The sequence below is a fragment of the Alteromonas sp. IB21 genome (genome assembly GCF_016405965.1).
Taxonomy (GTDB): domain Bacteria; phylum Pseudomonadota; class Gammaproteobacteria; order Enterobacterales; family Alteromonadaceae; genus Alteromonas.
In genome coordinates this window covers 1-57,671 of record NZ_JAEFCD010000031.1, presented here as the reverse complement: position 1 = coordinate 57,671, position 57,671 = coordinate 1, and the positions used below count along the sequence as shown (strand labels likewise).

51 protein-coding genes are annotated in these 57,671 nt (G+C 45.4%); 32 read left to right on the top strand and 19 right to left on the bottom strand.

Annotation, left to right across the window (positions count from 1 at the left end; genetic code table 11):
- Positions 1–30: 30 nt before the first annotated feature.
- From JC525_RS17355 to JC525_RS17345, 3 genes are all read right to left on the bottom strand, one after another.
- On the bottom strand, positions 31–459 hold the full coding sequence (locus JC525_RS17355; RefSeq protein ID WP_105930508.1) for a MerC domain-containing protein: 429 nt from the start codon (positions 457–459) through the stop codon (positions 31–33).
- 129 nt (positions 460–588) lie between these two features.
- Positions 589–1,404, bottom strand: coding sequence for a divergent polysaccharide deacetylase family protein (locus tag JC525_RS17350; RefSeq protein WP_233095271.1), 816 nt, complete (start codon positions 1,402–1,404; stop codon positions 589–591).
- A gap of 131 nt (positions 1,405–1,535) precedes the next feature.
- Positions 1,536–2,699 carry a murein hydrolase activator EnvC family protein gene (locus tag JC525_RS17345; protein WP_198817026.1) on the bottom strand — a complete coding sequence of 388 codons (1,164 nt, stop codon included), beginning with the start codon at positions 2,697–2,699 and terminating at the stop codon, positions 1,536–1,538.
- A 255-nt stretch (positions 2,700–2,954) separates the two neighbouring features.
- Between JC525_RS17345 and JC525_RS17340 the strand changes: the two genes are divergently transcribed.
- The 4 genes from JC525_RS17340 (at position 2,955) to gpsA (ending at position 5,266) form a co-directional block, all read left to right on the top strand.
- Complete coding sequence (locus tag JC525_RS17340; protein ID WP_105930510.1) at positions 2,955–3,380, top strand: rhodanese-like domain-containing protein; 426 nt, start codon at positions 2,955–2,957, stop codon at positions 3,378–3,380.
- A 12-nt stretch (positions 3,381–3,392) separates the two neighbouring features.
- Positions 3,393–3,653 (top strand): glutaredoxin 3, encoded by a 261-nt coding sequence (gene grxC, locus JC525_RS17335; protein WP_014948069.1) that lies wholly within the window; start codon positions 3,393–3,395, stop codon positions 3,651–3,653.
- A gap of 61 nt (positions 3,654–3,714) precedes the next feature.
- Positions 3,715–4,224 carry a protein-export chaperone SecB gene (gene secB, locus JC525_RS17330; protein WP_198817024.1) on the top strand — a complete coding sequence of 170 codons (510 nt, stop codon included), beginning with the start codon at positions 3,715–3,717 and terminating at the stop codon, positions 4,222–4,224.
- Positions 4,225–4,234: 10 nt separating this feature from the next.
- Complete coding sequence (gpsA, locus tag JC525_RS17325) at positions 4,235–5,266, top strand: NAD(P)H-dependent glycerol-3-phosphate dehydrogenase (protein ID WP_198817023.1); 1,032 nt, start codon at positions 4,235–4,237, stop codon at positions 5,264–5,266.
- A gap of 387 nt (positions 5,267–5,653) precedes the next feature.
- Here gpsA and trmL read toward each other — a convergent pair whose 3' ends face one another.
- From trmL to JC525_RS17305, 4 genes are all read right to left on the bottom strand, one after another.
- Positions 5,654–6,118, bottom strand: coding sequence for a tRNA (uridine(34)/cytosine(34)/5-carboxymethylaminomethyluridine(34)-2'-O)-methyltransferase TrmL (gene trmL / locus JC525_RS17320; protein ID WP_198817022.1), 465 nt, complete (start codon positions 6,116–6,118; stop codon positions 5,654–5,656).
- Positions 6,119–6,247: 129 nt separating this feature from the next.
- The gene (locus tag JC525_RS17315; RefSeq protein ID WP_198817019.1) at positions 6,248–7,216 is read right to left on the bottom strand and encodes an alpha/beta fold hydrolase; all 969 of its coding nucleotides are present in this window, start codon (positions 7,214–7,216) and stop codon (positions 6,248–6,250) included.
- 63 nt (positions 7,217–7,279) lie between these two features.
- Positions 7,280–8,641 carry an ATP-binding protein gene (locus JC525_RS17310; protein ID WP_198817012.1) on the bottom strand — a complete coding sequence of 454 codons (1,362 nt, stop codon included), beginning with the start codon at positions 8,639–8,641 and terminating at the stop codon, positions 7,280–7,282.
- Positions 8,641–9,384: a response regulator gene (locus JC525_RS17305; RefSeq protein ID WP_198817010.1), complete on the bottom strand. Its 744-nt coding sequence runs from the start codon at positions 9,382–9,384 to the stop codon at positions 8,641–8,643. Before JC525_RS17305 ends, JC525_RS17310 begins: the two co-directional genes overlap by 1 nt.
- A gap of 210 nt (positions 9,385–9,594) precedes the next feature.
- Here JC525_RS17305 and JC525_RS17300 point away from each other — a divergent pair, with 210 nt between their 5' ends.
- On the top strand, positions 9,595–10,452 hold the full coding sequence (locus tag JC525_RS17300; RefSeq protein WP_198817009.1) for a Spy/CpxP family protein refolding chaperone: 858 nt from the start codon (positions 9,595–9,597) through the stop codon (positions 10,450–10,452).
- 137 nt (positions 10,453–10,589) lie between these two features.
- Here the strand turns inward: JC525_RS17300 and JC525_RS17295 are convergent, their stop codons facing one another.
- Positions 10,590–11,000, bottom strand: a complete 411-nt coding sequence (locus JC525_RS17295) for a methylglyoxal synthase (RefSeq protein ID WP_198817002.1) — start codon at positions 10,998–11,000, stop codon at positions 10,590–10,592.
- Positions 11,001–11,596: 596 nt separating this feature from the next.
- On the opposite strand from JC525_RS17295, the gene argC reads away from it, so the two are divergent.
- The 9 genes from argC (at position 11,597) to JC525_RS17250 (ending at position 21,051) form a co-directional block, all read left to right on the top strand.
- A complete protein-coding gene (gene argC, locus JC525_RS17290) occupies positions 11,597–12,610 on the top strand; it encodes an N-acetyl-gamma-glutamyl-phosphate reductase (protein WP_198817001.1) in 1,014 nt (337 codons plus the stop codon).
- Complete coding sequence (gene argB, locus JC525_RS17285; RefSeq protein WP_198816999.1) at positions 12,607–13,452, top strand: acetylglutamate kinase; 846 nt, start codon at positions 12,607–12,609, stop codon at positions 13,450–13,452. Before argC ends, argB begins: the two co-directional genes overlap by 4 nt.
- Positions 13,449–14,360 (top strand): ornithine carbamoyltransferase, encoded by a 912-nt coding sequence (locus JC525_RS17280; RefSeq protein ID WP_198816997.1) that lies wholly within the window; start codon positions 13,449–13,451, stop codon positions 14,358–14,360. The genes argB and JC525_RS17280 overlap by 4 nt, the downstream gene beginning before the upstream one ends.
- 37 nt (positions 14,361–14,397) lie before the next feature.
- On the top strand, positions 14,398–15,603 hold the full coding sequence (locus tag JC525_RS17275) for an argininosuccinate synthase (protein WP_198816995.1): 1,206 nt from the start codon (positions 14,398–14,400) through the stop codon (positions 15,601–15,603).
- 73 nt (positions 15,604–15,676) lie between these two features.
- The gene (gene argH / locus JC525_RS17270; RefSeq protein ID WP_198816994.1) at positions 15,677–17,059 is read left to right on the top strand and encodes an argininosuccinate lyase; all 1,383 of its coding nucleotides are present in this window, start codon (positions 15,677–15,679) and stop codon (positions 17,057–17,059) included.
- Positions 17,060–17,077: 18 nt separating this feature from the next.
- Positions 17,078–18,388, top strand: coding sequence for an amino-acid N-acetyltransferase (gene argA / locus JC525_RS17265; RefSeq protein WP_198816992.1), 1,311 nt, complete (start codon positions 17,078–17,080; stop codon positions 18,386–18,388).
- A gap of 190 nt (positions 18,389–18,578) precedes the next feature.
- Positions 18,579–19,475 (top strand): alpha/beta hydrolase family protein, encoded by an 897-nt coding sequence (locus JC525_RS17260; protein ID WP_198816990.1) that lies wholly within the window; start codon positions 18,579–18,581, stop codon positions 19,473–19,475.
- Between the two features lie 128 nt (positions 19,476–19,603).
- Positions 19,604–20,176 carry a TetR/AcrR family transcriptional regulator gene (locus tag JC525_RS17255; protein WP_198816989.1) on the top strand — a complete coding sequence of 191 codons (573 nt, stop codon included), beginning with the start codon at positions 19,604–19,606 and terminating at the stop codon, positions 20,174–20,176.
- Between the two features lie 347 nt (positions 20,177–20,523).
- Positions 20,524–21,051: a hypothetical protein gene (locus JC525_RS17250; protein ID WP_198816988.1), complete on the top strand. Its 528-nt coding sequence runs from the start codon at positions 20,524–20,526 to the stop codon at positions 21,049–21,051.
- Positions 21,052–21,147: 96 nt separating this feature from the next.
- Here JC525_RS17250 and yghU read toward each other — a convergent pair whose 3' ends face one another.
- The 4 genes from yghU to JC525_RS17230 all read right to left on the bottom strand — a co-directional run bounded on the left by yghU (position 21,148) and on the right by JC525_RS17230 (position 27,935).
- A complete protein-coding gene (yghU, locus tag JC525_RS17245) occupies positions 21,148–22,005 on the bottom strand; it encodes a glutathione-dependent disulfide-bond oxidoreductase (protein ID WP_198816987.1) in 858 nt (285 codons plus the stop codon).
- Positions 22,006–22,205: 200 nt separating this feature from the next.
- The gene (locus JC525_RS17240) at positions 22,206–23,192 is read right to left on the bottom strand and encodes a DUF4382 domain-containing protein (RefSeq protein WP_198816986.1); all 987 of its coding nucleotides are present in this window, start codon (positions 23,190–23,192) and stop codon (positions 22,206–22,208) included.
- A gap of 307 nt (positions 23,193–23,499) precedes the next feature.
- Positions 23,500–25,191 (bottom strand): NAD-dependent malic enzyme, encoded by a 1,692-nt coding sequence (locus tag JC525_RS17235; protein ID WP_198816985.1) that lies wholly within the window; start codon positions 25,189–25,191, stop codon positions 23,500–23,502.
- Between the two features lie 80 nt (positions 25,192–25,271).
- Positions 25,272–27,935 carry a penicillin-binding protein 1A gene (locus JC525_RS17230; protein ID WP_198816984.1) on the bottom strand — a complete coding sequence of 888 codons (2,664 nt, stop codon included), beginning with the start codon at positions 27,933–27,935 and terminating at the stop codon, positions 25,272–25,274.
- Between the two features lie 135 nt (positions 27,936–28,070).
- Here JC525_RS17230 and pilM point away from each other — a divergent pair, with 135 nt between their 5' ends.
- The 9 genes from pilM to JC525_RS17185 all read left to right on the top strand — a co-directional run bounded on the left by pilM (position 28,071) and on the right by JC525_RS17185 (position 37,233).
- On the top strand, positions 28,071–29,138 hold the full coding sequence (gene pilM / locus JC525_RS17225) for a type IV pilus assembly protein PilM (protein WP_198816983.1): 1,068 nt from the start codon (positions 28,071–28,073) through the stop codon (positions 29,136–29,138).
- Positions 29,126–29,707: a PilN domain-containing protein gene (locus tag JC525_RS17220; RefSeq protein WP_198816981.1), complete on the top strand. Its 582-nt coding sequence runs from the start codon at positions 29,126–29,128 to the stop codon at positions 29,705–29,707. Before pilM ends, JC525_RS17220 begins: the two co-directional genes overlap by 13 nt.
- Positions 29,707–30,318 (top strand): type 4a pilus biogenesis protein PilO, encoded by a 612-nt coding sequence (locus tag JC525_RS17215; RefSeq protein ID WP_198816979.1) that lies wholly within the window; start codon positions 29,707–29,709, stop codon positions 30,316–30,318. The genes JC525_RS17220 and JC525_RS17215 overlap by 1 nt, the downstream gene beginning before the upstream one ends.
- Positions 30,315–30,842 (top strand): pilus assembly protein PilP, encoded by a 528-nt coding sequence (locus JC525_RS17210; RefSeq protein ID WP_198816977.1) that lies wholly within the window; start codon positions 30,315–30,317, stop codon positions 30,840–30,842. The genes JC525_RS17215 and JC525_RS17210 overlap by 4 nt, the downstream gene beginning before the upstream one ends.
- Positions 30,843–30,844: 2 nt before the next feature.
- A complete protein-coding gene (locus JC525_RS17205; RefSeq protein ID WP_198816975.1) occupies positions 30,845–32,617 on the top strand; it encodes a type IV pilus secretin PilQ in 1,773 nt (590 codons plus the stop codon).
- Positions 32,618–32,888: 271 nt separating this feature from the next.
- Positions 32,889–33,404 carry a shikimate kinase AroK gene (gene aroK, locus JC525_RS17200; protein ID WP_105930536.1) on the top strand — a complete coding sequence of 172 codons (516 nt, stop codon included), beginning with the start codon at positions 32,889–32,891 and terminating at the stop codon, positions 33,402–33,404.
- 30 nt (positions 33,405–33,434) lie between these two features.
- Positions 33,435–34,502: a 3-dehydroquinate synthase gene (gene aroB / locus JC525_RS17195; protein WP_198816973.1), complete on the top strand. Its 1,068-nt coding sequence runs from the start codon at positions 33,435–33,437 to the stop codon at positions 34,500–34,502.
- 166 nt (positions 34,503–34,668) lie between these two features.
- Complete coding sequence (locus tag JC525_RS17190) at positions 34,669–36,126, top strand: SPOR domain-containing protein (RefSeq protein ID WP_198816971.1); 1,458 nt, start codon at positions 34,669–34,671, stop codon at positions 36,124–36,126.
- Between the two features lie 225 nt (positions 36,127–36,351).
- Complete coding sequence (locus JC525_RS17185) at positions 36,352–37,233, top strand: Dam family site-specific DNA-(adenine-N6)-methyltransferase (RefSeq protein WP_198816969.1); 882 nt, start codon at positions 36,352–36,354, stop codon at positions 37,231–37,233.
- Between the two features lie 88 nt (positions 37,234–37,321).
- On the opposite strand, the gene JC525_RS17180 is transcribed toward JC525_RS17185, so the two are convergent.
- The 3 genes from JC525_RS17180 to JC525_RS17170 all read right to left on the bottom strand — a co-directional run bounded on the left by JC525_RS17180 (position 37,322) and on the right by JC525_RS17170 (position 38,746).
- Positions 37,322–37,522 (bottom strand): DUF2970 domain-containing protein, encoded by a 201-nt coding sequence (locus tag JC525_RS17180; protein ID WP_198816967.1) that lies wholly within the window; start codon positions 37,520–37,522, stop codon positions 37,322–37,324.
- A gap of 9 nt (positions 37,523–37,531) precedes the next feature.
- Positions 37,532–37,840 (bottom strand): hypothetical protein, encoded by a 309-nt coding sequence (locus JC525_RS17175; protein WP_198816965.1) that lies wholly within the window; start codon positions 37,838–37,840, stop codon positions 37,532–37,534.
- A 171-nt stretch (positions 37,841–38,011) separates the two neighbouring features.
- Positions 38,012–38,746: a TorF family putative porin gene (locus tag JC525_RS17170; RefSeq protein ID WP_198816964.1), complete on the bottom strand. Its 735-nt coding sequence runs from the start codon at positions 38,744–38,746 to the stop codon at positions 38,012–38,014.
- A gap of 396 nt (positions 38,747–39,142) precedes the next feature.
- Between JC525_RS17170 and rpe the strand changes: the two genes are divergently transcribed.
- The 8 genes from rpe to JC525_RS17130 all read left to right on the top strand — a co-directional run bounded on the left by rpe (position 39,143) and on the right by JC525_RS17130 (position 48,189).
- A complete protein-coding gene (gene rpe / locus JC525_RS17165) occupies positions 39,143–39,820 on the top strand; it encodes a ribulose-phosphate 3-epimerase (RefSeq protein WP_198816962.1) in 678 nt (225 codons plus the stop codon).
- Between the two features lie 66 nt (positions 39,821–39,886).
- Positions 39,887–40,894 carry a tryptophan--tRNA ligase gene (gene trpS, locus JC525_RS17160; protein ID WP_198816960.1) on the top strand — a complete coding sequence of 336 codons (1,008 nt, stop codon included), beginning with the start codon at positions 39,887–39,889 and terminating at the stop codon, positions 40,892–40,894.
- Between the two features lie 98 nt (positions 40,895–40,992).
- Complete coding sequence (locus JC525_RS17155) at positions 40,993–41,577, top strand: anthranilate synthase component II (RefSeq protein WP_198816958.1); 585 nt, start codon at positions 40,993–40,995, stop codon at positions 41,575–41,577.
- Between the two features lie 291 nt (positions 41,578–41,868).
- Positions 41,869–43,035 (top strand): HDOD domain-containing protein, encoded by a 1,167-nt coding sequence (locus JC525_RS17150; protein WP_198816956.1) that lies wholly within the window; start codon positions 41,869–41,871, stop codon positions 43,033–43,035.
- 462 nt (positions 43,036–43,497) lie between these two features.
- Positions 43,498–44,706, top strand: a complete 1,209-nt coding sequence (locus tag JC525_RS17145; protein WP_198816954.1) for an aspartate aminotransferase family protein — start codon at positions 43,498–43,500, stop codon at positions 44,704–44,706.
- 20 nt (positions 44,707–44,726) lie between these two features.
- Entirely contained in the window at positions 44,727–45,764 is a 1,038-nt protein-coding gene (gene astA / locus JC525_RS17140; protein ID WP_198816953.1) for an arginine N-succinyltransferase, read from the top strand.
- Positions 45,765–45,777: 13 nt separating this feature from the next.
- Positions 45,778–47,247, top strand: coding sequence for a succinylglutamate-semialdehyde dehydrogenase (astD, locus tag JC525_RS17135; RefSeq protein WP_198816949.1), 1,470 nt, complete (start codon positions 45,778–45,780; stop codon positions 47,245–47,247).
- A 135-nt stretch (positions 47,248–47,382) separates the two neighbouring features.
- Complete coding sequence (locus tag JC525_RS17130; RefSeq protein ID WP_198816947.1) at positions 47,383–48,189, top strand: DUF1338 domain-containing protein; 807 nt, start codon at positions 47,383–47,385, stop codon at positions 48,187–48,189.
- Positions 48,190–48,310: 121 nt separating this feature from the next.
- Here the strand turns inward: JC525_RS17130 and JC525_RS17125 are convergent, their stop codons facing one another.
- From JC525_RS17125 to parC, 3 genes are all read right to left on the bottom strand, one after another.
- Positions 48,311–50,479: a putative bifunctional diguanylate cyclase/phosphodiesterase gene (locus JC525_RS17125; protein ID WP_198816946.1), complete on the bottom strand. Its 2,169-nt coding sequence runs from the start codon at positions 50,477–50,479 to the stop codon at positions 48,311–48,313.
- A gap of 11 nt (positions 50,480–50,490) precedes the next feature.
- A complete protein-coding gene (locus JC525_RS17120; RefSeq protein WP_198816944.1) occupies positions 50,491–51,027 on the bottom strand; it encodes a heme NO-binding domain-containing protein in 537 nt (178 codons plus the stop codon).
- Positions 51,028–51,090: 63 nt separating this feature from the next.
- A complete protein-coding gene (gene parC / locus JC525_RS17115; protein ID WP_198816942.1) occupies positions 51,091–53,376 on the bottom strand; it encodes a DNA topoisomerase IV subunit A in 2,286 nt (761 codons plus the stop codon).
- Positions 53,377–53,682: 306 nt separating this feature from the next.
- Here parC and JC525_RS17110 point away from each other — a divergent pair, with 306 nt between their 5' ends.
- The gene (locus JC525_RS17110) at positions 53,683–56,808 is read left to right on the top strand and encodes a hybrid sensor histidine kinase/response regulator (RefSeq protein ID WP_198816940.1); all 3,126 of its coding nucleotides are present in this window, start codon (positions 53,683–53,685) and stop codon (positions 56,806–56,808) included.
- A gap of 2 nt (positions 56,809–56,810) precedes the next feature.
- On the opposite strand, the gene JC525_RS17105 is transcribed toward JC525_RS17110, so the two are convergent.
- The gene (locus JC525_RS17105; RefSeq protein WP_198816939.1) at positions 56,811–57,506 is read right to left on the bottom strand and encodes a DUF2982 domain-containing protein; all 696 of its coding nucleotides are present in this window, start codon (positions 57,504–57,506) and stop codon (positions 56,811–56,813) included.
- Positions 57,507–57,671 lie beyond the last annotated feature (165 nt).

Sequence of the window (57,671 nt, the reverse complement as noted above, 5' to 3'; positions counted from 1 at the left end):
CTCGTTTTTTCTGTCAGCAACTCAGACAGTCTATTTAAGTTCAGTGGACAGATGCTCTGAAAATACGGTGCGCTTGCAGCATTTGCACTGCCTACATAAACGCATATTCACCCAGTGACCCGCTACAATTAACGCCGCGCCAATAGCAATGGTAAAGGGCTCGTAGTGATGGCCGAAAATATCTTTGTGCCAATAGATGGCTCCACCTGTGAAAAGCAGCGCGAGTGGGTAATATTTACCGTGGTAGCGAATAGCGCCGCTAAGCAAAGCAACTGCACCTACGATAAGAGAAAACGTTAAAATTGTTCTTTCAAACCATACTTGCGCAAAAAAGCTTGAACCTATAAGCGGTAGCAGAGGCACCAAAACAGGCAGCGCTAGACAGTGCAGCGCGCACAAACTGGACACCCAGATGCCAAGTTTGTCTAGTTTTGTTGGATTCTCGTCAATTGGAGTCATTACTCTAATTACCACCGTAAAAGAAAATTTGTTCGCGACATCGTCGCCAGAGACGTTATATTATAACAGACTATTTAAAATGCGAAACGTTCACACATTAAATTTTGATCTTAATGAGATTAAAATAGACTAATTAAGTAGCGAAGACGTTGGAGAGACACTTGTAAGAGATGCAGTATGCGCGTGTTTTTCAGCAAATTGTTTAGCCACTTTAGGTGCGTGTGAAAAATAGTCGGCGACAGAGGTTAACGTAAACCCTTCCTCTTCAAGTGAAGGAAGATGGGTATTTAAGAAGTCTATCGTTGCAGGATGAGGATGGCCAATAACTACCACGTGCCCGTCTCTTTTAGCAATTCGCTTCATTTGATTAAACTGTTTAAGCAAGAACCTTGGGTCTAACTTGTGATCAAGAAATACCTGCCGACTAGCATTAGGCACTCCTAGTCGCTCTGCAATTTCTTCGCCTTTCGTTAGCACCGTTGTGCGACTGTCGACGAAAAATAAACCTTGGCGCTTTACTTCTTTTAACAGTGCCTCCATCGCCTCATGTTGCCCGGTAAACGCGCTCCCCATATGATTATTAAGTCCCACTGCGTTGGGTAAACTTTTAATCGCTTTACGTACGTTATGCGTTATCGCTCCGGCAAACATATCTGTAGTCAGCCCAAGGGGCCCCATATCCTTACCGTTTTGCGCTTGCATGGGCATATGCAGCATGACCGCTCTGCCTTCTTGATCTGCGCGCTTTGCGATCTCAGAGGCCAATGGAGTCTGTGGGAGAATAGAAAAAGTAATTTCTTTAGGGAGAGAAAAAGCAGCGACATCGGACGGCCTGTACCCCAGGTCATCTAAGATTATTATTATGTCTGACTTTGCTTTTACTTGAGGGCTAATTAGCCCGCATAAAACAAAGATTATACAAGGTATTAGCAGACGCAAAAGCATCTAAATTACATCCATTTTTCTTCATTATTATTAAGCGCACATGAGGGCCTGTCGCCCATAGCTATTGTTTCTAGAATACCAACAACTGATTCAGTTTCAACGTAGTTTGTGCAAAACCGAAGAAAACCTTGCTAATCCAGCCAGGCGCTAGGATTAAGCGCCTTTCCTTTGTGACGGATTTCAAAATAAAGATTGGGATATTCCTGACCACCGCTTCGACCAACAAGCGCAATACGCTCCCCCTGCCTTACATCGTCGCCTGCTTGTTTGAGCAGAGCTTGATTGTGCCCGTAAACGCTCATGTAACCTTTACCGTGATCAACAATGGCCACTAACCCGAAGCCTCGAAGCCAGTCTGCATATAGCACCTTACCAGGCGCAATACTATTGACCGGGTCGCCTTCTGCACCATCTATGACAATGCCCTTCCACGACACCTGACCTTGGCGGCGACTTCCAAATAAGTTACGTATTCTTCCGTTCACCGGCGGGGCGAGCTTTCCTTTAAGTTTCGCTAAACCCGCCATCGACACTTCCGCTTCTCTTGCCGCTCGCTCTGCAGCGATTCTCGCTGCTTCAATGGCATCTTTAAGCGCTTTTTCATCCGCTTGCAGTGACGCAATTCGTTGATTTTCTGAAGCTATCGTTTTGTTTATTTTCTTCAGTGTGGTCTTTCTGTCGTCCTGACGGGTTATCAAGACCGCGCGTTGCCCCTCTTGTTCCTCTTTAAGCGCCGCGAGTGACTGCGCCTTCTCATCAAGTTCAGCATTCACTTCTTCCAATCTCGCCACATTCGAACGGAAGCTTTCTATTTCTTTCTGACGGGCTTTTGCAACGTATTGATAATAGGTAATAACCCGCTCAAATGTGCGAGCATCATCTTGGTAAAATACCATTTTTGCGTAGTCGTAATGCCCTGCCATAAATGCACTTTTAAGCTGGCTGGACAACAAAGATTGCTGTTTTCGGATGGCTGCTTTAAGCGCTTCCTGTTCGCTTTCAAGTGTGGCTTGTTCTTTTTGAACGTTTTTTAACGCTTGGCCAGTTGTCGCCAACGCTTTAGCAACTTTTGCAATTTCAAGCTCTGAAGCTTTAAGCACATTCTCAAGTTCTTGTGCACTGGCCTTATTGTTTTCTAGCACCTGCTGACGGGCGCGAAGTTCAGCCTGAAGTTCAGCTAATTTCTCTTTTTGAGCACTGGCACTACTTTCTTGCGCAACAGCACCACTTCCAATCGGCAGCAAAGTGAGGGCAATAATGCACCCGATGATTGAAAATAATGACCGTGCTGACATAACGTGCGCTTAAAACCTCAACTGATATCAATAATGAACTACCTGGTTTCATCATTGCTGCTAATAACCCAATCCAGTGTATCTGACGACTATCCATAAGCCCAGTGCAATTTATCCGTAATATCAATCATCTAAAGTATTTGACCAAGATGTACTGCGCCTTGGACACATCTTACGTGAAGGTAGGCTGGTTTCTCGCCCAGTTTTCTATATACTTTGCACACTTTTCATGGTCTGTAGACAGGGTTAGAGGTAATGGATCAACTAATTGAATTTGCTAGCAACAATTTTATTCTTGCTGGTATTTGGGTTGCACTGATTGCGATGTTGATATTTAGCTACATCAGTGCATGGACATCGCCGGTAAAAGAATTGAGCACTCACGAAGCAACACTTCTCATTAATAAAGAAGATGCGATAGTGCTAGACACACGCCCTGCGAAAGAGTTTAAGGCTGGTCATATCTTGGGTGCCAGACAAATTAAACCTGAAGAGTTGCGTGAGAAAAACTTTAAGAAACTTGAAAACAGTAAAGACAAACCCATTATCGTAGTATGCGCTATGGGTAATCAGGCTCGTGGTACAGCAAGCGCGATGCAAAAAGATGGCTTCGCTAATGTGAATGTATTAAAAGGCGGAATGAACGCATGGCAAAGCGCCAGCCTTCCCGTTTCTAAATAACAGGTAACCTTTATGAGCAAAGTAGAACTTTACACCAAGGGCCATTGCCCCTATTGCCACCGTGCAAAAGCACTGTTGACGCAAAAAGGTGTAGAATTTATTGAATACCCGATCGATGTTAAGCCTGAGCTGCGCGACGAGATGATCGAGCGCGCCAACGGCGGCTGGACTGTTCCGCAAATTTTCATTGACGATCAGCACGTTGGTGGCTGTGATGATATGATGGCTTTAGAAGCACAAAGCAAACTAAACCCAATGTTGGGTTTAGCGTAAGCGTCAGCGCATACAGCAACGCACTACATTAAATTAAAACGACAATTAAATAGGAAATACCATGGCTGACGAAAATCAGACAAACAACGGCGAAGCAGCAAGCACACCAGCGCAGCAAGGTGCTCAGTTCAATATTCAGCGTATCTACACAAAAGATATTTCTTTTGAGTCTCCAAACGCACCTGCTATTTTCACTAAAGAGTGGAAGCCAGAAATTAAACTAGACATCGACACTAGCACGAACAAGTTAGAAGAAAATGTGTTTGAAGTGGTGCTTTCAGTTACCGTTACAGCAACACTTGGCGAAGAAACAGCGTTCCTTTGTGAAGTTCAGCAAGCAGGTATCTTTGCCATTGGCGAAATGCCAGATCAAAACAAAGCACACACGCTAGGTTCGTTCTGCCCGAACATGCTATTCCCATATGCGCGTGAAGCTATCTCTAACCTGGTTAACCGTGGAACTTTCCCTCCACTTAACCTAGCACCTGTAAACTTTGACGCTATCTTTGCCGCTTACGTACAAAAACGTGCACAGCAAGCGCAAGGCGAAGCGCCTAAAATGGACGCCTAATTAGGTGACCATGATGGACGTGGACATGAAGTCGAATTCGGTTTCAGAGTCGGTTTCAGTATTGGGGGCGGGGTCTTACGGCACCGCCCTTGCTTTTTGTCTTGCCAGAAATGGCAACCCAACACTGCTTTGGGGCCGTGATGAAAAGCACATTGCTGAAATGGCGGCGAATCGCGAAAACACGCGATACCTCCCTGGCGCTACGTTTCCCGAAGCGTTAGTTGTAAACGCCGATTTAGAAGACGTTGTTGCCGCCAGCCAAGATATCTTAGTGGTGGTTCCCAGCCATGCATTTGCGGCCATGCTACAAAGCTTAAAGCCATTGCTGAAACCCCATCATCGCATTATTTGGGCGACTAAAGGGCTTGAACCTAAAACCGGCCGTTTACTTCGTGATGTGGCAGAGGAGATTCTTGGAACCGACTATCCGCTAGCGGTGCTTTCTGGCCCCACTTTCGCTAAAGAGATGGTAGCAGGCTTGCCTACCGCTATTTCATTGTCTTCTACCGACGATACCTTAAGTGATGAGTTTGCAGCAAAACTGCACTGCGCAAAGTCGTTCCGGGTATACAAAAACTCTGATTTCACGGGTGTACAGCTTGGTGGCGCGGTTAAAAACGTTATCGCCATTGGCGCAGGCTTAGCAGACGGCCTAGGGTTTGGAGCCAATGCACGTACTGCATTGATCACCCGCGGCTTAGCAGAGCTTACGCGTTTAGGCGTAAAGCTGGGTGCGAACCCAGAAACCTTTATGGGTATGGCCGGCCTTGGCGATTTAGTATTAACCTGCACTGACAATCAGTCGCGCAATCGTCGCTTTGGTTTGGCACTAGGCCAAGGTAAAAGCGTAAATGTAGCCATTGAAGAAATTGGTCAGGTCGTTGAAGGTTACCGCAATACTGAAGAAGTCCACGTGTTATCCAAAAAGGTGGGTGTGGAAATGCCTATCTGTGAGCAGATATACGCGGTGCTTTATCACGGAAAGTCACCTAAAGAAGCAGCCTTAGCCCTGCTCGGTCGAGATTTGAAAAACGAAGCGTAATCGCATTACGCTTCGTTTTATTTTGTTATTTCAGTGACTAATTAGCGACCTTCTCTTACCACTATCACTTTGGTGTTGTCTCGATAGCCATCGTGGTTATGTTTATTGCGCTTAAACCTTTTAACTTTTTTCGCCTTTTTGTAGGGTGAATCGACCACAACATAACGGTTTCCATGCTTGCGGTAGTAATGGTTATTCGCAACGTAGTAACGATGGTTGTCGATAACCTCAACCCTTTACGCCCTCGGCAAAACATCAACGTATAGCCCAATTTCAGGTACGCGTATAGCTACATCAATTAGCGGGCGAGCAGGTTGGGTACAAAAAAGCCCCTACACCGGGGCTTCATAAAAACGAATGTCTTCAGGCTGCTTTATCCATCTTGCGCTATCGCGCTCCGTCGTAACCTAATTGGCGCCAGCTTTCATAAACAAAAACCGACACTGCGTTCGATAGGTTCATACTGCGACTGTCTGGCAACATAGGAATGCGAACGCGCTGCTCTGGAGGTAGCGATTGAATATAATCGTCTGGTAAACCGCGAGTCTCAGGGCCAAAGATTAGCGCGTCGCCTTTTTTATAGGATACATCGCTATGAAACGCTTTGCCTTTGGTTGTGCAGGCAAAAACGCGGTTCGGTTTTGCATCTTCAAGGTAAGCGTCTAAACTGGCGTGACGCTTAACGTGAGCAAATTCATGGTAATCTAAGCCTGCACGGCGAACACGCTTATCGTCCCACTCGAACCCTAACGGCTCAATTAGGTGCAGCGTAAATCCACTGTTTGCACATAAGCGAATGATATTTCCCGTATTGGGCGGGATCTCTGGCTGATAAAGTACAATATCGAGCATGCCTTTCTACACTACCTTAATAGTTAATCACTCGGCTATTTTATAACGAAACTGAGGTCATCATCATCTTCGACGTTGCTTTTATGGCAAGAAAGCAAGGCTCCCGGTCAAACGACGTCAGTATTAACCCTACTCACTGGTTAAAAAATCGAGAATACGTTTAACGGAACGCTCCCGTATTTCGTCTGACTCGGTAAAAAGCTCATGATAAGCACGGGGCACAATTTCAAGCGTTGCATTCGGCATCAGCTGCGCCACACGCCTTTGTCGCTTATTATCAATAATCGCGTCATCATCTGCGCTAAGTACTAGAGAAGGAGTAGTGATCCCTCGCGCACTGTTTTCAATTTTGTTCATTGCCTGATGTGCTGCGGCTAGCCATTCAGTGGTTACACCACCAAGCTGAATTTCTTGCTCTTCATCGTATAGCTCACGAAACAACGCATAGCGTGCTTTACTGTGGGTGAGCTTGTTCAATGAAAAAGGAAACGCGATATAGGGCGTTTGGCCAAAGAAGTAACCCGCATCCTTCTTTGCCATTCTATTCACGGCAAGACCGGTGCGAATTAATCCATTTGCTAGCCAGTTAGGCAAGGAGGGCTTGATACCAAACATCGGTGATGCAAGTACCGCTTTGGAAAATAAATTGGGCAAGCGCAGTAAAGTAAGCGCACCAATAGCGCCACCCATTGAGTGACAAATTAGCTGCAGCGGGCCTTGCTGCAACGGCTTAACAATGGTGTCTACAAACGTGACGAAATCATCGACGTAGTCATCAAAGTGCGCGACATAACCGTGCTGAGGATCCCTTGTCATTCTATCTGACAGGCCCTGCCCTCTATGGTCTAAGATAAATACGGCAAATCCGTTTTGATATAAATCGTAAACAAACTCTTTGTACTTCAGATACGATTCGATGCGCCCCGAGCAGATTACAATAGTTGCCCGAGGCAACTCGGGAATGCAATGGGCGAAACGCACCTTAATATCGTCTTTACCTAGGAAATGACCTTGGGTAACACTGTCAATCCAAAAAGGATTAATATGCGAGGCAAAGGTGCTTGCTAAGTTATTTTCAGACGTGAGCGTCCAGTTCATAAATACCCTTTCTACAATCAAGTCACGCTCATATAAGGCCAGTAACCGCTGTCATTGCCCTATTCAGCACTTAGGAAAAGACAGGGTAACACACAGCCCACCGCGCTCAGCAGGTTCAGCAATAATACGACCATGATGCAACTCAACCGCTGCTTTTGCAATGGATAAACCTAAGCCAACGCCACCGGAATCACGTTCCCTGGCCAGAGTGGCTCTATAAAATGGAGAGAATATACGGTCACATTCTTCAGCCGTTAGCCCATCACCATCGTCTGTTATATGAATACACCAATACTCATCATTTTCGCTGAACGAAACATGTGTCATAAATTTACTATGTCGGATGGCGTTGCGTAAAACATTCTCTACCGCTCGACACAGCATCAGACTGTCGATAAGTACGGTCTTTTTAGGAATATCGTCTATTTGTAACTGCTTATTTTTGTTCGCCGCTTCAAAATTAGCATCGGTAAATACATCGTTAAGTACGAAGCTCAATGCTTGCTTTTGCATTGTCGCCTCCCCGGATTCGGCACGGCTTAACGTAAGTAACTGCGCCACCAACGCTTCCATACGGTCAGCTTCTCGCTCAACGCGAGATAGCGTATCCGGGTCTACATTTTGCTGATGAGCAAGACCTAGTGCCATTTGCAGTCGAGCAAGTGGTGAGCGTAGTTCATGAGAAACATCTGCTAACAGGCGCTTCTGAGCCCCCCACATCGACTCCAATTGTTCTGCCATCTTGTTAAAATCACGAGCGAGTTGCCCTAGCTCATCCTGACGCTTAGCGGCACTACCAACCCGTGTTTGCCAATCTCCGCCCGCTAAACGTTTTGCTGAGCCTTGAATATGCAAAATAGGCGTTGTCAGCGATTTAGCAAATAACCAGCTTAAAAGGATGGTGGTAATAAGGGCGATGGTCAAAAAAAGTAATACAGGAGGGGTTCTCTTTTCGGGAATATCAAGCTTCGCTGAGAAAAGCGCAAAGCGTTTTCCATCACGGTCAAAAAATAATGGGCCTATGATTTTAAATGCGCCTCGCTTAACCGCAATCGGCGACGTTTGGTTTACCAGACGCAGTAAGTCATCTACATCATTGTCTCGCAGCGGTGGTCCACCGGCTGATGTTAAGCTGTTATCCTGAACGTTTACGGCAATCAACCGTCCTCTCACACCTCGAGAGCTTCGCTCGAGCGCTACCTCTAATGGCATTGTTTGTAATCGGTCACGCTGCATCCGTTCAATTGCTTGGTTTAGGTCAGCCGCTTCACGGGGCTTAATCTGCACCACTTGCAGGTCTTCGAAAAACAGACGACTTCCCCATATTGCCAGAAGAGCCGTAACAATAAAGGTTGCCCAAAACCAAAGAAAAATGCGCCCCATGATGGCGCGCGTTGGGTTTATGCTGCGTAATATTTTTACCATTAATGGGTTCCAGTAATTAACATATACCCTACGCCGCGAATGGTTTTTATTTTTTCATCAACGGCTACTACACTCATTTTTTTACGCAGGTTGCTTACATGCATATCGATACTGCGGTCAAAGGCTTGAAGCGGTTTGCCCAGTATTTTTAAGCTTATTTCTTCTTTCGTCACACGCTGTGCAGCGTTAAGCATGAGCAAACGCAAGATCAAAAACTCAGTAGTGGTAAGCGTGAGTTCAACATCATCGACTTTGGCGAGTTGACTACTGGGGCTTAGAAAAATTCCATTTACATACAAATCTTGTTCAACTGCCCCACCTGTTGCTGAGAGGTTGTGTCGACGAACAATCGCCTTGATACGAGCCACTAATTCTCTATGGTTAAATGGCTTAGGCAAATAATCATCTGCGCCCATTTCAAGACCTAAAATGCGGTCGTAGTCGTCACCTCTCGCTGTAAGCATAAGCACTGGCGTGCTGTGGCTTGCCCGTAGCTTTTTTAACACGTCGAACCCGTCCATTTTTGGCATCATTACATCAAGAAGAATCAGGTCATAATGACGCCCTGAGATGGCCTCCGATAAGCCTTCTTCTCCATCATTTTTCACCTGAACCTGATAGCCCATACCCGACAAGTAAGCAGAAAGCATTTCTGTTAGCTCTCGGTCGTCATCAATAACCAGAACTGACTGCAAGTGAAAATCTGAACTCATAGTATTAAACTCTTTAGCTGCTAGATTCATGAAAGTGCCTGTAAACGAAATAAACTTCAACCCACGCTTGAAGCGAAGCTTTCAAAAATTATCGAAAGCGACAGTCAAACGCATACTATATCTTTTCAGACCTTTACAATTACCAAACGGCATCACCTTTACATAAGCTTTACAGTACGTTGACAGCTTTCTTTGTTGAGAACGCTAAGATTACCGTGTCCGAACAAAAAGGAGACGACAATGAAAAAGTTATTGATTGCTAGTGCAACTGTAGCGGCGATTAGTTTAAGTGGCCTTGCGTTGGCTCAGCCTGCGGGCCCTGGTATGCGTCACCACGAACCGGTTAAAGAAATGGTTAAACACCTTCGCGGCATAGGCTTGAGCGACTTGCAGCGTGAAGAAATAAAAACTCTGGTTAGCGCCTTTAAAGACGCTCACCCTCGACCTGAGCGTGGAGATTTTGAGAAACCCAACTTCGATTTTGAAACCGCCACTGAAACCCAAATCAGTACGTTTATTCAAACTCAGTTTGAAAAGCGTGAAACTCAACACTTTGCTCTTACGCAACTTCGCCATGATATTTTTAATGTGCTAACTGAAGAGCAGCAAGAAAAAGTTTTAGCTCGAGAGGCCAAGAGAGAAGTTAAAAGCGAAAAACGTCGCAATGCATCTGAAGAGAAAAAGATGCAATTTGCGAAACGTTTAGACAGAGAAGGTAAAGATAAAAAATTCTCTCATCACAACCGTAAAGGCCATGAATACAAGCGCGATGGCCTGCCGTTCGAAGGCATTGAGCTAAGTGATACACAGAGAGAGAGTCTTAGTGCACTTCGCGAGTCTTTTAAAGACACCGCCGAAGCAAACAGACAAATCGTACGTAGTTTTAAAGATGCACAGCGCGAATTAATTCGTAGCTCGTCATTCTCGCAAGCTTCCTGGGAAGCGCTTGTTACAAAATACAAGGACGACATTGTTAGCGCGGGAGTTGAGAAAGCAAAACATCGTCAAGCCATGTTTGCCGTGCTTACTGAGGAGCAGAAAGCAGACCTAAAGACGCAGCGTGAAGACGTGCGCAAATTACGGGATATATTTAGATAAGACCTACCTGTGTCTTTGAGCGCTTACCCGTTATGAAGAGTGCTGGCCTAGGCCAGCCTTTTTTATGGCTGGCTTGCTACCAAATTCCGTTTCGCCAACAATATTCGTTGTTACAAAGTTTAAGATAAAAGCAGCAGCTAAAAATTCGGCTTTACCGGCTTGTAGTCCGGTGACAAGAAGAGCGGCGACGTGATTACTAAATCAGCCGTCGCTGGCGTGCAAGCCACCGGTACATTCCATACCGAGCACAATCGCAGCAATGCTTTAACATCGGGGTCATGCGGCGCTGGGTTTAGCGGGTCCCAGAAAAAGAAAAGCGCATCGAGTTTATTTTCAGCAATAAGTGCCCCTATTTGCTGGTCACCCCCAAGCGGACCACTTTTATACCGTGTTACATCAAGTCCGGTTTCGCTGGCAATCAAACCGCCTGTCGTTCCTGTTCCCACTAAATCGCATTGTTTAAGCACGTCGATGTGTTGCTTAACCCATGCTAACAATTCAGGTTTTTTGTGATCGTGCGCCACAAGCGCCAAGGTAAGTTTGCTCATTTAAATTTCCGATTGTTATAAAACGCATTCAACGCCTGTAGTCTTGTCGCCATCCACACGCTCCACACTTAACAAAATTGCTGAATGTACAGGTAAAAACGCTACATAAATAGGCGAACTGTTCACATACCTAATAATCGTGCGACAACAGATATAAATATTCAGTTCTCTAGCTTACGTTGTCAACTGACTGTAACAACTACAAATGTATTATTGATTAATTTGTTAACACCGAGCCCAAGAAACAAATAAAAAGAAATATTTATACATTTTTATTGAATAAAAATTCAATAACGTTAAAATAGTCGACGGTTAAAGCATCCAACCCACTTATTTCGGGTTGTAACATGATAGGAATTGATGATGACACAACCAACTCACGTTGTTGGTTCAACCACTTGCAACGATATAGAGTTAACCTCTCCCCTGGCTGGCTACATCTTGCATAGCGCACGACGATGCGTGCGCACTTCTATGCACATTCTGTAGCACACTTTTTACCTTTGTAATGTGGTCGCGGTTAGGCAAGGATTTACGCCCAACCAGTTTACAAAGGTAAAAAGTGATTTTTTTCTCCTTTTATTGAATTTTTAATTATGCATAACGTTTCAATTATTGGTGCCAGTGGTTACACAGGGGCACAACTTGTTCAGTTGGTTATTCAACATCCTAAACTATCTTTAGCAGGCACTTACGTGTCTGAAAATAGCAATGACGCGGGTAAAAATATCGCAGAGCTACATGGCAATTTGGCTCATGTGAACGCTACGCTTACCCCTATTTCAGACGCTGCATTAAAAGAGATGGCGGATAACGTAGATTTTATTTTCTTGGCTACGCCCCACGAGGCCAGCCACGACTGGATGCCTATCTTATCTTCAGGTAAAGCCAAAGTGCTCGATTTATCAGGTGCGTTTAGACTGAAAGATACAAAAGTCTTTGAACAATTTTACGGCTTCCCCCATACACAAGAACAAAGCTTGGCCCAAGCGGTATACGGCCTCTCTGAGTGGCACGAAGCACAAATAGCAAGCGCCGATGTTATCGCAGTACCAGGTTGTTACCCCACCGCCAGCCTAAGCGCGCTAAAACCACTTGCGCACAACGGTTTATTAGATGAGAGCGTACGCCCTGTGATAAACGCCGTATCTGGTGTATCTGGCGCAGGCAGAAAAGCTAGCCTTGCCACTAGCTTTTTTGAGGTAAGCCTGCAGGCATATGGTGTGCTAGGCCATCGCCATACTCCTGAAATTGAAGCATATTTAGGCACTCCTGTTATCTTCACACCACACTTAGGAAACTTCAAAAGAGGTATATTGGCGACGGTAACGGTTAAAGTTAAGGCTGGTACCACCAGCGCACAACTTGAGAAAGCGTACACTGACGCCTATGCTGATAAACCCATTGTGCGTTTGCGCAAGTGTTTTCCAAAAATTGACGACGTTGCTCACACCCCATTTGTTGACCTTCACTGGAAGTTAGACGAAGTATCTGGGTACGCAGTGGTTACCGCTGCAATAGACAACGTAATGAAAGGTGCCGCCTCTCAGGCTATACAGTGCCTTAATATAATGACGAAACAACCAGTAGAAACAGGGTTAGTACTATGAGTGTTTCACCTATCGTAATTAAAGTTGGTGGTGCATTGCTTGACGATGCAGCGGCAATGACGCGCTTATTTTTAAGCGTAAAAGACGTACAGGCCGCACGCCCAGTCGTTGTGGTACATGGCGGCGGTCCGTTAGTAGAAACATTAATGGCCAGCCTTGGTCTTAAAAGTACTAAAATTGATGGTCTTCGGGTTACGCCCGATGAACATATGCCCTACATTTGTGGCGCACTGGCAGGCTCTGCGAACAAACAGCTCTGTGCCGCGGCACTTGCCGCTGGTATTACGCCTGTTGGTTTGTCGCTGCTAGATGGAAACATGGTGGTATGTGAGCCACTTGCTGACCAATATGGCGCCGTGGGCGTGCCTTCGACAGCCGATGCATCGTTTCTTAAAAGCGTGCTAGCCCAGTCTACACTTCCGGTTATTAGCTCTATTGGCTCAAGCCCGCAAGGTAGATTACTCAATGTAAATGCTGACCAAGCTGCTACGGTCATTGCCGAGCTGCTTAACGCAGAATTATTATTACTTTCTAATGTTGAAGGTGTACTTGACGGTGACAAATCGCTAATTAGCGAACTTAACGCTGCAAACATTTCGAAATACGCAGATGAAGGCGTGATCACTGACGGAATGAAAGTAAAAGTAGATGCGGCACTAGCGTCTGCAGAAAGCCTGGAGCGCTCGGTTTACATCGCAAGCTGGGCAGCCGATATTAACGACATTTTAAATAAGAAAACGGGCACACAAATACTGCCCTCAGCCCTGACAAATACAAAGTCAACAAGCGCTGACTTACCCCACACCGACTTTACAAAAGGCAATGCCGGAGAAGTACAATGAAACAGGACCTACTTACCTTTGCAGGCTGGACAACCGACGCAATGAAAAATTTGCTGCAATTGGCAGTAGAAATTAAGCAAGCCCCCGCAAGTTACAGCAACGTACTAGCGGGAAAGTCTATTGTTGCCCTGTTTGAAAAACCGTCGTTGCGAACCCGTGTAAGCTTTGATATCGGCATCAACAAGCTTGGCGGCCACATGGTGTATTTAGATGTGCAGTCGGGCAACTTAGCAGGCCGTGAAGATGCGGTAGATACTGCGGCTAACCTTGCTTGCTGGGCTGACGCCATTGTGGCTCGCGTATTTTCTCACGAAACGCTTGAAACCTTTTCAAAAGCAGCGAAAGTGCCGGTTATTAACGCTCTGTGCGATAAATACCATCCTTGCCAAGGCCTTGCTGACTACCTGACTATGTTTGAACGCTTTGGTAAAACGGAAGGTCTTACCATGGCCTATGTGGGTGACGGTAACAACGTGACTCACTCGCTGTTAATCGTTGGTGCCCTACTGGGTTGCAATCAAGTTGTGGTGACACCAGAAGGTCATGAAGCGTCGCCTGAAATTGTTGCGCAGGCAAAAGCGATTGCAGAGAAGACCGGTGTATCGATTGTTGAAAGCAATGATTTAAGTGCAGCCAACGGGGCAGACGTAATCTATGCAGATACGTGGCTTTCAATGGGTGACGACACACCTCTTGAAGTGATAAAAGAAAAATTCATGCCTTATCAGGTTAATGAAGCGTTGATGGAGGCAACCGGTGCAAGCTACGTTATGCACTGCCAGCCTGCCCATCGCGACCTAGAAATTACAGGTTCGTTGATTGATAGCGACAAGTCGCTATTAATGCAGCAAGCCGAAAATAGAATGCATGGCCAAAACGCCATCCTTACTCAATTACTTAACGCTTAAAAAGACGCCTAAAAAGACGCTTAAAAGGATTACTTAGATGCAAAACGTTAAAAAAATCGTGCTGGCCTATTCAGGCGGGCTTGATACATCGGCCATCATTCCATGGCTAAAAGAAAACTATGGCTGTGAAGTTGTCGCATTTGCGGCTGACGTTGGCCAAGGTGATGAAGAGCTTGAAGGTCTTCACGAAAAAGCTATCGCCTCTGGCGCAAGCGAGTGTCACATTGTTGATTTGAAAGAAGAGTTCGTCAGCGAATACATCTTCCCAACTATCACAACGGGTGCAGTTTACGAAGGCGAATACTTACTAGGTACGTCAATGGCGCGCCCGGTTATCGCCAAAGCGCAAGTTGAAATTGCGCGTAAAGTCGGTGCCGATGCGCTATGTCACGGTTGTACCGGTAAAGGTAACGACCAAGTGCGTTTCGAAAGCACCTTTGCAGCCCTGGCACCTGATCTTACCGTTATTGCGCCTTGGCGTGAGTGGGATATGGTAAGCCGTGAAGACCTACTTGCCTATTTAGCAGAGCGCAATATTCCAACCACTGCGTCTGCCACAAAAATTTACAGCCGCGATGCAAACGCATGGCACATATCACACGAAGGTGGCGAGCTTGAAGATCCATGGCAAGAGCCTACTAAGCAAGTGTGGACGCTAACGGTAGACCCTGAAGATGCACCGGATACGCCTGAGCGCGTAACCCTGTCGTTTGACGAAGGTAAGCTTACTCATGTTGATGGCGAAGCGCTGTCGCCCTATGAAGCACTGGTTAAGTTAAACAAGGTTGCAGCAGCACACGGTGTTGGACGTATCGACATTGTTGAAAACCGTCTTGTCGGCATGAAGTCTCGCGGCTGCTATGAAACGCCAGGAGGCACTGTGCTGCTTAAAGCGTATAAAGCACTTGAAACCATGGTGCTAGATAAAGCGGCACTTAAGTACCGCGAGCAAATTGGACTTGAGTTCTCTCATGTGATGTACGATGGCCGCTGGTTCACTGCCCTTAACGATGCGCTTCTTGCTGGTGCTGCTTCTTTTGCGAAGAAAGTAACAGGCGATATCGTGGTTAAGCTATACAAAGGCCAAGCTACGGTAACACAACGCCGTTCGCCAAATAGCCTTTACTCTGAAGACTTTGCCACCTTTGGTGCTGATGATGTTTACGACCAGAAGCACGCTGAAGGCTTTATCCGCCTATTCAGTCTTTCAAGTCGTATCGCAGCATTGAAGAAACAAGGTTAATCGCATACCGCGCGTAGTTTACAAAGCTACGCGCGGGTAGCGATGGCAAAAAACAGCAATTAAGGAGCATCACATGGCGTTGTGGGGTGGCCGGTTTGAATCCGGTGCAAGTAGTATGTTTAAACAGGTTAACGACTCGCTGCCGTTTGACCAAGTTATGGCAAGCCAAGATATTCAAGGCTCTATCAGTTGGTCTCGTGCGCTGCTAAAAGCAGGCGTACTAACCACTGACGAACAAGCCCAGCTTGAAGCTGCACTTAGCGAGTTGAAAGTTAAGGCCGATGCGGGTGAATTAGACTTTAACGCGTCTAGCGAAGAAGACATTCACAGCTTCGTTGAAGCCGCGCTTATTGAGAAGCTTGGCGACATTGGTCGTAAGCTTCACACAGGGCGCAGCCGAAACGATCAGGTGGCCACCGATTTTCGCCTGTGGGTACGCGAACATATTGCCTCACTTCGCGGTGATGTTTTAGGTGTTATTAAATCACTTCTAAATGCCGCTAGCCGTCATCAAGAAGCCATTATCCCCGGTTACACTCACTTACAACGTGCACAACCTATTCACTTCGCACACTGGTGTTTAGCATACGTTGAAATGCTAAAGCGTGATTTGAGCCGTTTAGACGACTTAAAAGTACGCATGAATCAGTGCCCATTAGGCTCTGGCGCTTTGGCAGGTACGACTTTCCCTGTAGATCGTCACGCGATTGCAGAAGAGCTAGGCTTTGACTCACCCTGCCTTAACAGCCTAGATGCTGTCTCTGACAGAGATTTTGTGCTTGAGCTTTTATTTGTGGCCAGCACCAGCATGATGCACTTATCCCGTCTTGCTGAAGACATGATTTTCTATAACTCTGGTGAAGCGGGATTCTTACAGCTTGGTGATAGCGTGACCTCAGGCTCGTCACTGATGCCGCAAAAGAAAAACCCAGATGCCCTTGAGCTCATGCGCGGCAAATGCGGGCGCGTATTTGGCGCCCTACAAGCACTGCTTGTAACCATGAAGGGCCTTCCTCTTGCGTACAATAAAGACATGCAGGAAGACAAAGAAGGTGCTATCGATACGGTTAATCAGTGGCACATTTGTTTGTGTATTGCCAGTGAAGTACTCGATTCACTTCAGCTTAACGAAGAACGCTGCCGCATTGCCGCAGCCCAAGGTTTCTCTAACGCGACTGAGCTTGCTGATTACTTGGTAGGTAAAGGTGTGCCGTTTAGAACAGGCCACGATATTGCGGGGCGTGTTGTGCTTCAGGCCATCGACAAAGGCTGTGCTATTGAAGAGTTACCGCTAAGCGATATGCAAGCGATTTGCGACAAAATTGAAGACGACGTATATCCGGTATTACAGCTAGAGTACGGCGTTAATCAACGCAATATCTTGGGAGGTACCAGCAAAGAAACCGTGACGAAAGCACTGTATCAAGAGCTGGAAGACTTGGATAAGCAAGGGTAGCGACAAGGAACTGCTTAGATGGTATTAGCGCATCATGACGGCATAAAACTGTTTCGCAGTTCACTGCCCTATATTAATGCTCACCAGGGAAAAACCTTCGTGTTGATGTTCGGTGGCGAAGCCATTGAACATCCTAATTTCCCCAATATTATTCACGACATTGCCCTGCTTAATAGCTTGGGCGTGCGTGTTGTCGTGGTGCATGGTGCACGCCCTCAGATTGATCAGCGTGTTGCCCTTCGCAACATCGAAGGTCGTTTTGAAAGTGGTGTGCGCATTACAGACAAACAGACCCTTGAGTGCGTAAAAGATGCCGCAGGCTCGGTACGCTCTCAGGTCGAAGCTTTGCTTACTATGGGGTTGCCGAACTCGCCTATGCACGGTTCACAAATACGCGTGTGTTCAGGCAACTTGGTTGTTGCAAAGCCGATGGGCGTAAGAGGCGGTGTTGACTTTGAAAACACCGGTTTAGTGCGTCGTATCGATACCACCGGCATAAATGACCATCTGAACGATGGCTCAATCGTGCTGCTATCGCCTATGGGCTATTCATCAACGGGAGAAGTGTTTAACTTATCTCATGAAGATGTAGCTACACAGGCGGCGATTGGCCTAAAAGCAGACAAGCTTATCGTGTTTTCAAACTTTGATGGCATATATAACCGCGAGGGTCGATTGCTTCGTACCATTGAACGCCCTCAACTTGAACAACTGATCATGGCAGGTGACATTACCACGGAAGATACTGTTTTGAGCGCCCTTACCACCAGCGTTGCTGCTGGCGTACCCCGCGCCCACTGCATCAGCTATGAAAAAGACGGTGCTTTACTGCAAGAGTTGTTCACGCGTGACGGTACTGGCTCGCTGGTAATGGAACACCATTACGAACAATTACGTGCCGCCACTATTGAAGATGTAGGCGGTATTTTAAAGTTAATAAAACCGTTAGAAGAAAGCGGCGTGTTGGTGAAGCGCTCTCGTGAGCGTTTAGAAAACGAAATTAACCAATTTATTGTGATAGTGCGAGACGGCATGATCATCGCCTGTGCAGCCTTGTATTTATACCCTGAGGACGGCTGTGCGGAATTAGCTTGTGTGGCGACCCACCAGGACTATCGCGGCAAAAACCGTGGCGAGCGTATTTTAGATGAGGCGCGAGCGCGCGCTAAAGAAGCCGGTATTAATAGCATTTTTGTACTGACCACAGTTACCGCCCACTGGTTCTTAGAGCAAGGCTTTGAGCCTGCTGACATCAGTGCGTTGCCTGCTGTAAAAAAAGAGCTGTATAACTTCCAGCGAAACTCGAAAGTATTCACGCTACCTGTTTAAGTCATTACTTTTTAAATCGCGAATGCTATGGCTTATCTATCCCAGCTAAGCTTTAGCATTTGCGTGCCAACAACTTATCTACTTGTCATTACTTAGCCATTATCATTAGTAAAATAAATAATTAGCATGTTGCGTTTTGTGGGTGCGGAGGGTTTACTGGTTAGACCAGAACAGTTTTAGAGACTTCTTCATGTCGAGCATATCAAAGCAAAACGACACCGAAACCAACATCAATGTGAAAGATATCACCATTGTTTGCGCCGACAGCGCACCTCTTGCCGCCTCCCTGTTCTCTCCAAGCCTACCAGCAAAAGCGGCAATTATGATTGGCCCTGCAACGGGTATCAAACGCCAGTTTTACCGCGCTTTTGCCACCTATTTGGCTGAGCAAGGGTTTGGCGTTATAACGTATGATAATAGAGGCATTGGCGATTCAGTAAAAGGTAGCGTTAAACAAAGCGATGCATCGCTAGTAACCTGGGGCGAGCAAGATATGCCAGCGGTACTAGAATCACTCAAACTTCACTTCCCCAATGTGCCTTATTTTCTCGTTGGTCATAGCGCGGGGGGCCAGCTGCTTGGCTTAATGTACAACGTTCGCGACCTTACTGCTTTTTGTAACTTCGGAAGTTCATCGGGCAGCTTACGCAACATGCGCAAAAGCTATTTAATCAAAGCCCATTTTTTTATGAATGTCTTTATTCCCGTGAGTAATTTACTGTTCGGCCATACCAAATCTCAGTGGGTAGGTATGGGAGAACCATTACCTAAAAAGGTGGCGCGCCAATGGCAAAAATGGTGTAACGGTAGAGGCTACGTAAAAACAGGGTTTGGTAGCGATGTTATTCAGCACCACTACGACACCATTCAGATACCCTCTAAATGGCTTCTCGCCAACGACGATGACATTGCTAATATTCGTAACGTTCACGATATGCTCAGCGTGTTCCCTAATATGGACGCTGAAATTGAAGAGCTTGAACCAAAAGCACTAAACGTAAATGAGATAGGCCATATGAAATTCTTTTCCAGAAAGTGCCAGCACTTGTGGCCCAAAGTAACAGACTATTTTAAGCGCTACATATAGGCAGGCTTTACTGAGTTTGTGCCAAAAAACAGAGCGATAAAAATGTGGAGACGGTTGCGCAACTCGTGAATTCTTAATCTATAGTTATAACTGCGTTATAGGCCATAACTTCTACTCGATAAAATAGTATGAATAACAAAGAAAAAATACTGCAGGCGGCATCTGAACTCTTCAGCGAGGAGGGGTACGATGCTTTGAGCGTGCGCAACATTGCTAAGCGCGCCAATTTATCAACCATTGGCATTTACAGTCATTTTAAGGGCAAACAGGGTATTCTTAACGCTTTGTGTCAACAAGCTTGCGAAGTGCTAACTCAAAGCATTCTGCGTGCTAATGGAAATACGGCCTCAGATAAGGTTCTTGGTGCCTGCGAGAATATATTAAACTACGCCGAATCTAATACGGCACATTATCAGTTAATATTTGGCGGCAGCACCTCGTTTTTTTCGATGACCGAAGAGACGATGACAGCCAAATCAACATTAATCGAAACGATGGCAGGGTTATGCAAAACGCTTCCCAAAAACCAGGTATCAAGTGACAAAGCCGTGATAATCGCAACACAAGTCATGGCCTTAACCCATGGTTATATTCAGTTTTTTCAAAGCAATCACTCACCAGAGCTAACTAAGACCAATTGGAAAGATAAAGCACTCCAAGCTGTACGGCTTCATGTTTACGCAATAGTTGCTACCCAATAGCATATTGCGAAGAGTACAGTTAAAGGCATGCCACCTGTAACCACACCGTACGTTTAGCTAGAACTTAGCTAGAACAATGGGGGGCAGAGTAGTTTTCCCAAAAATTACTCTGACCCCATTTGCTTTATCTACTGGCTACCGCCTTTCTGACACGAGCGCCATAGTCACTATCAGCTAGGTCGTATTGCACGAACATGGCTTCTTGCACGTCCTTAGTAGCTTGGCTTAGTCGCTGAACGAACATTTACTTACTCAAAAAAGGCAACACCATTACTTTTTTGCAATTTAAGTCTGATAAATGTCCGCATACGTAAGAGACAGACAGAAGCTCTGCCAACAAGATAACGATGACTAAGCCGCTGATTTATATAACCGGGGCCGTGATGCTATGTATTATCGCCATAGCATCGTGGAATACCTTCACTTTTTTAATGCAAATTGATGATAAAAATCATGAGCTTACTTTTATGGGTAGTTCTGGTTGGCAGTGGCACGACAAAAAACTGGGTATTCAAATTAAACGGGTAGAAGCTCAGTTACCCGCGTTAAGAAAAGTGTCAGAGAATAAAGAATATGCATCTCTTGTAACCATTACGGAGAATGGAAACTATCGTGGTTTTGTATTTTTCAACGAGGCATGTGAGGAAGGTTCAATCGTTTCTGAACGAGTCACCTACAATCAAACAAAGCAACCTAAGCTTGAAGTGTTACATTGCCTTCACGGTAAACTGGTGTATATGAAAACGTGGACGTCTGTACCTGCCATAAAATGGCGTGGCCGTGTGGGCAACTTTGAATTTGATGAAGATTTGAACGAATGGGATTTCACCCCACTCCAACAAGCATACTTAAAGAGTGTGGCAGAGCTTATCTGAAAATTTGGGGTCAGAGTACTTTTCGTCGATGATCTTTCTAGGCATTGTGATGCTAAGAAGATGATTAACATAACTTAAGTACACTGACCCCATTATTTAGGTGTTGGCGAGCGCGTTATCGATATCTTTGGCGCTGTGGCGGTTTTCTAACTGGCCATCATCACCCCAAGTCTTGTTAACAATACGGCCACGCTTTACTCCTTCGCGCTGCTCTAGCTGCTTAGCCCAGCGAACTAAATTAGTATACTCATGCACCTGAAGAAACGTGGCTGCATCGTATAGGTTCCCTAGTACCAGGTTGCCGTACCATGGCCAGATCGCTATATCAGCAATGCTATATTCGCTGCCTGCCATGAACTCATTGTTCGCTAAGTGTTTGTCTAGCACATCGAGTTGACGCTTGGTTTCCATAGTAAAGCGATTGATTGGGTATTCCATTGGATAAGGCGCATAGCTGTAAAAGTGGCCGAAACCGCCGCCTAGGTATGGCGCTGAACCCACCTGCCAGAATAGCCAGTTAAAGCATTCTGCTTTCGCTTGGGCCTCTTGCGGAATAAATTTTCCGAATTTTTCTGCAAGGTAGACCAAGATTGAACCTGACTCGAACAGCTTGGTTTCTGGTGACGTTGTTGTGTCAACCATAGCAGGGATCTTGCTATTCGGATTTACGTCCACAAACCCAGAGGAAAACTGATCGCCCTCTCCGATGTTTATTAGCCACGCGTCGTATTCTGCTTCGCTGACACCCGCAGCCAACAATTCTTCTAGCATAATAGTCACTTTCTGCCCGTTAGGCGTGGCTAACGAGTATAGCTGTAAACCATGTTCGCCAGTGGATCGCGCTTTTTCGTGGGTCGAACCAGACACGGGGCGGTTGATACTCGCCCACTTGTTGCCATCATCTTCAGCCTGCGTCCAAACATCAGGTGGTGTGTAGTTACTTTCTGTCGACATAGCAATTCCCTTAAATAGTTTTTAGGTGAAAGAGACATACTTCATAGCTATAAAGAACGGCTTTTAAAGGCGTATGGCTCACTATGTCGACTAATAAACAGTACTGCGCGATTACTGACATAAAAAAGCCGCGTTTTATATAGATACAAAACACGGCTTTGTGAATAAAAGGCGAGCAGTCCATTGCCCGCAAACTGGTACTATTCGATAGTTACCGTAGTAGCGTCACCTGCTACAACAGTGGTGGTATCGATAGTTTGTAAAAAGAAACCGTCCTCTTCATCTTCATCCGTTTCCGGCTCGTCAAACAAAGCTACGCACGAAAAGGCGAGTGAATAGTCACCTTGAGGCATGAAGCCCGCGGTAAAATTGAATGTTTCATCAGACTCGTCGTAGGTTACAGGCACCACAGTAAAAGGGCGTAACTCGGTATCATCGACACCGACATCTGCGTCATCACCTAGGGTATCAAGAACATTTTGCTCACCTTCATAGATGTAAACCGCATTACCAGAAGTCATGTCAGTTTTAACAGCACACTTCTCGTCCATCACCAGCATGCTATCAACCGTGCCACTGAGAGTACCGACATCGCCGTTTAATACTAAGCGGACACCGCGAGGTTTTAACATGATGACTTCTTGACCTACTGGATCGACTAAGCTTTTTCTTAAATCGAACTCAACGGTGTAGGCTGCGTCAAAGTTGGGCTGTACAGTAAATCCGTCTAGTTTTAATTCTCCACTTGGCACGCGAATAGGATATGTGCCTTCGTTAGTCACGATGTACGACTCTTCAGTGACGCTAAGGCGTAGTTGGTTGTAGTCACCTATCGGAATTTCAGTACCTTCAACAATCACTTCAAACTGTTCGCCAGGCAAAGATAGTAAATCAATGCTTCGAGGATCACCGTTCTCATCTTCAACAGAAAACGTGATAGGTGAATCGTTACCAATTAATTCAACCTCATCGAAATACACCACCACTTCACTGGCATCATCAACTGGGGCATCTGAAACCGAAAGAGAAAAAGTACTGGTTGTTGGTGTGGGCTGGTCGTCTACGCTATCACCAGAACCGCCGCAAGCACTTAGCGTAGCAAGTGCGGCCATAACCATTGATGTTGAGAAGGAGCGCTTAAGAGCTCGCGAGTACAATGAATTAAATTGAGTTTTTGTTTTTTTCATTTTTAACACCTACTTTTTCTTCTGTATGACAAGGGTAGTTATCAATGTTTATGCCAAAAAAAAATAAACATTATTTTTCATACACTTGAGTTAAAGTTCTTTATGCAAAGGGTAGAGTAAAAAAAGGAAATGTTGCGCATAAGCAACACCTTTTTACATAAAACAGATTTGAATAAACTGAGAGGGCGACATTAGAACAAGGAGGCAGAGCTATTGTGAATAAATTATCTCAAACCGAGTATAAGGTTAACTTCAATACGCACAAAAAAAGCAGGCAAGGCCTGCTTTTTTAAAACGTGAGCGTTAGTTAAATGCTAACGCGTTTATAAGGGCGGTATTCCGCTTTCCAGAAGTTTCGCTCTATACTTTCGAGCAAAGCGTCATCTGACATCTCAAGGGCAAGCCCCTGCTCCATCGCTACCCTACCCACTTCAAAGGCAATCTCTCTGCTTATTTGAGCTATCGCCGCTAGCGGTGGTAGCAACGAACCCTGCCCCGTGTTGACTAATGGTGACGCTAAAGCAAGCGCGTTACTTGCAGCCATTAACATTTCGTCGCTAATTAGTTTGGCTTTAGAGGCGACAACGCCAAGACCAATACCGGGGAAAATGTACGAGTTGTTGCATTGGGCAATGGGGTAAATTTCACCTTTATACTCAACGGGTTTAAACGGGCTACCAGTCGCGATAATAACTTCACCGTCGGTCCATTCAATAACCTGTTCAGGTCTTGCCTCAACTTGGCGAGACGGGTTACTGAGTGGGAAGATGATTGGTAACTCACATCCTTGCTTCATAGCGCGGATAACTTGCTCAGTAAACAAACCTGGCTGACCTGAAACGCCAATCAGTACGTCTGGCTGCGCGCAGTGCATTACGTCAAGTAGTGACGCGTAATCGCCACTAAATGTCCATTCAGCCAAGTCTGCGGTTTTCTGCTGAAGTTTTTGTTGGAAGTCACGTAGGCCTTCCATACCTTCAGTCACTAAGCCAAAACGGTCGATCATGAACACTTGCTTACGTGCTTGCTCATCAGTAAGACCTTCAAAGACCATTTGCTGAATAAGCATTTCAGCAATGCCACAGCCTGCTGAGCCCGAGCCCACAAATACAACCTTCATATCCCTAAGCTTTTGCTGCTTGGTTTTACATGCCGCGAGTATAGTGCCGAGCGTAACTGCAGCGGTGCCTTGAATATCGTCGTTAAAGCAGCACACATCGTTTCGGTAGCGATTAAGTAGCGGCATTGCATTTGGCTGTGCGAAGTCTTCAAACTGGATCATCACATCTGGCCAGCGCCTTTTCACAGCGTTTATGAACATATCTACAAATTCATCGTATTCTTCTTGGCCAATACGAGGGTGGCGCGCCCCCATGTACATAGGGTCGTTTAATAGTTTCTCGTTATTGGTGCCTACGTCTAGCATGACGGGCAACGTGTACGCAGGGCTAATTCCCCCACATGCGGTGTAGAGCGACAGCTTACCGATAGGGATCCCCATACCGCCAATACCCTGATCGCCTAAGCCAAGAATACGCTCACCGTCAGTCACAACAATCACTTTTACTTTGCGTTTGGTGGCATTGCGAACAATGTCGTCAAGCTGGTGACGCTCTTCATATGACACAAACAAACCACGTGAGCTGCGGTAGATGTCAGAAAACTGTTCACACGCATCACCTACCGTCGGAGTGTAGATAATGGGCATCATCTCATCGATATACTTTTGAATCAGACGATAGAACAAGGTTTCGTTGTTGTCTTGAATAGCTCGAAGGTAAATATGCTTATTTAGCGCTTCGTCGAAGCTGCTATATTGCATGTACGCACGTTCAACTTGCTCTTCGATAGTTTCATACCGCGGCGGCACGAGACCGGTTAAGTTGAACGCCGCTCGCTCGCGGGCGGTAAAGGCACTGCCTTTATTCAGTAGGGGCGTTTCTAGCAATGAAGGGCCAGCGTGAGGGATATAAAGATATCGTTGTGAGTCTTCTGACATTGTTTTTCCGAAAATGTGTTCAGGCAATTACATCGCTTAAGCGTAAAGAAGCGACACGTCAGCGACGTGTCTTCTTATAATTAGAATATTTCTTCTGGCTCTGGCGCAGTAGCTTCATCCTGCGTGGCTGGATCCAACACCTCATCATCACGAACATAAGTTGTTGGTTCAGTGCCTTGCAGGAAATATTCAAATAGTGTCGTATGGTCTGTCCGTCGGGTCAACTTTCCACTGGTACGATCAATGCGAACCCGCACTATATTTTCTGGTACGGGCATTGGCGTATGCGGTTTACTTTCAAGCGCATATTCCATAAATCTAATCCATGCAGGCTGTGCTGCTTTCGCGCCATCTTCAATACCTATCATGGCATTGCCTATCCAATTAAACTTTTCAGGATCTTTGTTGATAAGGTTTTGGTTGCGGGTTGCACGGCCAAGTTGTCTTCCCATATTGTCAAAGCCTACCCATGCCGTGGCAACAATATCCTTGTGAAAGCCGCTGAACCACGTGTCTCGTGAATCGTTGGTCGTACCCGTTTTACCAGCAATATCAGTACGCTGAAGGATATTACGGGCACGCCACCCGGTTCCCAACCAATAGGTTTTTTTGCTCCAATTACCGTTTGCTCGAACAGCGGTACGCATCATTTCACCGACTAAAAAGGCGTTTTGTGCCGTGATAACTTGAGGTGCTATGACCTTTTCCGTATTTCCACCTTCATCCGAATCACCTAACACTATGTCTTGATTAAGTTCTGCGGCTAACAATGCCTCAATATCGGCTTCCTCGTCTTCTGGCAGAATGTCAGCCTCACTTTGACTTTCACATCGATTGCACGCCCACACCGGATTAGCTTTCCAAAGTTCATCGCCATTTTCATCCAGCACTTTGCTTATAAAGTGTGGATTTACCAGATACCCACCGTTAGCGATAACCGACATACCTCTCACTACCTCTAAAGGTGTGTGCGAGCTGGAACCCAGCGATACGGTTTCATCCAGAGGAATATCATCTTTATTAAAGCCGAAGCGGGTTAAATAATCTGCGGTTTCTCTTAATCCAACGCCACGAAGCAACCTGACCGAGACAACGTTTTTAGATTTGCCAAGGGCTTTGCGCATTCTTATAGGGCCATCGTACTCAGCGGGTGAGTTTTGGGGGCGCCACGCTACGCCCGTAGCCGCATTCCACTGATTAATCGGCGCGTCATTGATGATAGATGCCAATGTGTAACCGCTGTCGATAGCTGCTGAGTACACAAAAGGTTTGATGTTTGAGCCAACTTGGCGTTTCGCTTGCGTCGCTCGGTTAAATTGACTTTGATAGAAGCTATAACCACCAACCACCGCTTCAACCGCGCCGTTTTGTGGGTTAAGTGCGATAAAGGCTCCACTCACTTCGGGTATTTGCGAAATACGCCACTGATCATCTTGCTGCCTTATGTAAATTACCGCGCCTTCCTGGGTGACATCACTGGCTGTTTGCGGGTCGCTCCCTTGCCTGAAATCAGTAATGTAGCGACGGGCCCAATCCAGACCGCCCCACTCTACCGTCCGTACTTTCTCATCAACCGACAACACTTCTATTGATTGTTCGTTGACCTTTGTTACTACAGAGGGAATAAGAGGCTTGATATGGGGAATCTCCGCTAGCACTTGCAGCATCGACGCCTTATCCCATTCGTCCCTTGAGGTTTTATTACTGACATCGAAAGTCAATGACAATTGAGGAATAACATCATCTTTACTTTCTGACTTAGGAATATTCCACAAATATCCGAGAGCGCCCTTATAGCCGTGACGTTCATCATAATCATGAAGATTTCTCACCACCGCCCTTTGAGCGGCAAGCTGCATATCTGACGTCGCCGTTGCAAACACTTGGTAGCCGCCAGTTTCAGCTTCTTCCTTACCATAGATTTCCACCATTTCGTTATAAATGGTGTCCGCAAGATATGGCGCATCCACTTCAATCTCTGCGCCGTGTTTTTTGGCGGTAACAGGAGCGCTTGCAGCCTCGTCGAATTGGGCCTTTGTGATGTAATTTTCGTCAAGCATTCGAAGCAATACAACTCGACGGCGCTCAACGGAGCGTACTGGGCTGCTAACTGGATTTAACACTGAGGGGGCTTTGGGAAGACCAGCAATGGTTGCAATTTGTGCCAACGTGAGCTCGTTAAGCTCTTTGCCATAATAAACTTGAGCTGCCGCACCGAAACCAAACGCCCTGTGGCCTAACTCAATTTTGTTAAGGTACAGCTCCAAGATTTCCTGCTTTGACAGTTCTTGTTCCATATGAAGCGCGATAAAAATTTCTTTTATCTTTCTCACATAGGTTTTTTCACGACTTAAAAAGAACCCTCGCGCGAGCTGCATGGTTAGTGTACTTGCCCCCTGACGTTTCTCGCCAGTTAGCACAAGGCTCACCGCCGCGCGGACGATACCAATAGGGTCAATACCATGGTGTTCGTAAAAGCGACTATCCTCGGTAGCAAGTATGGCGTCGATCAATTCTTGCGGAACTTCCTCAAGTTTTACCGGGATCCGCCGTTTAACTCCATACTGCGAAATAAGTTTTCCGTCTTTGGTGTATATCTGCATGGGTGTTTGCAGCCGTACATCCTTAAGTACAGTAACACTTGGTAGGTCAGGTTTGATATAAAAGTAAATACCTACCAGCGCAGCGAAACCAAGAAGGCCTGATAGAAAACTAAATAGAATAAATGGTTTGATGTACTTCACTGTAACGGATACCAAGACATTTTGTTGAAATGACGTATATTTATACGTATGTGCTTACATTAGAACCATACGCATTATACTAATAGAGTAACATTGTACTTTAGAGCAACTACCTTTGAAACTGGACACTTACACATGAAATCGCTGTTCAAAAAAAAGCTGCCGCCCATTGTGGGCTTAGACATAGGCACGCGTCAAATAAAAGCGGTGTGGCTAGAGCAATCAAAAGACGGATTCATCCTTCAAGGGTATGCCTGTGAACCGATAAGTAAGATCGCGTTTTCTGAAAGAGATATTAAAGACTATGAGTCTGTCAGTATCGCGCTAAAAAAGATTCGTAAATCTCTTAAAACGAAAATAAAGCTCGCCAATGTCGCCGTAGCGGGTACTTCAGTTATAAGCAAAATCGTTTATATGGATCCCGAGCAAAACGACTACGACTTAGAAAATCAAATTGAAATAGAAGCAGATAGCCTAATTCCCTACCCGCTCGAAGAAGTGTATTTGGACTTTGAAGAAATGGGGCCCAGTGCTACCCATACAGGCAAAGTAAATGTGCTTTTGACGGCCGCTCACAAAGATTTGGTTGATAGCAGATTACTATTAGCCAGAGAAGCCAACTTTGAGCCGAAAATTGTCGACATGGAAAATTTTGCCATTGGCAACGCCCTAGACTTTTTTTATACAAACCACGAAGAAGACACCCCTCTTTGCTGTGTTAATGTTGGCGCGTCGCTGCTTCAAATATGCGTTGTTAAAAATGGCGACGTTATCTATACAAAAGAGCACGCTTTTGGCCTTAACCATTTAATCAACGATATCAGTGCTATTCACATGGTTGAGCGGGAAAGCGCAGAGAGACAGCTTCTTGATGGCACGCTTTCTGGCAATTGGGTAGAAGATACATTACCTATATTCGCTGCAAACCTTCAGCAAAATATTAATCGTGCGATACAAATGTATATGAGTACGCTGCATGCAGATCGCCCCACGAAAATATTGTTCTGCGGTGGCGCAGCTACCATAGCGCCTCTTGTCGATATTTTAAAACAAGACCTAGGGCTTGATGTAAATTGCTTTAATCCCTTTAGCAATATAACAATTAACCCTAAACTTGACATTACAAGACTTAACAAAATAGCGCCTCAACTTGCCATTGCCGCAGGATTGGCGAGCCGGAGCTTTACGCCATGGCACATGTAAATTTATTGCCCTGGCGTGAAAAGCAGCGTCAGCATCAAAAACAACAATATCTCGCCGGCTTGGTGGCCGTTGCCGCCATTGTAGGCCTCATTTTTTGGTTTATAGGTCAAGCTATTGACCAACAAATTAATAATCAAAACTCGCGGAATCAATTTCTTGAACGAGAAATAGCTATCCTCGATGCGCAAATTGGCGAGATAAAAACAGTAAAAGAAAGAAAGAGTGCCGTTGAACAACGGATGGCGTTAATCGAACAACTTCAGGCCAGTCGGAATATTGCGCCGATTGTTTTCGATGAGCTTGCCAAGTTGGTTCCGCCTGGCGTTGCTTTTGAGACAATGACGCGGAGTAATAATCGCATAGAGATAGAAGGAATTAGCGATTCTAATAACCGCCTTTCTGACTTCATGCGCGCGCTAGACAATTCGAAAGTATTTGTTTCTGCAGAGCTTTCTACGATTAAGTCTGACAGCAGTGCCGCCAGAGCCATCAGCAATTTCACGCTTACTTTTTCAATAAATCCGAATGTCGCTCCTGTAGAGCTTGAAGTGAGTGAGGCACAGAAATAATGAAGTTTGATGTTTCAAAGCTAAAAGAACTCAATGAGCTCGATTTCGAACAGATAGCCATATGGCCAAACGAAGTCCGTATCGTTGTAGCAGCTTTCCTCGCTATTTTAGTTGGCGCCTTAAGCTATTACATGTTAGTCAGTCCAAAGCTGCCAATAAAAGACGCAGTGGAATTAAAAGAGCAAGAGCTAAAGCTTCAGTTTGAAGCAAAATATCGTATTGCGGCTAATTTAGATGCCTATGAAGCGCAGCTGAAACAGATTAGAGAAGACTTTTCCTCAATGCTGAAAAGTCTACCTACCAGTAACGAGACCCCTGGATTGCTAGACGACATTACCTATGTAGGCACTGCTTCAGGCCTTACATTTGAGCTGTTAAACTGGCAGCAAGAAGTGCCAAAAGAATTCTACACTGAACTTCCTATCGAAATGGAAGTGAGCGGCGGTTATCATAATTTTGGCGAATTTGTTTCGAAGGTAGCCGATTTACCTCGAATTGTGACCCTTCACGACTTCGAAATTAAGCGTCAGGCCAATACCTTGTCGCTCAAGTTACAGGCTAAAACCTATCGCTCTGAAAGTGCATCAGAACTTGAAGGAGACGAAAAATGATCCGTTCGTTTTTATCTCTGATTGTTTTATTGTTAATAGCAGGTTGCTCGCCTAAACTTGATGACTTGCAAGCTTACACGCAAAGCGTAAAGGAGCGCGCTCAGCCGCAGATTGAGCCCTATCCAGAATTTAAAAGCCACCCTCCTTTTAATTATTCATCGAGCGAGCTACGTAGCCCCTTTGACCGCCTACGCAACGAGACCGCACCAGTGAAAACGTCACGGGTTGAGAATTGTTTGCAACCTGACTTTCAGCGTCGTAAAGAAGCACTGGAAGCTTACGGCGTAGATGCTTTAGCGCTCTCCGGTAATTTCGTAGTTAAAGATGAAAAGTGGGCACTTTTAAAAAGTAATGATGGCGTTTTACATAAAGCTAAAGTAGGGAGTCGTATCGGCTTGTTTTATGGCAAAATTATACAAATCGGCGCCGACTCGATTACTATTGAACAATTATTACCTGATGGTGCAGGCTGCTGGCAAAGGAAAACAACAACAATGACTACAGCATCGAAGGCGGGAGAGTAAGCATGGCCGAACGATACATATTCAATAAGTCTCTGAATCGTAGAGCGCCGAAATGGTACTGGCTAGCTTTCTTGGCAACAGCAGTGTTCTCACTGACTGTATTTATCTCGCCAGTCAAAGCGCAAGAGCCCCTTTTGGTAGACCCAAGCAATAGGGGCAACACTTCAACATTCAATACCACCATCACGAATGTCGACTTTACCCAAACTGCAGGTGATACGGCGGTAACGGTCGTAAATTTTGAAGGCCAAACACCAAAAATACAGCTTATAGAGTCGCAGGGTAAAGTATCGCTAACCCTTCCTGATACAGCGCTGGGCGAAGACCAGTTGTTAGAGCTTAATGTCGCAGACTTTGGCACCATGGTTACTACTATAGAAACATTCGAAGATAAGAATGGAGCCCGATTAGAAATCAACTATACCGGTCAGGTGACGGTAAGAAATACAGTGAAAGAGGGCGTGCTACGCGTTGCCATTTCTCCAATGGATAGCGCACAGCAAGAAGCGCTTGAGGCAGAAAAAGTATACACGGGCGATCCTATCTCTCTCGATTTTCAAGATGTTCCGGTAAGGCAAGTTCTACAGATCATTGCTCAGGTAAATGGCTTTAATCTTGTGACCACGGATACTGTGTCGGGGAATGTCACTATAAGTTTATCAGGTGTTCCCTGGGATCAAGCCTTAGACATGATTTTGCGCGTAAAAGGGCTAGATAAACGTCTAGAAGGCAACATTTTGTTGATCGCCCCAGCAGAAGAACTTGCCGCCCGGGAAACCCAAGCCCTTCAATCGAAAAAACAAGTGTCTGACCTTGCGCCACTTCACACTGTAAACATATCAGTTAATTACGCCAAAGCAGCAGCACTTGCTACTATTTTAAAGTCTACCGAGGGCGGTATTCTGTCTGAAAGAGGTGGTGTAACAGTAGACGAGCGTACTAACACCTTGCTTATTCGTGACACGCTCGCTTCCATTGATGAAGCAAGAAAAATGATTAAAGCGCTAGATATTCCGGTTAAACAAGTGCTTATTGAAAGCCGCATGGTAACGGTGTTAGACGACGTTGACGAGCAGCTTGGTGTGCGCTGGGGTTTCAGTGACCGTCAAGATGACAACGGTGTATCTGGAAGCATTGAAGGCGCTGATACTATTGCTGGCGGCGTAGTACCAAGCATTGATAATCGCCTTAATGTGAACCTTCCTGTAAGCAGTGCTGCTGGTAGTATCGGTTTCCAAATTGCCAGTTTGGTTGATGGCACTATACTCGATCTAGAGCTTTCAGCGTTGGAGTCGGAAAACAAAGGTGAAATCATTGCAAGCCCGCGTATAACGGTCGCAAACCAGCATGAAGCTTATATTGAGCAAGGTACCGAAATACCTTATGTTCAAGCGACATCAAGTGGCGCCACCTCAGTAGAGTTTAAAAAGGCGGTATTATCACTGAAAGTAACGCCTCACATTACTCCTGATAATCGCATCATTCTTGACTTGGTTGTTACCCAAGATACGCGCGGTGAAACTGTTTCAACGTCTACGGGTGACGCTGTTGCAATTGATACTCAAGAAATCAAAACGCAGGTGTTAGTTGAAAATGGCGAGACCATTGTACTGGGCGGCATTTTCCAACAAACCAGTTCTGACGGCGTGTCGAAAGTTCCCCTATTTGGCGACCTACCGCTTGTGGGTGCACTTTTTAGAAATTCATCACAGTTACAGCAAAAACGAGAGCTTCTTATCTTCGTTACGCCCAAAATTGTAACCGAAAGACCGTAGCGACTGTATTTACAGATACGAAAATGCGCTTCTATAAGCGCATTTTTTTATTTTAAGGTCTTTTTTGTCACTAAATTTACAGGTATACACTATTTGTTGGTAACAAAACTTGCAACGCCTTGCATGAAACTGAGATAATCCCCGCCTCGAAATTTAAGCGAGGTTTAAGGAGTGGTGCTTATTGGACACTAAATAGGCACGAGTCAATGGGTAGGCTGGTAAGGCAACAGTGCACTGCCCCTAACATGATTAAGTTGTGATATAAGCAAATATGGCTGAAAAACGTAATATCTTTTTAGTTGGCCCAATGGGTGCTGGCAAAAGTACCATCGGTAGACATCTAGCAGACGAACTTCACCTAGACTTTTTTGATTCTGATCAGGAAATCGAGCGCCGCACTGGTGCTGATATCGCTTGGATCTTTGATCTTGAAGGCGAAGACGGCTTTCGTGTACGCGAAGAGAACGTCATTAATGATTTGACAGACAAGCAAGGTATCGTACTTGCCACAGGTGGCGGTTCTATTGTTACTAAAGCTGTGCGCAATCGTTTATCTGCCCGTGGTATTGTTGTTTACTTACAAACGACGATCGATAAGCAAGTTGCCCGTACACAACGCGACAAACGTCGCCCTTTGCTGCAAAACGAAGATCCAGAACAAGTACTTCGCGATCTTGCAGAAATGCGCAACCCGCTTTACGAAGAAGTCGCTGATTACATTGTTGATACAGACGACCAAAGCGCACGTGCTGTAGCAAATCAAATTATCAGTAAAATTGGTTTATAAAATAAATAGGTAATAGGAGGTGCTACGCCAATGTCAACCTTAACTGTGGAACTTGGAGAACGTAGCTATCCTATACAGATAGAGGCTGGGCTGCTCTCGCAACCCGGCCTTTTTAGTGCCTATATCAAAGGCCCACTCGCCGTTATTGTAACAAACGAAACCGTTGCCCCTCTTTATCTAGAAATCGCAAAAGCCGCGTGTGGCGACGTTCGTGTTGAAACCATAATCTTGCCTGACGGCGAGCAATATAAGAATTTAGAACAATTCGAAGTGGTCATGACCCGCCTTCTTGAGCTTAATGCAGCGAGAGATACCACGCTAATTGCACTTGGTGGTGGTGTAATAGGTGACCTTACCGGCTTCGTCGCGGCGACATATCAGCGTGGCGTGCCTTTTATTCAGGTGCCTACTACCCTGCTTTCTCAAGTAGACTCATCGGTGGGTGGAAAAACGGCGGTTAATCACCCGCTTGGTAAGAACATGATTGGTGCGTTTTACCAACCCGTTTACGTTGCTATCGATACTGATTCTCTAGCTACCTTACCTCCTAGAGAGTTTGCAGCAGGCATGGCAGAAGTCATCAAATACGGCATTATTTATGACGCCCCGTTTTTTGAGTGGCTTGAAAGTAATGTCGAAGCACTGACCTCACTCGATACCCGGATACTTACCAAAGCCATTTCTCGCTGCTGTGAAATTAAAGCGGACGTGGTTGCAAAGGATGAGCGCGAGGGCGGTTTGCGTGCCATTCTCAACCTTGGTCATACATTTGGTCACGCTATCGAGGCTGAGCAAGGCTATGGAAACTGGCTGCACGGTGAAGCAGTAGCCGCTGGTACTATACTTGCTTGTAAAGCAGCAGAAGGTTTATCGTGGTTTACGGCGTCAGAAACACGTCGTGTGTACGCATTATTTGAAGCGTTTGCTTTGCCCGTTGCAGGGCCTAGCAATATGACGAGAGATGACTACCTTAAACATATGAAGCGCGATAAAAAAGTGGAAGCGGGCAGCATTCGATTTGTACTTCCTCAGGGGATTGGCAAAGCGGTTGTGACTAAGGATGTTACCGACGACATTCTATCCGACATCCTGTCCTAATTTACGCTATCGCGAAACGCTAACAGCGAACATTAAGGTTACACTGCTGATAAGTGACTTGGGCTTTTATAGAAGCCTGAGTTATTGCTTCTAGCATTCTTTGGGTAGATGTAACATCCGGTCTCGCTGTGAGTTGGATAGTAACGGTTAATAAGGGCAAACTCCCGTGCAAAGCGAACTGCATGATCGTTTGGAATACTTGGTCAATTACTCTTCTCAGCTGATTTTTGTCAGCGGAGAGTCTATTGCTCAACAACAGAAAACCCTCGAAGCCTTTGTTTTTCAACAGCACGATGATACCGAAATTGCGTATCTAACCGCGCAAGACAATATGGAGCCGTCAGATTACCGAAGGCAACTCTGCAGGCAACTGTTGGGGCAAGTCGTGGGCAGTTTTGTCAGGCCGCTAAACGAACTACTTTCAGACCTAAATAGTCATGAGGGACCTATTCTTATAGCGATAACGCAAGCGCATAACCTTCCTGACGCTCTACTTCAAGAATTATGGGACCTGGTACTGCAAAGTCGTTTTGCTGGAAATAAACAGCATTTGAACGTGCTTCTGTTTGCTAACAACGATTGGGCAGAGCGCGCTAAGCAATGGCTTCCTGCTAAAAACACCGAAACGCCACTTATCATCAGCAGCCAGTCGGTAATGAGTGAACAGCCAAACTTTGCCTCAGACCTAGACAAAATGATTGCTTCACGCCGTGAAGCGTTTCAAGCACATCTGGAAAACAGACAACGTGAGAACACGCAAACCTTTAGCAACCCTCTAAAAACCACTTGGTTTTATGCGGCGGTGGCTTGTGTATTTCTTATCACGTTCTCTGGTTTAGTTTATTGGCAGTACGGTAATAAATTGGCGACCCTGTTCTCCCCTATTGAGCAGCAAAGCCAAGAATTTCAGACACCTCAGGTTCAACCAGGCTCAGCCTACAGCACGTTATTGAGCGACGAAAATTCAAATATTGACGATTCACAACGCGGCGACCGTCAACACCTAGATGAAATCGCCAGTGCAGCAGCCAACGTTGAACTGGTGGTTGCATCTAACGAAAGTGAAGATACACAAGCAGAGACGACTGACGGCAATGCGCTTGTGACCGCTTGGAACGATGCGGTATCTTCGCTTCCACCAAGTACAAAAACGTCAAAGCAGCAAGGCACCACCCCAGATACAACCGATGAAGATAATTCTGGGGAAAGTTTGAGCAACCAAGGTAGTGCGGTTACCAACATTAAAGATGTTGACGCGCCCATCGTAGAGATATCAAAACCTGCTCAGACATCAGATAGCACAACAAATGACAAAGGAGTCGAAGACGCACCTTCAAAAAATGCAGAGTGGATCGCTGAAAATGAGTATGCTATTCAAATGCTAGCCATGAAGGATAAATCTGTACTCAATGCGTTTCTCAGTGAAAATGATTTATTAACCCGCACTCGAATATACAAAACCACGCGCTATGGCGGCGACTGGTTTGTGGTTGTAGACAAACAGGTTTACTCATCTATCTCTCAAGCCCAGCAAGGGCGCGCTGCCTTGCCAGAATACCCTGGTAAGCAGAATGCGTTTGTAAAACGCGGGCGCCAAATCCTTTCAGAAATAAGTAAAAATTAAGGCGTTTACTAACATTATTGCTGGTTATTAGCGCTAAATACGCAAAATTCCATTCTTGCGACACTTGTTGGTTGTCCGTTTTACTGATGAAAGTTACAATCTATCTTTAGCGTGGTGATATCTGATACTGATCAGCATAAAAGTATAAAGACGACCCTTTCCCTTGGAACGGCGGCGCAAGGAAAAACCACCGTCTTCATTCCGTCTAGGTAGTAACGTTTAAGCATGATGCAGAAAAAAAACCGGGCTTTTTTAAAATGGGCCGGTGGCAAATACAGCTTGGTTGAGCATATTCAGGCCAGATTACCGCTCGCTGACAAACTTATTGAACCGTTTGTTGGCGCAGGCTCTGTGTTTCTTAACACCCAATACAAACGCTATCTGCTAAATGATATTAATCCTGATCTTATCAACTTATACAATTTACTTAAGGCGCAGCCAGACGCGTTAATTAATGACGCCCGCTCTTTCTTTGACGGCAAGCGTAATCAAGAAAAAATGTATTATGCTTTACGTGAAGAATTTAATACCACTGAAGACGAGTATTACCGCGCGATTCTTTTTCTGTATTTGAATCGCCACGGTTACAACGGGCTGTGTCGCTATAGCCTTCAAGGCCGCTTTAATGTGCCTTTTGGTCGATACAAGAAACCTTATTTCCCTGAAGATGAGATGTTTGTATTTTCTGAGAAGTCGCAGAAGGCTATATTTACCTGCTTACCTTTTGAAAAAGTGTTTTCACGGGCGAGGCGAGGCAATGTCATTTATTGTGACCCTCCTTACGCACCGATCAGTAAAACCGCAGCTTTCACCAGTTATGCGGCACGAAGTTTTGGTCAGGAATCACAAGAAAAACTCGCTGAACTTGCCACCCGAGCATCAAAAAAACGCGGTATCCCAGTGTTGATATCTAACCATGACTTGCCGCTCACAAGGGCGTTATATCAAGGTGCTGATTTTAGCATGCTGTCAGTTAAGCGTTCGATAAGTCAAAACGGCGCAAAGCGTCAGCCAGTAGATGAAATATTGGCTTACTTTCCTCCCGCCAACGTGGTAAAGAAGCGCAGTAACCGCAATAAAAAGGCAGAAGTACATCGTTTACCATAACGCAGGTTCTTAAGTGAAAATTTGACTAGGTAGAGCATGCGCAGTGAATAAGAAAATGGTTCATCCACCATTGGCGAAAAGCAAACTACTAATCGCCATAGCCCGTATACCATTTTACGAACATAAACAATGAAACCACAAAAAGTACGACTAAAATGACGCCGATGACGGCAAAACTGATAAAGGTCCCTTTGGTAAAGTCACGTTCATAATTTTTGTGGCTCTGAACCCCAAACAAACTTGCTACCACACTACCTAGAACTGACCAAAACCCAGTGCCAGATTGCATCGTATTACCTTAGGCGTCTTTCGAAGGTGAAGTGAAATCTCGATTACCTTCGTCGTTGTGCAACAACTCAAGTAGATCTAAAAAGTGGAACTGAAAAGAAAAGGATTTTCCTGCTATCCATGAAAACCAGCTGACTTCTTCGACACCCTCTTGGTAACGGGCACACTGATTTTGAACATGGCTTGCGGGTAGCTTTGGATTAAATTCGGTAACCGGTTGAAATTCGCATACCGACGAGTGTGATTTAGGCGCAGTAGTCACTGCAACGCTAGCTAGCGCAACCGCTCCGCATATCGCGAAAAATGGGAGAACTTTCATCCTCAACACCCCTTACACTCGTTTAAAATTTAGTCTCATTATAGACAAAAGTAGGTTACGAACAAGTTAAAAATGCGTTGCTTTTAAAAAATGAAAGCCTAACGAAATTACATTAGGCTTTTCTACTCAACGTTTTATTAAAGGGCCATCCGATGGCCTCTTCCTTAAATATTAAAGCTCGAAATCTACTGAATAACCTACAGTGAATTTCAACTCGTCGTTATCTAGTGCGTCAGCACCACCATCATCTAGGTTAGTGCCAGTCACAGCAAAGCTAAAACCATCTTTTGCAATGGTTACGCCGTAATCGGCATAGCTATCGGTACCGTCGCCAAAGTTAAACGCATCAACAAAATCACCGCTGTGATAACCAGCGTGCAGAGTCAACTCAGTACCGTTCAAAATTTCTGTAGTATAGTCAAGAGATGCGTAGTAAGCCTGGCCAAAGCCAAAATCTTGACCTTCTGCTTCGTCAGCTTCGGTGTGCGCTAATAAGTAAACGGTTACGCTCACACCACCCATGCCTACTGAGCCGTAGATTTCTGCAAAATCAAATTCCGCTTCCGCGTCATAGTTGTAGTATAGGTAACCGAAGTCGTAAGCAATACCATCAGACTCGCCTGAGAAACCAAAGTATACGTCATGCTCGTATGAGTAAATATCATCTGATGCATAACTTACGTTCGACGCCCATGTACCTGCATAAAAACCACTTTCGTGCGCATAGTCGATACCGCCTTGAACAGCCGCTTCGTTTACAGTTTGTGTTAGACCACGCCAAATGTAGTTGCTGGTTGCGCCAGCATTAGCAGTAAATTCGCCTTCTGCATAACTAGGCATTGCAGTCAGTAGACACGCTGAAGAAATAGCAGCGGCTAATAAGGTTCTTTTTGTAGATGTTTTCATGTGTGTTCTCCAGTCAAATTCAAACTTGTTGTTATTCGTTTTTTCTGTCTGTGTTTTCTTTTTGAACTGGATAACGCAAAGTTGGTGCCCGTTTATGGTTCAGTGAAAAAAAATATAAATAGACATTCAAGTAATTGATAAATATTTACATTTTAAAGGTTAAGCTATTTTTTTACGCGACTCACTTTGGTTGAAGCAGGGCAAAAATGCACCAACATAACGCGCCCTCACCAAAAAAGAGCATAACAGCAACAGCCACTGTTCAACATAAACCCATGTGAAATTGCGACTCAATTATCCTTTACATAGTAAAGAGGTTCGGTTTTGGGTAAACTTTCGCAACCTAAAGCGCAAGCGGCATTGCATCTTGCTGTTTTTTGATTAAAAGGACGCGTAATGAAACCATTTTTAATTGCCCCATCAATACTATCTGCCGACTTCGCCCGACTGGGAGAGGACGTAGAAAAAGTGTTAGAGGCCGGTGCCGACGTGGTGCATTTCGATGTTATGGATAATCACTATGTGCCAAATCTTACGTTTGGACCGATGATCTGCGAGGCCTTGAGAAAATACGGTATTACCGCACCTATCGATGTACACCTAATGGTTAAACCCGTTGATGATTTAATAGAGAAGTTTGCCGATGCGGGGGCTAGCTATATTAGCTTTCATCCAGAAGCCTCTGAACACATAGACCGATCTTTACAGCTTATCATCGACAAAGGGTGTAAGCCCGGCCTGGTATTTAACCCAGCCACATCACTGCATTACCTTGACCATGTCATGGACAAGCTACATCACATTCTTATTATGTCGGTTAACCCTGGCTTTGGCGGGCAAAAGTTTATACCCACCACATTAGATAAAGTACGTGCAGTGAAGCAGCGCGTATTAGAAAGCGGTTACGATATTCGAATTGAAATTGACGGGGGCGTAAAAGTCGATAACATTCGCGCTATAGCTGAGGCAGGGGCAGATATGTTTGTAGCTGGCTCGGCCATTTTTTCTCAAGACGATTACAGCGATATTATTACGCAAATGCGCGATGAACTCGCATCGCTTTCTAAAGCATAATTTTTGAAGCCAAACTTTCTAGCGCTTTATTTTAAACAGTATTTAACGTATTACAGGTAAAAAGAAATGAGCAATAAACCCGTTGTATTAAGTGGCTGTCAGCCTTCAGGACAACTTACCCTTGGTAACTATATGGGTGCACTTAAACAGTGGGTTTCCATGCAGGACGATCACGACTGCCTATATATGATTGTAGATTTGCATGCGATTACTGTGAGACAAGATCCAAAACAGCTTGCCGAAGCCTGTTTAGATGGCCTTTCTCTTTATCTTGCCTGTGGCATTGACCCACAAAAGAGTACGCTTTTTTTACAATCCCACGTGCCAGAGCATGCGCAGCTGTCGTGGGTATTAAATTGCTATGCTCAAATGGGTGAGCTAAACCGCATGACCCAGTTTAAAGATAAGTCTGCGAAAAACGAGAACAACATCAACGTAGGCTTATATAGCTACCCTGTATTACAAGCAGCAGACATCTTGCTTTACCAAGCTGACAAAGTACCCGTGGGTGAAGATCAAAAACAGCACCTTGAGTTAACACGCGATATCGCAACACGTGTTAATAACTTGTACGGCGACGTTTTCCGCTTACCTGATCCTTATATTCCAGAGTTTGGCGCACGCATCATGAGCCTGCAAGAACCAGAAAAGAAAATGTCAAAGTCAGACAACAACCCGAATAACTACATTGGCTTGTTAGAAGACCCTAAAAAGCTGGCTAAGAAAATTAAGCGTGCGGTGACCGACTCTGACGAACAGGCCAACATTTACTATAACCCAACAGAAAAACCTGGCGTATCGAACTTGCTTACTCTGCTCTCTCTTGCCACGGGTAAATCTGTAAAAGCGCTTGAACCTGAATATACGGACAAAATGTATGGACACCTAAAAGGTGACGTTGCAGATGCGGTGGTTGCCTTACTCGAACCGATTCAAACCCGCTACGCTGAGATTCGTGCAGATAGAGCGTACCTTGATGATGTTATGCGTCAAGGTGCCGACAAAGCGTCTGCAAGAGCCGCTGAAACCCTAGCGAAAGTTTACAACGCGGTTGGTTTTATTCCTAAGCCATAAGCTGTCTCTAAGCTAAACGTTAATAAGCATGAAGAGTTCCTTGAACTCTTCATGAATATGAATCTCGCACTTTAGATATACCAAGGATTAGCGCTGCTGTGTTGCTGTTAATTGATAACTTCGATTCGTTTACCCATAACCTCGCTCGTTATTTTACAGAGCTTGGTGCTGATGTCGAAGTGGTGCGAAACAACGCCCTTAGCATTGAAGACATCTCGCGCGTAGCGCCTTGTCAGCTTGTTATCTCCCCTGGCCCATGCACACCTAACGAGGCTGGTATCAGCCTAGCTGCAATCGAACATTTTGCCGGTAAGATACCTATTCTTGGTGTTTGCTTAGGTCACCAAGCCATTGGCCAAGTATTTGGCGCTCACGTGGTAGGCGCACAAGAAATTAAGCATGGGAAAGTATCTACGTTAATGCATAACAATACCGGTCTATTTGAAGGTTTGCCTGAAACGTTCAACGTAACACGCTACCATTCGTTGGTGTTAGAACCCGCATCGGTACCGACCTCACTTCGTGTTGATGCATGGTGTGAAACCGCCCACGGCGCTAGAGAAATCATGGCAGTTTCTCATAAGTATCATCCTATTTGGGGCGTACAATATCACCCCGAGTCTTTACTCACCGAACACGGTCACAGTGTATTAAATGCGTTTTTACAGTTCAAAACGTCTTAAGAAAATTTCAATGAAGCCGATACGCTTTCATAGTGTGAAAGGTTACGCTTGAAGGCCGGTAAAACTCGCAATTCACTGATTTTTCGTTTAACTTTCTTAAATCTGTTTAGTACTGACAGTATATTTAAACAAAACGTTTAAACGTAAATACATTATCAGCGATTACTACAGACCCTATCGCCTTTTAAGAAAACCATTATTTAACGTCTTGCTATTGCGAGAACGATAAGGTCTCTGATGTACGATAATATTGCCGTTCACCAAAAAGTTACGAGCAGGAGAGCTTTTACAATGACAATGGGGGCAACGTCATCGCCCACGATAGATGATCGTTTCGAAAATTTGCTCATATCGCCCGAACGGGTGTTTGAAATGCTAGGAAAGCGTCGAGTGGGTGAAGTAACTTTCGAGCAGTCTGAACAAGGGGATGCGCGCAGATTACTTTTAAACGTTGAAAAAATTGCGATTGAAAATAAACGTCTGCAAGAAAAAACGGAAGCGTCCTACCTAGAATCCGTTAGCCACCAGCTTCATGAAGTATTACTCGATGAACTGACCGAGCAATTGAACGCGACCGATGAGCTGGTTCATACCGTTCTTAATTTACCGGAAAACATCGGTGAACTGCTTGACGCCCTCTCTGTCAAAGCATGCACGGTATCCAAATTAGAACCCATAGCAGCCACTATGCCATGGCTTTACGATGAACTTATCGACATTGTGAACACGCCTCAGTTCAGACGCAAAGACTCACGCGGTCGCATCATTATCGTTGAAACGCTACGCACTGCACTCAGCTTTTTAGGCATAGAAAACCTGCGCACGTTAATTCCTTCGCTTATATTGAAACGCGCAATGCCGCAAATTACCGATCCGCATCCGCTTATCAAACAAAAGCTGACCCAATACGCCACGGGTGTTGCCCTTACGGCAAAGCAGATAGCCAAGTTGAGTGAAGGCAGCAGAAATGAAGCCTACACGTTAGGCGTATTGAGCAACTTAGGCCGCTGTGCGGTTACGCGGCTTTATTTCAAACTATTTGATAAAATTCAACTTCACCTACTACAAGAATGTCAAAAAGATAAAGAGCAAAAAAGGCACGAGGCCTTACTTAAAATAGGCCCCTCAGCCAATCATCTCATTGCTATGCAACAAGAATTTGCGGATGCGGTGAGTGCTGATATATTGGAGTGGATGCAGTTAAAACGATTGCCAATCGCCTCTTCCATGCGCGCATGCGCAAGTAAAACGCCCGCGGAGCGGGGGACGCTTTGTAAAGCGTTATATCAATCGCGAACGTACACGCAAATAAGAATGTTGCACCAGCTTAAGCTGGTAGAAATGAAAGACGTTAAGCCGCTTTTCAACGAGCAAAAATTCCCCAGTGGCGCGCTTGAAAAGCTCAAATCAATAGATATTTTCACCCTGCCATTGGTTAAAAACGAAGAAAATCATTAAAATTTTAGTGGATATTCATGCAGTCTTTATGCAACTAGGTGCCCAGTTATCCCTTTTAAAATAGAAATACGCGTTTTCTTATACTATCGCCTGCTCGAGGCTAGTTGATTCGATTGGTCATGGGTCGCCCACGCCTTTGATTTGCCTACTCAACAGCCCATAAAACCCCACATGCCATGCTTGTCATGCGCTAATTCGCGATTATTACTAAATGATATAGCCCAGCAGTTAATAGTTATTCACTTTTCCTGCAAATTGAGCCACAGTCCTTATAAATAAAGGGCTGCAGCCTTTTTGAAAGAAGACAAATGTTAAAAGAAATGGCATACTGTAAACCAAATCCGATTAGTTTTTATGCGCTGAAACAATGTGTCGTGAAGGAGAGTAGGTCGACATTATCGACCACTTTTGACGAGCACACCCACATAGTGTGATTTAGCGCCCAATGCAGAGGTAACAAAGATGAACGTAACTCGCGCTACATTTGATGATGTAATGGTCCCTAACTATAGCCCAGCAGATATGGTTCCTGTTCGCGGTGAAGGTTCTCGAGTATGGGACCAAGATGGAGCTGAGTACATCGACTTTGCAGGCGGTATTGCAGTAAACGTTTTAGGTCACTGCCACCCTGAGCTAGTTAAAGCGCTTAACGAACAAGGCAGCAAGCTTTGGCATTTGAGTAACGTATTCACCAATGAGCCAGCGCTTCGCCTAGCCAAAAAGCTAAACGACGCCACCTTTTCTGACAAAGTTTATTTTGCTAATTCAGGCGCAGAAGCCAACGAAGCAGCATTAAAACTAGCCCGTCGTTGGGCACTTGATAAGCACGGTGAAGACAAGAACCAAATCATTGCGTTTAACAAAGGTTTTCACGGCCGTACTTTCTTTACCGTAACAGTAGGTGGTCAAGCCGCTTACTCTGACGGCTTTGGCCCTAAACCTGGCGCCGTTGATCACTGTGACTATAACGATCTTGCTGCCTTTGAAGCACTTATCTCTGACAAAACCTGTGCAGTGATGATGGAGCCTCTTCAAGGCGAAGGTGGAATTATTCCACCTGATGTAGATTTCGTAAAAGGCGTACGTGAACTTTGCGACAAGCATAATGCTCTGCTTATTTTTGATGAAGTTCAGTCAGGCGTAGGGCGTACTGGTCACCTTTACGCGTACATGGGTCTTGGCGTAACCCCGGATATCTTAACAACAGCGAAATCTCTTGGTGGCGGTTTCCCAATTGGTGCCATGCTTACCACCACTGAGATTGCGGCACACCTTAAGCCTGGTACGCACGGCAGTACCTATGGTGGTAACCCACTGGCATGTGCGGTAGCAGAAAAAGCGCTAGATATAATTAATCAGCCTGAAGTACTACAAGGAGTGCTTAAAAAAGAAGCGCTTTTCCGCGAGCTATTAGGTGCGATTAACGAGAAGTACAACGTATTTGAGGAAATTCGTGGTCAAGGCATGCTGCTTGGTTGCGCGCTAAATGAAAAATATCAAGGTCGTGCCCGTGACTTCATGATGGCAGCGACAAAAGAACATCTTATGTGTCTGATAGCCGGTATGAACGTAATTCGTTTTGCGCCTTCACTCATCATCCCTGATGAAGACATTAAAGAAGGTCTTGCACGTTTTGAGCGCGCCGTTGCCGCCGTTGTAAACGCCGAATAATTACAACACGAGTAGCGAACATGAATATCATTCGCCCTATCACGAAGGCCGACTATAACGCGCTTAAGGAAATCGCCGTTGAATCGGGCATTGGCTTTACGTCTTTGCCCGTTAACGACGAGCTTTTACAGCGTAAAATTGATCGTGCAGAGACTGCGTTCAACAAACCTAACGTCACTGAACCTGGCGATGAGTCGTACCTGTTTGTTATGGAAGATACCACTACCGGCACAGTAGTGGGGACAACAGGAATTGAAGCTGCTGTTGGCATAGAAGATGCGTTCTATCACTACCATCTTAGCAAAGTTGTGCATGCGTCTCGCGAACTCAACATTCACAATACGGTAGATATTCTTACGTTTTGTAATGACTACACCGGGGTGACTGAAATATGCACGCTATTCCTTCGTGAACAAGCTCGCGGCGGCATTAACGGCCGCTTTCTTTCTAAGGTTCGCTTCTTGTTCATGATGGAGCACCGCGAGCGCTTCTCAGAAACAGTAATTGCTGAGATGCGTGGTGTGAGCGATGAGAAAGGTCGCTCTCCATTTTGGGAATGGCTGGAAACCCATTTTTTCTCCATGGACTTCCCCACTGCTGACTACCTGACGGGTATAGGCAATAAAGTGTTCATTGCCGAGCTCATGCCGAAGTATCCTATTTACGTCAACCTGCTCAGTAAAGAAGCACAAGAAGTGATTGGCGAAGTACACGAAAAAACCCGTCCTGCACTTCAGCTTTTAGAAGAAGAGGGATTTTCATGTCGCGGATACGTAGATATTTTCGACGGCGGCCCAACGGTGGAAGCAAACTTGAGCCATATCCGCACCGCTCAGGCTAGTTTAAAACTGCCTGTTGCCATTGATGATAGCGCGGCGGCTCAAGGCCAGACTCACTACATTATCAATACATCAATATCCGATTTTCGTGCAGTTGCCACCGAGATGACGGTGAGCGAAGAGAAGCAAGTTGCCGTGCTTTCTCGCCAAGCGGCTGCTGCATTGAATGTCAAAGAGGGCGAGTACGTTCGCTTTGCCCCAGTTACATTCAGAGACTAAAAGGACACCCACTATGCTACATACACATTTTATCAACGGTGAATGGGTTGCCGGTCAAGGTCACGACTTAGCGTCAATTGACCCTGCAAAAAACGAAGTCATTTGGGAAGGTAAGTCTGCGACTGCCGCTCAAATCGATGATGCGATTAAGGCCGCTCGAGCTGCACTTCCAGCGTGGAGTATGAAAACCGTTGAAGCGCGTCTTGAAATTATCAAGGTTTACGGCGCTAAGCTAGAAGAAGCTAAAGCGCATCTTGCGCAGGTAATGGCAAAAGAAACCGGTAAGCCAGAGTGGGAGACGGCCACGGAAGTGGGTGCCATGATGGGTAAAATCGGCATCTCGGAAAAGGCTTACTTTGAGCGTACGGGCAATGTAGAAAACCCGATGCCCGTGGGTAAAGCGTTCATTCGACACAAGCCGCATGGTGTTGTCGCGGTTTTCGGCCCTTACAATTTCCCGGGTCACCTTCCTAATGGGCACATTGTCCCTGCACTTATTGCCGGCAATACCGTTGTGTTTAAGCCAAGCGATTTAACCCCTATGGTTGCACAAGAAATGGTGAAACTATGGGAAGCGGCAGGCCTCCCTGCCGGTGTACTTAATCTTGTACAAGGTGAAGTGGAAACGGGTAAAGCATTGGCATCCCATAGCGATATTGACGGCCTATTCTTTACCGGAAGTTCGCGCACAGGAAGGATTTTACACGAGCAGTTTGCTGGTCATCCTGGCAAAATTTTAGCGTTGGAAATGGGCGGTAATAACCCGCTAATCGTAAAAGACGTAGCCGATGTTGATGCTGCGGTTCACGATATCGTTCAATCTGCTTTCATCACATCAGGTCAGCGCTGTACTTGTGCTCGCCGCTTGTTCTTGCCAGCCGACGCGCAAGGCGATGCTATCCTTGCTCGCTTAATTGAGGTTACGAAAAATATCAAAGTTGGCGATTATGATGCTGAAGATCAGCCTTTTATGGGTGCAATGATTTCGAGCAACGCCGCAGCACTTATGGTGAAAGCGCAGCAAGAGCTTGAAAACCTTGGCGGTAAAGTGTTAGTTCGCCTTGAGCAACAAGACGAAAACAAAGGCTTCGCGACCCCAGGCATTATCGATGTTACTGAAATGCTTGCGTCACTGCCAGATGAAGAACATTTCGGCCCACTGCTTAAGGTGATCCGCTACAACGACTTTGATGCTGCCATTGAAGAGGCGAACAACACAAGCTTTGGTTTGTCGGCGGGGTTTTTAGGTGATAATGAAGAAGATTATCGCTACTTCTTTGCGCGCATTCGCGCTGGTATCGTAAACTGGAACCGACCGATTACAGGTGCAAGCAGTGCTGCGCCATTTGGTGGTGTAGGCGACAGCGGTAACCACAGAGCAAGCGCGTTTTATGCGGCTGACTACTGTGCGTACCCCGTTGCATCAGTTGAGCTTGATAAAGTCGCCATGCCGAGCAAATTAAGCCCAGGCTTGTCGATGTAATCAAGCTTATAAGTCTCGCGAGCGCTTTTTACAATGCTCAAAAGGCCGATGCAGTTTGCGTATCGGCCCGTTTAGTATCAACCCTATACGAACTATTCATCTAAAATAGTCGACGACAGAAAGGACCCTACCGCCATGCATAGCAACATTGATACGTTGTTTAGCAACATGTGGGACGATTACGTGACCATCACCCCCTCTGCGCATAAAATACATGCGCTACTTGCAGGTGAAGAAAACACCAACGACATCGTTAACGACCATGTAGCTTTTCGAACTTTTGCTCTTGATAAAACCCGCTTAGACAAACTAGCCGCACACTTCTTAGCACTTGGTTATGAAGCTAAAGGCGACTATGACTTTGAAGCGAAAAAACTGACGGCAAAACACTTTGAACATCCAGATGATACTAAGCCAAAAGTGTTCATTAGCGAGCTTCGCGTAAACGAGCTTTCAGACACCGCCCAAGGCATCATCAAAAAGCTGGTAGACCAAATGCCTGAGTCTGTAGTAGACGCAGATAACTTCTTATATTCGGGTAAGCATTGGGACGTTTCTAAGTCGGAATACGACACGTTACTCAATGAATCCGAATACGCAGCGTGGATGGCAGCGTGGGGCTTTCGCGCGAATCACTTTACCGTAAGTGTAAATCACTTGAGCCGTACCGTCGAACTTGCTGACGTAAATATGCTGCTAAAAGAAGCTGGCTTTGTGCTTAACACTTCAGGTGGCGAGATTAAAGGCGGGCCAGATGTATTCTTAGCCCAATCGTCAACCATGGCGGATCGTGCCGACGTGGCATTTAGCGACGAAACATTATCGATCCCAAGCTGCTTTTATGAGTTTGCACAACGCTATGAAATGCCTGATGGAAAGCTTTACACGGGTTTTGTCGCCGCATCGGCTGACAAAATTTTTGAAAGCACAAATGCTAAATAGCCGAAATACCTAGATGTAAAAAAAGCCCTTCACTGGGCTTTTTTTATGTTGTACCACGCGAAATGATTGCTTTCATGCCTGTACCACGAAGATCGTGCTATCAACGCACGTTTACGCGCCGTTATCGGCTTGGCTCAGTGGTATGCCTTGCTAAAAACTGGTCATAAGGCATAGGTTTATCAAAGTAGAACCCCTGCATCAGTTGGATTTCGGCTTGCTCCATGAAAGGAAGGTAGGATTCCAGTTCTATTCCCTCTGCTACTATGTCTATCTTGAGGCTTCTCAGCATAGCTACTAACCCCATGAATAGGGCATTTGCTTTACTGTCTTGATGGATACCTTGTACCAAGCTTTTGTCCACTTTGACCACTTCAAACTGAAAGATTCGCAAATAGCTAAGCGAAGAAAAGCCGCTGCCAAAATCATCTAGGGAAAGCCTGAAGCCGTAATCACGTAAACGGTTTAATGCTCTAAGTGCTGCTTTTTCATCTTTCACGAATATCGACTCCGTGAGCTCCAGCTCAATATATTCGGGAGACACGTGATTGTTGTCACAAATAGACGCCGCTTGTTCTGGAAAGAGCGGGTCGAGCATCTGAGTCGCACTAATATTGACCGAAAGCGGAATGGCGTCACCTTGCTGAGATTCCATAATAGAGATGTAGTCGCAGGCCGCTTCTATCGCTTGCAAGCCTATTGCGCTATCTAGTTTGTACTCTTCAGCAATGGGTATAAAAATGGCGGGCGAAACTACACCATGTAGACCCGATATCCACCTACATAGTACTTCCCCACCCTTTAACTGTCCTCGCAGATCATATTTTCCCTGAATATAGAAATCTAACAGGTGATTTTCTACGGTCCTACGCAAATCATTCACCATACTCACTTGTCGGGTCATACTTTCATACAACCCCATTTCGTAAATAAATGCCCGCCCTTTACCAAGCTCTTTGGCCCGATACATGGCGGCATCTGCGCACTGTATTAAGCTTTCTATACCGTCGCCGTGTTCAGGGAAGTCAGCAATACCTATGCTCGCTGAAAGTCTTAACTGTGAAGACTTTGTACGTATAACGTTTTCTTCAATTGTCTGAATAAGCAGAGTAGATTTATCTGCCACGTCATTCACTGATTGCCCGGGCAGCACTGCAATAAACTCATCGCCTCCCCACCGGCCGACATCGCCAATAGGCTCAAATAACTCCCTCAGTAATACGCCGACACGTTTGAGCTCTATATCCCCTTGTTCGTGTCCAGCAGTGTCGTTAATGGCTTTGAAACCATCTAAGTCGATAAAAGCCAATACAAATTGCTGCTTATTCTCAACCAGCGTTGAAATAGACTCTCGTAAGGAATTTCTATTTGCTAGGCCGGTCAATTCATCATTAAGCGCCAGCTGACGTAGCTTCACCTCATTGCGCTTCCTATCGGTAATATCGCGCATTGTAGCGATCAAATAAGATGACGTATGCTGATAGGTTTCAAATAACGCGATGGAAACATCGACGTTCTTTACTTTTTCAGTTTGCGCTTTTATTGAAGATTCAAAGCGTACTTGTTTATTTAACGTGAGTAATTCTTTATTCACTTTCTCGGAAATGAATATCCGATTGAAGTCCATCCCAATGCACTGCTCTTTCACCGACGCGCCCATTAATTGAATGAACGCGTCGTTGCACTCTGTGATAACAAGTTCAGGCGATAGGACGAGCATAGGCTCTCTTGAGCTGGCAAAGGCCGACGCCATCAGATGAAAGGATTGTTCAGCCTGACGCTGAGAGGTGATATCTCTAGTGGTCCCGACAATATGCAGGGCTTCACTAGACTGACCGCGTTTTAGCACACGCCCCCTCAACCGCACCCACTGATATTCCCGTTCTAGCTTTAATCGGAATGAAAATTCGATGCGACCGCGGTTTCCATGTAGCGCCATGCTCCAGTGAAATTGAAGACCGTCGAGGTCATCTTCATGCACGCGCTCCATCATGTGAATTAAAGTTCCAGACCACGTTGACTCACTCTCACTGTGCAGTGAGAAGGAACGAATTTCCATTATGTCGGTATGAGCTTTCCAGCTCCAGAACGATTCTTGAGACGCCCACAGCGCGAGCTCTAAATCCTTTTGAACAGCTTGGCTTTCTTTGAGTGCCACATAGAGGCTTTGGGTTTTTTCTCGTAATAGCTGCTCCGCCTGTTCTCTAGAATGGCGTTCACGCTTTAAACGCCGTTCTAGAATTTCAGTGCGGTCTTTCTGCTTAACAGAGTCGTGCGAAGTGTCATGCGCCATTACGCCTCCAGCTAAACGATAGAGATACTAAACTCGTAGGTGTGAGGAATATCGAGCTGGCGGGTTTCTCTTTCTAACTTGCAGTTATAATACTCTGCTGCCGCGTCCATCAAGCCTTCAGCTAGCGGATATAGCTCTCTTTCGGAGTAATACTGTAAGCGCATAGTCGTGTCTGTGCGTGAGAGCACTTTAAATCGCGGCAGGTCTGCATCGGGATAAAGCTTTTTCACCTGGACGTGAATATCACCGTCTAGATGCTCTAGCATTTGCAGTATGTCAGTGGTGTTTGCAAGCACATCTCCATGCACAGCACCAAGCTTTCCGAACAGGTAATGGCCAAAGTCGTATAATAATTCGTTGGCCGACTTACCCGTTTTTTCTACCAGTACGCCGACCATACGCTCCATCTGTTCAAATGGATAATATCCGACAGCGGTATAAGCACCGTCATTTTCTAATTCAGCTTCCATGATGACGTCGTCTGCGAAATCAGGAGACACTTTTTCCTCAAGCATATCGATTAACGACGTGAAAACTATTCCTAGCATAAAAAATCCTCAACAAATCCTATAGTGAGTCTAGTTCAACTAGGCGTAAGAACAAACTAAACTTTATGACAAATCTTCGGGTGTCTCATCCTTATTTGGCAGCACCACTTCAACAGAATCAACCCGTTGGAGCCCTCGTGGCAGCTTATTACCTCGCCGGCCTCTCTCACCGTGATAATGCGTCAAGTCAGCCGCGCTGAGTGTCATATTACGTTTTCCCGCACCAACCTTGATGGCGGCGCCATCAGGAACAACGGCGAGCACTTTCACATACTCCTCACGGGACTGGGATTTAGCCGAGGGTATATTGATTAGCTTATTTCCCTTACCTTTGCCCAAGCTTGGCAGGTCGCGTAACGGGAACATCAACATACGTCCTTCGTTAGAAATGCTTAAGCACCAATCTGAGTCAGGGTTAGTAACAGGCATTGGCTTCATTACTTTCGCCGCAGTGGGTAGAGACAAGTAGGCTTTACCGGCTTTATTCTTACTCACCATGTCTTTAAACGTACCCACAAAGCCATAGCCTGCGTCAGAGCCAACTAAGAACTTACTCTCGTCGTGTGCCATGATGACATGCTGGAACGATTCACCTCCAACAATACTAAAACGCCCTGTTAACGGCTCGCCCTGACTTCTTGCAGAGGGGAGACCGTGAGCATCACAAGAAAAAGTGCGCCCAGAGCTATCCATAAAGACCGCGGGCTGATTACTCCTTCCTTCTGCACTTGATAAATAGCCGTCACCCGCCTTATAGCTCAGGCCTTCTGCATCTATATCGTGACCTTTAGCACACCGTGCCCAGCCTTTTTCTGAAAGCACTACTGTCACTGATTCAGCGGGAACTAATTCTTTTTCTGACAGTGCTTTCGCCTCACCACGTTCAACGATAGGTGAACGCCTGTCATCGCCATACTTTTCAGCATCCGAAAGGATTTCTTTTTTGATGAGTGTTTTAAGGCGACGGTCTGACCCTAATAACTGCTGAAGTTTATCCCGTTCCTCGGCAAGCTCATCCTGCTCGCCCTTAATCTTCATTTCTTCTAGCTTAGCTAAATGCCTTAGCTTTAATTCTAAAATCGCTTCTGCTTGCTTATCGCTCAGCCCGAATCTCGACATCAACTCCGGTTTGGGTTTATCGTAAGTTCGAATTATTTCGATAACTTCATCAATGTTTAAAAATGCGATGAGCAAACCTTCAAGAATATGAAGGCGCGCCAGTACTTTATCGAGTCGATATTGCAATCGTCGAGTTACCGTATCTTTTCGATACTGCAACCACTCAGATAAAATAGTGCGCAGGTCTTTAACCTGAGGACGGCCGTCTAGACCTATCATGTTCAAGTTAACGCGATAATTTTTCTCAAGGTCAGTGGTAGCAAACAAATGCTGCATCAACTGCGTAACATCAATGCGATTTGAGCGCGGAGTGATGATTAAGCGTGTTGGATTTTCATGGTCAGACTCATCACGAAGGTCGCTTACCATCGGCAGTTTTTTTGCCTGCATTTGCGCAGCAATCTGTTCTAGAATCTTTGCGCCAGAGGCTTGGTGTGGCAGAGCAGTGATCACTACATCACCATTTTCTTCTGTATATACCGCACGCATTTTGATCGAGCCACGCCCCGTCTCGTACAGCTTTTGAATATCAGACTTTGGCGTAATAATTTCTGCTTCAGTCGGATAATCTGGCCCATTCACATGCGCTAAGACATCGCTAAGTTCGGCTTTACTGTTATCCAATAGCATGGCGCATGCATTGGCCAACTCTCTTACATTGTGAGGCGGAATATCAGTAGCCATACCTACGGCGATGCCTGTAACCCCATTTAACAATATGTGAGGAAGGCGAGCAGGCAAAACGCTTGGCTCTTCTAACGTACCGTCAAAATTAGGTACCCAGTCGACCGTACCTTGGCCTAGTTCGTTCAACAAAACTTCCGCGAAACGAGAAAGCTTGGCTTCAGTATAACGCATGGCAGCAAACGACTTAGGGTCGTCTGGCGCCCCCCAGTTTCCTTGACCGTCAACCAGCGGATAGCGGTAAGAAAACGGTTGCGCCATGAGTACCATTGCTTCATAACACGCTGAGTCGCCGTGAGGATGAAACTTACCTAAAACGTCACCTACTGTTCTGGCTGACTTCTTATATTTGGCGTTGGCGCTTAGTCCTAAGTCAGACATCGCATAGATAATACGACGCTGAACAGGCTTCAAGCCGTCAGAAATGTGCGGCAATGCACGGTCCATGATGACGTACATGGAATAGTTAAGATAAGCGTCTTCGGTGAAGCGTCGAAGAGGAAGTTGCTCTACCCCATCGCGATTAATAATGATCTCGTCACTCATGATAATTTTTTCGTTTTGTTATTAATACCAATTCGCTCGTGATAGTACGGCAGTCGTTTGTCGATTATTAGCGCACGACTTAAAGGAAGCACGTGAACATTAGAAGCTATTGTGGGGGAAACCGCAATTGTGTGCAATCTTTGAAAAACATTGTGGTTTGTTTGTTGAGTATTTAACGCCTTAAGTGTTTGTTTTGTTATTCTTCGAAGAGAGTGGTTAAATAGGGCTGATTGAGTACTACCACATATTATTCAGTTGCGATTAAAACAATAGACCTTACCTAAACAATAAAAAGTACAGATAAATATGGCTATCTTTCGCGTGTTCTTTTTCCTATTTCTCCTCTTAGGTAGCTGCCTCGGTTCAAATGCTCAAGCACAGCATATCGAACAGCTTTTCGATGAAAACAGTACGCTAGATCTATCTGATTCCCTGTTCTATCTATTTGAAACCGATTATCAATTGACTATCAGTGATGTATCAAGAAGGCGAAATGACTTTCTCATGCATCCTCATCACAATCCGAATTTTGGTTTTCGCAATAACGGTATGTGGCTCCTCACCCGTGTCGCTAATGTATCTAACGAAAAGAATTGGGTATTTTCTATAAATTTTAGTCAGCTTGATAACGTCGATTTTTACTTAGTGCAAAACGGCAAGGTGTTAGCGCAAAGTCATCAAGGGAAAGCACAAAAAGAGCAACGGTTTCGTGTGCCTACCTTTCGCGCTGAACTTCAAAGCAGCGAGCCCGTTGATCTGTACGTACGCATAGAAAGTCAGTCATCCAGTCTCATTGCCCCTCTTCGCATTGAAGCTGAGCCCATTCACGACCTTTCTTATCAAATCGATAGCCTATTATGGGGTCTCTTTTACGGCGGCTTACTTATTCTCGCTATTTATAATTTAGTGCTGTTTTTTGGGGTAAGAGAAAAAAGCCTTCTCGCCTATGTCGGCTATATTTTTGCGGTTATTTTATGGCAGTTTGTATGGGGCGGTCATACACAACTCGTGTTCAGCGAGGGTATTCCCTCCTGGATAGTGGGTCACTCAGAGCTTATTTTTGTGATTATTGGTCTTAGCTCGGGCCTCTTTACTATCATGTTTTTAGAGACCAAGAAAAATTCGCCTACCGCCCATCCCATTATTAAATTGCTCATGATTGGCCAAGGGTTAATTGGCTTTATCTGTTTTGTTGATGTCTTGCCATCAATATGGAAGAACAATGTGGTTTATGGGCTGGGGCTAGTTGCTATATTGAGCTATATTTACGCGGGTTTTGAAGCCTTCATCAACAAGTTTAAGCCCGCGCGCTACTTTATTTTTGCATGGGGCATGCTGGCTAGCGGCGCAATAATTGGCATGCTTAGCTTGGTCGGTATATTGCCAACCAATGATTTCACCACATATTGTTTCCAGGTAGGCGTCTTTCTTGAAGCTGGATTGTTCTCGTTTGCGCTTATGGAGAAAAGCAGAAGACAGCTTGAAAGCGAAGTTGAACAAGCGACGAATGACTTGCGCAATAACGTTGAACTGATTGAAGAGCAAAACGCACGTTTAGATATCGCCAGAAAAGATGCCATTAAAGCGAGTAACGTGAAATCACAGTTTCTTGCAAACATGAGCCATGAAATTCGAACTCCGCTCAACGCTATTTTAGGTTTTAGTCGAGAACTAGATAACGCTTCACTGCCAAGTGATCAGCAAGAGCAAGTAAGAATTGTCAATACAGCGGCTGATAACCTGCTGACCATTGTTAACGACATACTGGACTTTTCGAAGATTGAAGCGGGTAAGCTACAAATAAATAATCAGCCCTTCTCGCCCAACAAACTGCTGGAAGAAATGGTTACTATAATGGCTAAATCGTCCCACAGTAAACGTATAGAATTCGTTTTCGATTTAAACCCCCTGCCTGAAAAGTTAATCGGCGATGTGTTTCGCATAAAGCAAGTGCTTAACAATCTTCTCAGCAATGCTTTGAAATTCACATCCAGCGGCACCATCACGCTTTCAGTGAGTGGGCGCTCCCTATCTCACGGTATTCACGAGGTTAATATTACGGTAGAAGATACGGGTATCGGTATTAGTCGACATGACAGGAAAAAACTATTTAATGCATTTTCTCAGGTCGATGATGCGCTCAACCGCAACTATCAAGGAACAGGGTTAGGACTCGTTATTAGCCGTGAGTTGGTGAGACTCATGAATGGCGACTTATCGCTTAAAAGTATCCTTGGCCAGGGCTCAACCTTTAAGGTGGCATTAAGGATGAACCAGTTAAGCCAAAAGTTTTCACTTTCCCCTTCTGACGAATGGACAGACAAGAAAGTGGTTATCTTTGATCCGGTTCCAACAACCCGACGCTCGAGCGCAAAAATCATAGCGACACTTGGCGCGACCGTTACGTCTGTAGAATCATTAGCGTACCTCGCCACGCTTACGGAACAGGTTGATTTCTTTATGGCGACTGTACCTGTGAGTAAAATGGCAGAGCGAGACACGTTTCTTGGTCAATTCGTACAGTTTCCGGCGAAAAAACGTATTCTCTGGTATTCAGGCCCAGAGCCATTTGCGCAGTATCCGAGTTTATCCCAGCATTTCCATTCTCAAATACGTATGCCGATGACACTCACCAAGCTCGACAGCTTGGTGCACAATCAAATGAGGCCTGTTAAAAATGCAATGCACGAAAAAATAGCAAGCCTGCCAAAAGCCAAAGTGTTAGCGGTTGATGATATGGAAATGAATCTTAAGCTATTACATACCTGGCTTGACCAATCTCCCGTCAACTTGGCGACGACGATCAGTGGTCAAGATGCTGTTAATCAATGCCAAACCCAAGAATTTGATTTAATCCTAATGGATGTGCAGATGCCGGGTATGGACGGCTTACAAGCAACCCGAGAAATCCGTAAATCACCATTGAACATGGGCACACCAATTGTGGCCGTTACCGCTCATGCGTTTAAAGAAGAACAAGAGCGACTGCTCGCTTCAGGAATGGACGACTATCTGCCTAAACCCATAGAAATTGAACAACTTATTCATTTAATTAAGTCGTGGTGTATTGATATCGAGCCAGGAGAGATAGTGCTCCCGTCCATTGATTGGCAACTTGCGCTGAAACGGGCGAATCAAAACCAAAATACGGCAAAAGAAATGCTTCAAAGCTTCGTTGACTTGCTGCCAGAAACGATCGAGCTTCTCACTACGCTTTGGGAATTAAAAGACTATAGTGGACTTAAATCTGAAGTGCATAAGCTACATGGCGCGTGCTGTTACACCGGCTTACCGACGTTGCAGCATTTGGCTAACGAAACAGAAAGCGCCCTTAAACTAGGTCAACACGAATTAGTTAGAGACCACTTACCCGCGCTTATCGAAGAAGCTAAGAAAGTGATAAAAGAGAGTGAACATAAGAAACAGATTTAGCCTCACTGCGCTTCATCTATCTGTCGTGCACGTTGGCATTGCGCGATAAGTGCAGCAAATTCACTGGCATCTCGGTCTAGCTCTGAACTCGCTATAAAGATGTCATAGCCAAGTCGCTTCCTCAGCTCTACCATGCGGTGAGCCAGCATTGCTTTAATGCCTTTTATGACGGTGCCATCTTCCATTACATACTGCTTATCATCGAACATTGATTGCTCATAACAGCTCCCCGACGCGCAGTTTCCATCTGAGTTTTGCATCAGCAGCGGACGCTGTTCCATCAATAAATGTGTGGCAAGCCGTGGGGAAATAGTGTGTAGGAAGTCGGTGTAACTTTTAAGCTTAAAACCCACTGTTTCAAGGGGAACGTGATCTAGGCCATGACGTACACGCGGACAATCTGCCCGCTGAAGATTATCCCAGTGTATGCGCCAACTACCCAATCGATGACGGTAGGTAATGAAGTCTTTAGCTATCTCTAAGCTGTAGTCTGGCTCACGAATTTTAAAATAGCCTACCAACAAACATACCAACGCGGCGCTGGTTAAAAAAATGCCTGCTAAAAAAAGCCAGTCTGGTAAAAACACCAACCACAAAGCAGACACAATTAACCCAACACATCCCAATACCAAACTGGTAATGCCATTACTTTTTGACGCAGCTCTAATAAAAATAGGTTCAACACTAGTGCCAGACATAAAGATATACCACCAACATAATTATGGCCCAAACAATATAAAGACGTGTGCGTTTACACTTGACGCAGTCAGTGTGCCACCAGCGCATTAATGGGTTTGTTTTTCGCATATGACGTGGTCAAGCAAATTCACACAACCCAGTTAAGCAGCTTTTTCTAAGTCCGC

What these genes read in the sequence shown, in the direction of transcription:
- JC525_RS17355 (WP_105930508.1), bottom strand. Translation starts at nt 459, where the DNA reads ATGACTCCAATTGACGAGAATCCAACAAAACTAGACAAACTTGGCATC.
- JC525_RS17350 (WP_233095271.1), bottom strand. Translation starts at nt 1,404, where the DNA reads ATGCTTTTGCGTCTGCTAATACCTTGTATAATCTTTGTTTTATGCGGG.
- JC525_RS17345 (WP_198817026.1), bottom strand. Translation starts at nt 2,699, where the DNA reads ATGTCAGCACGGTCATTATTTTCAATCATCGGGTGCATTATTGCCCTC.
- JC525_RS17340 (WP_105930510.1), top strand. Translation starts at nt 2,955, where the DNA reads ATGGATCAACTAATTGAATTTGCTAGCAACAATTTTATTCTTGCTGGT.
- grxC (WP_014948069.1), top strand. Translation starts at nt 3,393, where the DNA reads ATGAGCAAAGTAGAACTTTACACCAAGGGCCATTGCCCCTATTGCCAC.
- secB (WP_198817024.1), top strand. Translation starts at nt 3,715, where the DNA reads ATGGCTGACGAAAATCAGACAAACAACGGCGAAGCAGCAAGCACACCA.
- gpsA (WP_198817023.1), top strand. Translation starts at nt 4,235, where the DNA reads ATGATGGACGTGGACATGAAGTCGAATTCGGTTTCAGAGTCGGTTTCA.
- trmL (WP_198817022.1), bottom strand. Translation starts at nt 6,118, where the DNA reads ATGCTCGATATTGTACTTTATCAGCCAGAGATCCCGCCCAATACGGGA.
- JC525_RS17315 (WP_198817019.1), bottom strand. Translation starts at nt 7,216, where the DNA reads ATGAACTGGACGCTCACGTCTGAAAATAACTTAGCAAGCACCTTTGCC.
- JC525_RS17310 (WP_198817012.1), bottom strand. Translation starts at nt 8,641, where the DNA reads ATGGTAAAAATATTACGCAGCATAAACCCAACGCGCGCCATCATGGGG.
- JC525_RS17305 (WP_198817010.1), bottom strand. Translation starts at nt 9,384, where the DNA reads ATGAATCTAGCAGCTAAAGAGTTTAATACTATGAGTTCAGATTTTCAC.
- JC525_RS17300 (WP_198817009.1), top strand. Translation starts at nt 9,595, where the DNA reads ATGAAAAAGTTATTGATTGCTAGTGCAACTGTAGCGGCGATTAGTTTA.
- JC525_RS17295 (WP_198817002.1), bottom strand. Translation starts at nt 11,000, where the DNA reads ATGAGCAAACTTACCTTGGCGCTTGTGGCGCACGATCACAAAAAACCT.
- argC (WP_198817001.1), top strand. Translation starts at nt 11,597, where the DNA reads ATGCATAACGTTTCAATTATTGGTGCCAGTGGTTACACAGGGGCACAA.
- argB (WP_198816999.1), top strand. Translation starts at nt 12,607, where the DNA reads ATGAGTGTTTCACCTATCGTAATTAAAGTTGGTGGTGCATTGCTTGAC.
- JC525_RS17280 (WP_198816997.1), top strand. Translation starts at nt 13,449, where the DNA reads ATGAAACAGGACCTACTTACCTTTGCAGGCTGGACAACCGACGCAATG.
- JC525_RS17275 (WP_198816995.1), top strand. Translation starts at nt 14,398, where the DNA reads ATGCAAAACGTTAAAAAAATCGTGCTGGCCTATTCAGGCGGGCTTGAT.
- argH (WP_198816994.1), top strand. Translation starts at nt 15,677, where the DNA reads ATGGCGTTGTGGGGTGGCCGGTTTGAATCCGGTGCAAGTAGTATGTTT.
- argA (WP_198816992.1), top strand. Translation starts at nt 17,078, where the DNA reads ATGGTATTAGCGCATCATGACGGCATAAAACTGTTTCGCAGTTCACTG.
- JC525_RS17260 (WP_198816990.1), top strand. Translation starts at nt 18,579, where the DNA reads ATGTCGAGCATATCAAAGCAAAACGACACCGAAACCAACATCAATGTG.
- JC525_RS17255 (WP_198816989.1), top strand. Translation starts at nt 19,604, where the DNA reads ATGAATAACAAAGAAAAAATACTGCAGGCGGCATCTGAACTCTTCAGC.
- JC525_RS17250 (WP_198816988.1), top strand. Translation starts at nt 20,524, where the DNA reads ATGACTAAGCCGCTGATTTATATAACCGGGGCCGTGATGCTATGTATT.
- yghU (WP_198816987.1), bottom strand. Translation starts at nt 22,005, where the DNA reads ATGTCGACAGAAAGTAACTACACACCACCTGATGTTTGGACGCAGGCT.
- JC525_RS17240 (WP_198816986.1), bottom strand. Translation starts at nt 23,192, where the DNA reads ATGAAAAAAACAAAAACTCAATTTAATTCATTGTACTCGCGAGCTCTT.
- JC525_RS17235 (WP_198816985.1), bottom strand. Translation starts at nt 25,191, where the DNA reads ATGTCAGAAGACTCACAACGATATCTTTATATCCCTCACGCTGGCCCT.
- pilM (WP_198816983.1), top strand. Translation starts at nt 28,071, where the DNA reads ATGAAATCGCTGTTCAAAAAAAAGCTGCCGCCCATTGTGGGCTTAGAC.
- JC525_RS17220 (WP_198816981.1), top strand. Translation starts at nt 29,126, where the DNA reads ATGGCACATGTAAATTTATTGCCCTGGCGTGAAAAGCAGCGTCAGCAT.
- JC525_RS17215 (WP_198816979.1), top strand. Translation starts at nt 29,707, where the DNA reads ATGAAGTTTGATGTTTCAAAGCTAAAAGAACTCAATGAGCTCGATTTC.
- JC525_RS17210 (WP_198816977.1), top strand. Translation starts at nt 30,315, where the DNA reads ATGATCCGTTCGTTTTTATCTCTGATTGTTTTATTGTTAATAGCAGGT.
- JC525_RS17205 (WP_198816975.1), top strand. Translation starts at nt 30,845, where the DNA reads ATGGCCGAACGATACATATTCAATAAGTCTCTGAATCGTAGAGCGCCG.
- aroK (WP_105930536.1), top strand. Translation starts at nt 32,889, where the DNA reads ATGGCTGAAAAACGTAATATCTTTTTAGTTGGCCCAATGGGTGCTGGC.
- aroB (WP_198816973.1), top strand. Translation starts at nt 33,435, where the DNA reads ATGTCAACCTTAACTGTGGAACTTGGAGAACGTAGCTATCCTATACAG.
- JC525_RS17185 (WP_198816969.1), top strand. Translation starts at nt 36,352, where the DNA reads ATGATGCAGAAAAAAAACCGGGCTTTTTTAAAATGGGCCGGTGGCAAA.
- JC525_RS17180 (WP_198816967.1), bottom strand. Translation starts at nt 37,522, where the DNA reads ATGCAATCTGGCACTGGGTTTTGGTCAGTTCTAGGTAGTGTGGTAGCA.
- JC525_RS17175 (WP_198816965.1), bottom strand. Translation starts at nt 37,840, where the DNA reads ATGAAAGTTCTCCCATTTTTCGCGATATGCGGAGCGGTTGCGCTAGCT.
- JC525_RS17170 (WP_198816964.1), bottom strand. Translation starts at nt 38,746, where the DNA reads ATGAAAACATCTACAAAAAGAACCTTATTAGCCGCTGCTATTTCTTCA.
- rpe (WP_198816962.1), top strand. Translation starts at nt 39,143, where the DNA reads ATGAAACCATTTTTAATTGCCCCATCAATACTATCTGCCGACTTCGCC.
- trpS (WP_198816960.1), top strand. Translation starts at nt 39,887, where the DNA reads ATGAGCAATAAACCCGTTGTATTAAGTGGCTGTCAGCCTTCAGGACAA.
- JC525_RS17150 (WP_198816956.1), top strand. Translation starts at nt 41,869, where the DNA reads ATGACAATGGGGGCAACGTCATCGCCCACGATAGATGATCGTTTCGAA.
- JC525_RS17145 (WP_198816954.1), top strand. Translation starts at nt 43,498, where the DNA reads ATGAACGTAACTCGCGCTACATTTGATGATGTAATGGTCCCTAACTAT.
- astA (WP_198816953.1), top strand. Translation starts at nt 44,727, where the DNA reads ATGAATATCATTCGCCCTATCACGAAGGCCGACTATAACGCGCTTAAG.
- astD (WP_198816949.1), top strand. Translation starts at nt 45,778, where the DNA reads ATGCTACATACACATTTTATCAACGGTGAATGGGTTGCCGGTCAAGGT.
- JC525_RS17130 (WP_198816947.1), top strand. Translation starts at nt 47,383, where the DNA reads ATGCATAGCAACATTGATACGTTGTTTAGCAACATGTGGGACGATTAC.
- JC525_RS17125 (WP_198816946.1), bottom strand. Translation starts at nt 50,479, where the DNA reads ATGGCGCATGACACTTCGCACGACTCTGTTAAGCAGAAAGACCGCACT.
- JC525_RS17120 (WP_198816944.1), bottom strand. Translation starts at nt 51,027, where the DNA reads ATGCTAGGAATAGTTTTCACGTCGTTAATCGATATGCTTGAGGAAAAA.
- parC (WP_198816942.1), bottom strand. Translation starts at nt 53,376, where the DNA reads ATGAGTGACGAGATCATTATTAATCGCGATGGGGTAGAGCAACTTCCT.
- JC525_RS17110 (WP_198816940.1), top strand. Translation starts at nt 53,683, where the DNA reads ATGGCTATCTTTCGCGTGTTCTTTTTCCTATTTCTCCTCTTAGGTAGC.
- JC525_RS17105 (WP_198816939.1), bottom strand. Translation starts at nt 57,506, where the DNA reads ATGTCTGGCACTAGTGTTGAACCTATTTTTATTAGAGCTGCGTCAAAA.